General features: G+C 69.3%; 45 protein-coding genes and 1 pseudogene (2 of these 46 running past the window's edge). 14 read left to right on the plus strand and 32 right to left on the minus strand.

Annotated features, from left to right (window positions below; all coding sequences use genetic code 11):
* A protein-coding gene (locus WMF45_RS42530) for a hypothetical protein (RefSeq protein WP_437712145.1) crosses the window boundary here: on the plus strand, positions 1-347 show its end. Its footprint begins 715 nt before the window's first position; only the last 347 of its 1,062 coding nucleotides appear in the window; its start codon lies beyond the left edge, outside the window; it ends in the stop codon at positions 345-347.
* Here WMF45_RS42530 and WMF45_RS42535 read toward each other — a convergent pair.
* Positions 318-1,151 carry an AraC family transcriptional regulator gene (locus tag WMF45_RS42535; protein WP_437719634.1) on the minus strand — a complete coding sequence of 278 codons (834 nt, stop codon included), beginning with the start codon at positions 1,149-1,151 and terminating at the stop codon, positions 318-320. The genes WMF45_RS42530 and WMF45_RS42535 overlap by 30 nt on opposite strands.
* A gap of 338 nt (positions 1,152-1,489) precedes the next feature.
* On the opposite strand from WMF45_RS42535, the gene WMF45_RS42540 reads away from it, so the two are divergent.
* Complete coding sequence (locus WMF45_RS42540) at positions 1,490-2,653, plus strand: pyridoxamine 5'-phosphate oxidase family protein (RefSeq protein ID WP_437712147.1); 1,164 nt, start codon at positions 1,490-1,492, stop codon at positions 2,651-2,653.
* Here WMF45_RS42540 and WMF45_RS42545 read toward each other — a convergent pair.
* On the minus strand, positions 2,550-3,815 hold the full coding sequence (locus WMF45_RS42545; RefSeq protein WP_437712149.1) for a hypothetical protein: 1,266 nt from the start codon (positions 3,813-3,815) through the stop codon (positions 2,550-2,552). The genes WMF45_RS42540 and WMF45_RS42545 overlap by 104 nt on opposite strands.
* Before the next feature lie 168 nt (positions 3,816-3,983).
* Here WMF45_RS42545 and WMF45_RS42550 point away from each other — a divergent pair, with 168 nt between their 5' ends.
* A complete protein-coding gene (locus tag WMF45_RS42550) occupies positions 3,984-4,895 on the plus strand; it encodes a hypothetical protein (protein WP_437712151.1) in 912 nt (303 codons plus the stop codon).
* A gap of 15 nt (positions 4,896-4,910) precedes the next feature.
* On the opposite strand, the gene WMF45_RS42555 is transcribed toward WMF45_RS42550, so the two are convergent.
* The 3 genes from WMF45_RS42555 to WMF45_RS42565 all read right to left on the minus strand — a co-directional run bounded on the left by WMF45_RS42555 (position 4,911) and on the right by WMF45_RS42565 (position 9,277).
* Complete coding sequence (locus WMF45_RS42555) at positions 4,911-5,567, minus strand: queuosine precursor transporter (protein WP_437712153.1); 657 nt, start codon at positions 5,565-5,567, stop codon at positions 4,911-4,913.
* A 295-nt stretch (positions 5,568-5,862) separates the two neighbouring features.
* Entirely contained in the window at positions 5,863-8,181 is a 2,319-nt protein-coding gene (locus WMF45_RS42560; RefSeq protein ID WP_437712155.1) for a helicase-related protein, read from the minus strand.
* 154 nt (positions 8,182-8,335) lie between these two features.
* On the minus strand, positions 8,336-9,277 hold the full coding sequence (locus WMF45_RS42565; protein WP_437712157.1) for a hypothetical protein: 942 nt from the start codon (positions 9,275-9,277) through the stop codon (positions 8,336-8,338).
* 721 nt (positions 9,278-9,998) lie between these two features.
* Here WMF45_RS42565 and WMF45_RS42570 point away from each other — a divergent pair.
* Positions 9,999-11,720, plus strand: coding sequence for a protein kinase domain-containing protein (locus WMF45_RS42570; RefSeq protein ID WP_437712159.1), 1,722 nt, complete (start codon positions 9,999-10,001; stop codon positions 11,718-11,720).
* Here the strand turns inward: WMF45_RS42570 and WMF45_RS42575 are convergent.
* On the minus strand, positions 11,717-12,412 hold the full coding sequence (locus WMF45_RS42575) for a nitroreductase family protein (RefSeq protein ID WP_437712161.1): 696 nt from the start codon (positions 12,410-12,412) through the stop codon (positions 11,717-11,719). The genes WMF45_RS42570 and WMF45_RS42575 overlap by 4 nt on opposite strands.
* Positions 12,413-12,835: 423 nt before the next feature.
* On the opposite strand from WMF45_RS42575, the gene WMF45_RS42580 reads away from it, so the two are divergent.
* Together WMF45_RS42580 and WMF45_RS42585 are read left to right on the plus strand one after the other, a co-directional pair.
* Positions 12,836-13,366, plus strand: a complete 531-nt coding sequence (locus tag WMF45_RS42580; RefSeq protein WP_437712163.1) for a hypothetical protein — start codon at positions 12,836-12,838, stop codon at positions 13,364-13,366.
* 217 nt (positions 13,367-13,583) lie between these two features.
* Positions 13,584-13,916 carry a hypothetical protein gene (locus tag WMF45_RS42585; RefSeq protein WP_437712165.1) on the plus strand — a complete coding sequence of 111 codons (333 nt, stop codon included), beginning with the start codon at positions 13,584-13,586 and terminating at the stop codon, positions 13,914-13,916.
* A gap of 126 nt (positions 13,917-14,042) precedes the next feature.
* Here WMF45_RS42585 and WMF45_RS42590 read toward each other — a convergent pair whose 3' ends face one another.
* The 5 genes and pseudogenes from WMF45_RS42590 to WMF45_RS42610 form a co-directional block, all read right to left on the minus strand.
* Entirely contained in the window at positions 14,043-15,143 is a 1,101-nt protein-coding gene (locus WMF45_RS42590; RefSeq protein ID WP_437712167.1) for an aldo/keto reductase, read from the minus strand.
* Positions 15,144-15,258: 115 nt separating this feature from the next.
* Positions 15,259-17,568, minus strand: a complete 2,310-nt coding sequence (locus tag WMF45_RS42595; protein WP_437712169.1) for a multiheme c-type cytochrome — start codon at positions 17,566-17,568, stop codon at positions 15,259-15,261.
* A gap of 80 nt (positions 17,569-17,648) precedes the next feature.
* A complete protein-coding gene (locus tag WMF45_RS42600) occupies positions 17,649-19,754 on the minus strand; it encodes an arylsulfatase (protein WP_437712171.1) in 2,106 nt (701 codons plus the stop codon).
* A gap of 473 nt (positions 19,755-20,227) precedes the next feature.
* Positions 20,228-20,404: pseudogene (locus WMF45_RS42605) on the minus strand (catalase); the annotation flags it as partial.
* A gap of 157 nt (positions 20,405-20,561) precedes the next feature.
* Positions 20,562-21,389 carry an alpha/beta fold hydrolase gene (locus WMF45_RS42610; RefSeq protein ID WP_437712173.1) on the minus strand — a complete coding sequence of 276 codons (828 nt, stop codon included), beginning with the start codon at positions 21,387-21,389 and terminating at the stop codon, positions 20,562-20,564.
* 28 nt (positions 21,390-21,417) lie between these two features.
* Between WMF45_RS42610 and WMF45_RS42615 the strand changes: the two genes are divergently transcribed.
* The 3 genes from WMF45_RS42615 to metH all read left to right on the plus strand — a co-directional run bounded on the left by WMF45_RS42615 (position 21,418) and on the right by metH (position 26,539).
* The gene (locus tag WMF45_RS42615) at positions 21,418-21,663 is read left to right on the plus strand and encodes a hypothetical protein (RefSeq protein WP_437712175.1); all 246 of its coding nucleotides are present in this window, start codon (positions 21,418-21,420) and stop codon (positions 21,661-21,663) included.
* Between the two features lie 80 nt (positions 21,664-21,743).
* Complete coding sequence (locus tag WMF45_RS42620) at positions 21,744-22,697, plus strand: ArsR/SmtB family transcription factor (RefSeq protein WP_437712177.1); 954 nt, start codon at positions 21,744-21,746, stop codon at positions 22,695-22,697.
* Positions 22,698-22,699: 2 nt separating this feature from the next.
* Positions 22,700-26,539: a methionine synthase gene (metH, locus tag WMF45_RS42625; protein ID WP_437712179.1), complete on the plus strand. Its 3,840-nt coding sequence runs from the start codon at positions 22,700-22,702 to the stop codon at positions 26,537-26,539.
* 256 nt (positions 26,540-26,795) lie between these two features.
* On the opposite strand, the gene WMF45_RS42630 is transcribed toward metH, so the two are convergent.
* From WMF45_RS42630 to WMF45_RS42660, 7 genes are all read right to left on the minus strand, one after another.
* A complete protein-coding gene (locus WMF45_RS42630; RefSeq protein ID WP_437712181.1) occupies positions 26,796-28,202 on the minus strand; it encodes a DUF1552 domain-containing protein in 1,407 nt (468 codons plus the stop codon).
* Positions 28,199-29,914, minus strand: coding sequence for a DUF1592 domain-containing protein (locus tag WMF45_RS42635; protein ID WP_437712183.1), 1,716 nt, complete (start codon positions 29,912-29,914; stop codon positions 28,199-28,201). The genes WMF45_RS42630 and WMF45_RS42635 overlap by 4 nt, the downstream gene beginning before the upstream one ends.
* A 321-nt stretch (positions 29,915-30,235) precedes the next feature.
* Positions 30,236-31,030, minus strand: coding sequence for a BPTI/Kunitz domain-containing protein (locus WMF45_RS42640; protein WP_437712185.1), 795 nt, complete (start codon positions 31,028-31,030; stop codon positions 30,236-30,238).
* Positions 31,031-31,214: 184 nt separating this feature from the next.
* Entirely contained in the window at positions 31,215-31,940 is a 726-nt protein-coding gene (locus WMF45_RS42645) for a hypothetical protein (protein WP_437712187.1), read from the minus strand.
* A gap of 61 nt (positions 31,941-32,001) precedes the next feature.
* Positions 32,002-32,850, minus strand: a complete 849-nt coding sequence (locus WMF45_RS42650; RefSeq protein WP_437712189.1) for a hypothetical protein — start codon at positions 32,848-32,850, stop codon at positions 32,002-32,004.
* Positions 32,847-33,434: an RNA polymerase sigma factor gene (locus WMF45_RS42655; protein ID WP_437712191.1), complete on the minus strand. Its 588-nt coding sequence runs from the start codon at positions 33,432-33,434 to the stop codon at positions 32,847-32,849. The genes WMF45_RS42650 and WMF45_RS42655 overlap by 4 nt, the downstream gene beginning before the upstream one ends.
* A gap of 32 nt (positions 33,435-33,466) precedes the next feature.
* Entirely contained in the window at positions 33,467-34,594 is a 1,128-nt protein-coding gene (locus tag WMF45_RS42660; protein ID WP_437712193.1) for a hypothetical protein, read from the minus strand.
* Between the two features lie 960 nt (positions 34,595-35,554).
* Between WMF45_RS42660 and WMF45_RS42665 the strand changes: the two genes are divergently transcribed.
* Positions 35,555-36,670, plus strand: a complete 1,116-nt coding sequence (locus tag WMF45_RS42665; RefSeq protein ID WP_437712194.1) for a DNA cytosine methyltransferase — start codon at positions 35,555-35,557, stop codon at positions 36,668-36,670.
* A gap of 82 nt (positions 36,671-36,752) precedes the next feature.
* On the opposite strand, the gene WMF45_RS42670 is transcribed toward WMF45_RS42665, so the two are convergent.
* The 8 genes from WMF45_RS42670 to WMF45_RS42705 form a co-directional block, all read right to left on the minus strand.
* Entirely contained in the window at positions 36,753-37,412 is a 660-nt protein-coding gene (locus WMF45_RS42670) for a very short patch repair endonuclease (protein ID WP_437712196.1), read from the minus strand.
* 164 nt (positions 37,413-37,576) lie between these two features.
* Positions 37,577-40,951 (minus strand): Z1 domain-containing protein, encoded by a 3,375-nt coding sequence (locus tag WMF45_RS42675; protein WP_437712198.1) that lies wholly within the window; start codon positions 40,949-40,951, stop codon positions 37,577-37,579.
* Entirely contained in the window at positions 40,948-41,271 is a 324-nt protein-coding gene (locus WMF45_RS42680) for a hypothetical protein (RefSeq protein ID WP_437712200.1), read from the minus strand. Before WMF45_RS42680 ends, WMF45_RS42675 begins: the two co-directional genes overlap by 4 nt.
* A gap of 287 nt (positions 41,272-41,558) precedes the next feature.
* Positions 41,559-41,930 carry a hypothetical protein gene (locus WMF45_RS42685; RefSeq protein WP_437712202.1) on the minus strand — a complete coding sequence of 124 codons (372 nt, stop codon included), beginning with the start codon at positions 41,928-41,930 and terminating at the stop codon, positions 41,559-41,561.
* A 27-nt stretch (positions 41,931-41,957) separates the two neighbouring features.
* A complete protein-coding gene (locus WMF45_RS42690; RefSeq protein ID WP_437712204.1) occupies positions 41,958-42,329 on the minus strand; it encodes a hypothetical protein in 372 nt (123 codons plus the stop codon).
* 689 nt (positions 42,330-43,018) lie between these two features.
* A complete protein-coding gene (locus WMF45_RS42695) occupies positions 43,019-44,701 on the minus strand; it encodes a metallophosphoesterase family protein (protein WP_437712205.1) in 1,683 nt (560 codons plus the stop codon).
* Between the two features lie 143 nt (positions 44,702-44,844).
* Positions 44,845-46,056 carry a c-type cytochrome gene (locus WMF45_RS42700; protein WP_437712207.1) on the minus strand — a complete coding sequence of 404 codons (1,212 nt, stop codon included), beginning with the start codon at positions 46,054-46,056 and terminating at the stop codon, positions 44,845-44,847.
* Complete coding sequence (locus WMF45_RS42705; protein ID WP_437712209.1) at positions 46,053-47,444, minus strand: DUF1501 domain-containing protein; 1,392 nt, start codon at positions 47,442-47,444, stop codon at positions 46,053-46,055. Before WMF45_RS42705 ends, WMF45_RS42700 begins: the two co-directional genes overlap by 4 nt.
* Positions 47,445-47,655: 211 nt before the next feature.
* Here WMF45_RS42705 and WMF45_RS42710 point away from each other — a divergent pair, with 211 nt between their 5' ends.
* Positions 47,656-49,356: an AAA family ATPase gene (locus tag WMF45_RS42710; RefSeq protein WP_437712211.1), complete on the plus strand. Its 1,701-nt coding sequence runs from the start codon at positions 47,656-47,658 to the stop codon at positions 49,354-49,356.
* Here the strand turns inward: WMF45_RS42710 and WMF45_RS42715 are convergent.
* The 4 genes from WMF45_RS42715 to WMF45_RS42730 form a co-directional block, all read right to left on the minus strand.
* Positions 49,346-49,741, minus strand: a complete 396-nt coding sequence (locus tag WMF45_RS42715) for a type II toxin-antitoxin system VapC family toxin (RefSeq protein WP_437712213.1) — start codon at positions 49,739-49,741, stop codon at positions 49,346-49,348. The genes WMF45_RS42710 and WMF45_RS42715 overlap by 11 nt on opposite strands.
* Entirely contained in the window at positions 49,738-50,010 is a 273-nt protein-coding gene (locus WMF45_RS42720) for a hypothetical protein (RefSeq protein WP_437712214.1), read from the minus strand. The genes WMF45_RS42715 and WMF45_RS42720 overlap by 4 nt, the downstream gene beginning before the upstream one ends.
* A 474-nt stretch (positions 50,011-50,484) precedes the next feature.
* The gene (locus WMF45_RS42725; protein ID WP_437712216.1) at positions 50,485-51,510 is read right to left on the minus strand and encodes a hypothetical protein; all 1,026 of its coding nucleotides are present in this window, start codon (positions 51,508-51,510) and stop codon (positions 50,485-50,487) included.
* A gap of 1,193 nt (positions 51,511-52,703) precedes the next feature.
* Positions 52,704-52,826, minus strand: a complete 123-nt coding sequence (locus WMF45_RS42730; RefSeq protein WP_437712218.1) for a hypothetical protein — start codon at positions 52,824-52,826, stop codon at positions 52,704-52,706.
* Positions 52,827-53,061: 235 nt separating this feature from the next.
* Between WMF45_RS42730 and WMF45_RS42735 the strand changes: the two genes are divergently transcribed.
* From WMF45_RS42735 to WMF45_RS42745, 3 genes are all read left to right on the plus strand, one after another.
* Entirely contained in the window at positions 53,062-54,078 is a 1,017-nt protein-coding gene (locus WMF45_RS42735; RefSeq protein ID WP_437712220.1) for a tetratricopeptide repeat protein, read from the plus strand.
* A gap of 67 nt (positions 54,079-54,145) precedes the next feature.
* On the plus strand, positions 54,146-55,036 hold the full coding sequence (locus WMF45_RS42740; protein ID WP_437712222.1) for a hypothetical protein: 891 nt from the start codon (positions 54,146-54,148) through the stop codon (positions 55,034-55,036).
* Positions 55,037-55,047: 11 nt separating this feature from the next.
* Entirely contained in the window at positions 55,048-55,533 is a 486-nt protein-coding gene (locus tag WMF45_RS42745) for a hypothetical protein (RefSeq protein WP_437712224.1), read from the plus strand.
* Positions 55,534-55,744: 211 nt separating this feature from the next.
* Here WMF45_RS42745 and WMF45_RS42750 read toward each other — a convergent pair whose 3' ends face one another.
* Both WMF45_RS42750 and WMF45_RS42755 read right to left on the minus strand, forming a co-directional pair.
* Positions 55,745-56,479: a hypothetical protein gene (locus WMF45_RS42750; protein WP_437712226.1), complete on the minus strand. Its 735-nt coding sequence runs from the start codon at positions 56,477-56,479 to the stop codon at positions 55,745-55,747.
* A protein-coding gene (locus tag WMF45_RS42755; protein ID WP_437712228.1) for a DUF1585 domain-containing protein crosses the window boundary here: on the minus strand, positions 56,479-57,671 show its 3' portion. 802 nt of this gene lie beyond the right edge of the window; 1,193 of the gene's 1,995 nt are visible here — the last part of the coding sequence; its start codon lies off the right edge, out of view; its stop codon occupies positions 56,479-56,481. Before WMF45_RS42755 ends, WMF45_RS42750 begins: the two co-directional genes overlap by 1 nt.

Genomic DNA, 57,671 nt, shown 5'->3' on the forward strand with positions numbered 1-57,671 from the left:
TCGAGACGGCTTCCATGAAGATCTTCGGCCAGGCGGTCCTGCTGCAAGACGTCGATCTGGTCGCCATCACGCGCCGGCTCCCGGAGATCAAGGGCCGAAAGACGTGCACCGGGTACAAGGACCGTGCGGGCGAGCCGCTCCCCGAGCTGACGATCCGGTTCAAGGAGACCGAGGCCACCGTGTTCGATAGGCGGACCGGGGTCGTCGTGCAGAAGAAGGTCTTTCCGCCGGATGAAGAGTGCCCGATGTTCAGGCTCTCGATCGGCGGCGATCGCGAGCGAGAGCAAGACAGCTACCCGCCGACGCGGGACATCGAGTCATGGCTGAGCTCTCTGGTGCAGCGTTGACGGACCGAGACGACGGGCCATGTACCGCGCCGGCGACGCGCCGAGGGCCTTGCGGAACATGGTGACGAAGCTGCTCGCGCTCTCGTAGCCGAGGTCGCTCGCGACGCTCTGCACGCTCGCTCCGCGCGAGAGCCGCTGGAGGGCCAGAACGATGTGGAGCTGCTGGCGCCAGCGACCGAAGCTGAGGCCGGTCTCCCGGACGAGCAGCCGGTTGAGGGTACGTTCGCCGACGCCGATCCGGCGGGCCCACGTGCCCATCGTCGCGCCGTCGGCGGGGTTCTCCGCCATCGCGTCGACCAGCTTTCGGAGGCGCTGATCGGCCGGCATCGGCAGGCGATGCTTCTCGATCGTCGCCGCCGCCAGCTCGTCGAACAGGACGGCCACGAGCCGCGCATCCGGCCCGTCGAGGTCGTACAGCGCGGGGCGCGCCGCGAGACGGACGAGCAGCTCGCGAAAGAGCGGCGTGACCGAGACGGCGCAGCACTCGGCCGGCAGATCGGGAGCCACGTCCGGCTCCATGAAGACGCCGTAGCCCTCGAGCGGCGCGCGCCCTCGTATCTTGTGGAGCACGCTGGCGGGGATCCACAGCGCCGAACGCGGCGGGACGATCCACAGCGCGTTCGACGCCTCGCACGTGACCTCGCCGCGCTCGAGGAAGAACAGCTGTGACTCGCGATGGCTGTGGAACTCGCTCTCCAGCCCGCCGGTGACCATGCTCAGGCCGACGGCGCAGGCGGGCCGGGCGAGCGTGCTTCGCCACTCGCCACGATCCTCGCGCGCGAAGCGATGCGAGAGCGACTCCATCGCCTCGGCCGCCGATGCGCGTGGCGCGTTCGCGATCCGGACGTCGCCATGAAAGGTCCACCCGGGGGAGCCGATCGACGGCGACGCGGGCGGGGCCGACGAGCCTTTCGTGGTGGAGCCGGCGGAGGGCGAGGCCGACGCCGGCGATGCCGTTGATGACACGGGCGACGCGGGACGCTGCTTTCGCTTCGAACCCATGGCCGGATTGCGAAACAAAATGTCCTCATCTCGGAATGCGGTCAAGGTCGCCGGCTGCGATGGTTCCTCTGCGCGCTCCGGCGGCCGTGCCGGAGCCCGGGATACCGCTCTTCGGCGGGCAGGAAAGCGGAGGCTCTTCGATGCGGAAGGTGATGACCGCGCAGCAGATCGAGGCGATCGTCGGCGCCCCGATCCCGGCCGTGCGCATGAAGCAGATCGGCGCCCTGGACGATGGATGTCGGCGCGTCCTCGCCAGTGCTCCGGTCGCCGGCTTCGGTTTTCGTGACGAACAGGGAGGCTGGCGCAGCACCTTCGTCGGAGGCGCCCGGGGCTTCGCGCACGTGGAATCGCCGAAGCGCGTCCGGTTCGAGCTACCGGCGCGACACCCGACGCCGAAGTCCGGCAGCGGCGCCTCGTTCGTCTTCCTCGTGCCGGGGATCGGCGAGGCCCTTCGGCTCAATGGCTCCGTGGCCGAGCGACGCGGCGGCCGGATCGTCGTCACCGTCGAAGAGGCCTTCGTGCACTGCGCGAGGAGCATCCTCCGATCCCGCCTCTGGGAGGGGCCGCGCGCTCGCGCCGCCGCCGCCGCCGAGCCGCCATCGCCGCGTGATGGCGCGCGCCACGAAAGCGAAGGCGGACCCCTCGGCGATCCGAGCGTCGCTCGATTCCTCGCATCGAGCCCCTTTGCCGTCCTCTCGTCGTGGGACGCCGCGGGCTCGGGCGATACGAGCCCGCGAGGAGATTTCCCGGGCTTCTTGCGGATCCTCGACCACGAGACGCTCGTCATCCCCGATCGCCGGGGAAACCGGCGGACCGATACGTTCCACAACGTGGTGACGTGCGACAAGGTCTCCCTCGCTGCCGTGGTTCCTGGGTGCGACGACGTTCTCCACGTGAGCGGCACGGCGTACGTCACCGACGATCCGGCGCTCCTGTCGACCATGGCGCTCGCCGGAAAACCGCCGCAGGCCGCGCTCGTCATCCGCGTAGCGCGCGCGGAGCTCCTGGCGAACGAGGCCCTTCAGCGGTCGAAGATCTGGCAACGCTCCGCCGACGTCGACGTCGACGCGGGCGCCGTCCCCGATCTGATGGCGCTGGCGACCCAGCACCTTGCGCTCAACAAGGGCGGCGGCGCGAAGGCGGCGATGATTCGCCTCCTCGGCAGCGGCGCCGGCGCTTTCCCGAGGCTCCTGCGCTGGCTCATCGATCTCGGTTACCGCAAGGGGCTGACGGACGAGGGCTACGACCGCGGCGCGACGAGGGCGGACCACCCGGACAACCAGCGCGAAGATCGCCTGCGATGACGATCGGCTCGGACAGCGAAGCGATCCGGTTCAATCGACGCGAACCACGGCGACCTGCGCAATCTTGCCGGGCGAGCAGGCCCCAGCGGGGCGAGGCATGGAGCCGGCCCTCCACGCCGAAATGGCCCGGGACGCCGCTGCCGAGGCCGGGGAGCTTCGCGCCGCCGACATAGCCGTCGTGCCGGTGGTCGTAAACCACCTTGGCCTCGCCGCGCGGATACCCCGTGTGCCCGAGGTACGCGCCGAAGGCGAAGCGGGGAATCAAGAGCTCGTTCCCCTCGAGCGGGCGGCGGCCGTGGCGGTAGCCCTCGACCGCGATCCCCCAGCCCATCTCCGCGAATGAGCCCCGCAGCGTGCGCCCGAGGTGGGCGAAATCGAGCCGGCCCTCGAGGCTGACCTCGCCGGTGGTGATCGAGAAGTCGTCGGAGGTGTAGCGGTGATGGGTGAGCGCGCCCTCGATCTCGAGGAACGAGCCGTCCGCCGCGCGCGGGCCGTCCGGCGTGCGGGGGCCGATGAAGCGATGCGCGGCCTCGACGCGGAGGCGCGCATTGTCGTCGTTCAAGGCAAACCAGCCGGAGCCCGAGAGGCGGAGGGAGCTCAGTCGCAGATCCATGCCCGGCACGAGGAACGTGCGGTACGCGAACGTGGGGTCATAAACGTAGGCGAATCCGAGCTGCGTCTCGACCCAGGGCAGCGACGAAGGAGGGCTGCCGGTGCCGCCCTCCGGGGCGAGCACGCCATAGAGGTCCGCAAGAAGGGAGATCCCGAACAGGCCCACACCCGTCACGGTGGTGAGCACGATCGGCGCGATGACGCGCCGCGAGGCCCCTGAGGCGGCCGCGCCCGCGAGCCCGCCGGCGGCGAGGCCGGCCCCCGCGCCCTCGAGCGCCAGGAGGGTCCAGCCCGTGCCCGGCTCACCCAGGATGAGGTGCCCGGTGCCGTGGGCGATGACCCCGGGGAACGCCGCGCCGGCCGCGGCGACGGCGCGGCGCCCTGTGGAGACATCCTTGGTGGGTGGCGCCGCGGTCGCCGGCGCTCCGCCTGTCGCGGAGACGGCCGGTGGGATTGGCGCGCCATCCCCCGCCTCGACCTGGGCCGGCGCGACCACGAGGAGGAGCATCAGGGTGAGGACGTGGCCTGTTGTGCGCGGGGGCCTCAGCATCGAGCTCTGCGTCGCGGTCGCCTAACGTGGCACGGCCGTGCCGGCTTTGCACGCGTCGAGAGCATCCGACCCGCGCCGCCCTCGACCATCGGTCCTGAAGAGCGTGGGGCTGTAGCCGGCGCCGCAGGTCGGATAGTGTTGTCCGGCAACCAAGGAGAAGCCGCGAAGATGATCCGATCCTCACGCGCCGCGACGGCGGCCATGACAAGCCTGTTCCTGCTCCCGCTCGGAGCGTGCGTCACGGAGTCGGGGGCTCGGCCTCCCGCCGCGGCCATTGCCCCAGCACCCAGCCCGGAGCCCGCGGCCCCTGCGGCGAGCCCCGCCCCGACCCCGACCGCGCCGGCGACATCGGCCGCGCCGACGACAGCCGCGCCCGGCCCGGCGGCCCCCGCGCTGGTGGATCTCGATGCGCTCTACAGCGAGGCGATCTTCAAGTCCGCCGTCGTCACGCCCTCTGCCGCGCGCAAGCTCGTGCCGCTCAAGCCCGACGCGAACGGCACCTACACCGTGACCACCTGGGCCGGCTGCCGGGGCGACGGCGGACCGAACAAGTGCGGCGCCTACGTGGCGCAGCAGCCCGTGAACGTGAAGTGGGACGTGTGGGTCACGAGCAACGGCGAGCTCCAGAACAAGTGCAAGACGTGGACAGGCGATGTGGTGCTCCAGATCCACCAGGTCCTCGGCATGTCAGCCCCGCAGCCGCCGCTCCCCGCGGACACGATGGAGCGGCAGTTCGTCACGTTCTCGGGGGTGCCGGCCGCGAGCATCTTCCGCCCGTGCACGGACGCCCGCGTCGACACCGACTCCTGCAACGGGACGACGCTGCCTGAAAAGCAGCCCAAGCTGGCGCCGGCCGACTACTACAGGTGGTTCACGAACCATGCGATGTCGTCGTGGCAAGTGCCGGAGAAGGGTCAGACGCCCACGGGCTTCCCCTGGACCAGGCTGGGCTACTCGTACAACTGGGCGCCGGGCGCGGACATCTACGGGGCGTCCGAGTACGTCATCTCCGGCAGCGCGAAGGCGGTGAAGGTCACCGTCGCCGCCGTCCAGACGGCCAAAGATTACTGCAAGCCCTGAGCAGCGGCCTACCTCTTAAGCCTGGGGGGCGTCCTCGCTCTTCTTGTCGGGGACGAGATAGATGCCCGGCAGGCTTATCAGGGTCATGGCGAACTTGGTCGCGAGGTTGATGGCGAAGATCTGCCGGATCACCTCGAACGGCAGCACGAAGGCAAAGGCGCCGAAGCAAAACAGCAGGTTGTCGACCGGGACGCTGACCGCGTTGCTCGCGAGGACCGCGAGCCACTGGCGCCTGGGGCCCGCTTTTCTCAAATAGGCCTCGCGGACCCGATGGAAAATTTCGGTGTCCAGCAGCTCGCTCACGACCTCCGCGACGATGCTCGCGAACACGATTCGCCACACCGGGCTCAGGATCGCCGAGAACTGCTCGCCGAGCCCCCAGGACGGGTCGGACGGCACCTGTGCGGCCCAGAGGAGATAGAGGGCCATCAGGAGATTGACCCCGCCGGCGCAAAGGATCAGCGTCTGGGCGCCGCGCTTGCCGATGGTCTTGTGGACCATGTCCCGCAAGGTGAAGGTAAGGGGATAGATGAAGGTCCCCATATCCACGGCCAGCGAGAAGACGACGCCGATCTTGAGGCTTGCTATCTGGCTGATGAGCTGCGCCGCGATATAGAGCGAGATGACGACGATGGCCGCCGGTCTGACGGCGTTCGTCAGCTCCTGGCTCACGCTCTTGGACGACAATTCGGACATGAGAATCGCCTCGTTTTTTAAGGAGGGCGCGGGGACCGCCACAGTTGTGGGCCGGGTGCCCAGGGCAGCGAAACATCCTGGTCAACCAACAAGACGAATGGGTGCGGGGATTCGCCGACCCTGCCGGAAGGATAGAACCGCCAAGCCGCCACAAGACGCCAGGATTTTCGTGCTTTTCTTGGCGTCCTCGGGGCGCTGGGCGGCACCTCGCCGGGAATCCGCTGCGCTCTGCGCTTGACCTCGACGTCGGGTGAGCGCCGGCCCCTTCTCCCTACCCCAGCAGCGACGCCGCGACGCGCGGCGCCTCCCGCGCGGAGCACCCCATCCAGCCCGAGAGCCGCTCCGCCGGCTCGCCGCTCGCGAGCGCCCGGAGCACCCGCTCCGCCACGTCCGCGCGGAGCGCCCGCGTCCCGAACACCGGGTAGCCGATCGCCGCGTAGGCCTTCGGATCCACGCCACGCGCGACCGCCATCGACACCGCGCCGGGCGCCGGGCACGCGGGCACCCGGCCGCGGTCGAACCAGGCGGCGCACAGCGCGAGGCGGCGCTCGAGCGCGCCGCGCCGGAGCAGCGGCTGCACGTAGAGCACGCGCTCGCCCACCTCGATGCCGCGCGCCGCGAGCAGCGCCCGGCCCTCCGGCGCGAGCTCGGCGACCTGCTCCTCCGCGTCGCGCGCCGCCGCCGTCCCGAGCCCCTGCTCCAGCTGGTAGACGATCCCCCGCGCCGCGGCCGGGAGCGCGCGCACCTCGGGCGAGCGCAGCGGCGCGAGCAGCGCCTCGACGAGATCGCGCGCGAACGCCACGAGCCGCCGGAGCACGCGCGACCGCGCCCCCGCGCCGAGGTCCTCGAGCGCGGCGAGCCGCACGTCGGGCAGGAGCAGCGTCGGGCCGCGCGCGAGCTGCCCGAGCAGCCGCTCGCCGTCGAAGATCCGCCCGCCCACGTCGACCGAGAACCGCTCGTGCGGCGCCCCGACGAGCTCCTCGACCCAGCGCGCCCGGTCGTCCTCGGGCGCGGGCGCCGCGGGCCCCGGCGCGAGCCGGGCCCGGAGCGCCGCGATCGGCGCGAACGGGTGCCCCTCCGGCACCGCCGGCGGCTCGGCCTCCGCGCGCCGCTGCGTCGAGGGCGCGCCCGGCGACGACCGCGCGCCCGACGCCGCCCGCGAGCGGCGCGCCGCCCCGCCGCCCCGCTCGACGAAGCGCTGCACGAGCCGCTCGTGGAGCGCGTCGCTCAGGCGATCCTCGATCGCCCGCGTGCGCTCCTGCCACGCCGCCGCGTCGCGGACCCAGCGCGCGTGGTTCGAGATGTACGTCCACGTCCTGATCGACGCGATCCGCGTGATCAGCGTGTCGATGTCGCCGCCCACCTCGTCGATCTCGGCCACCCGGGCGGCCATCCAGCCGGCGTCGAGCGCCGCGCTCGGGCCCGAGAGCTGCCCGTAGATCTCGGCGAGGAGCGCGACGTGCGACTCGAACAGGAGCTTGCGGAAGTCGGGGATGCGGCAGACCTCCCAGAGGAGCCTCACCGCCTCTTCACCCCGCGCGCGCGCTCGCACCTCCGGGTCCTCGGCGAGCCTCGCCAGCGCGGCCGTGTCCTCCGCGTCGTCGACGAGCCTCAGCGAGCGGGCGCGCGGGCGCGCACGGAGCGACGCGAGGAGCGCGTCGATCGAGCTCATGTCGAGCTCGCTGCTCCGCCAGAGCAGCCGCCGCACCGGCGGGAACCGGTGCGCCTCGATCGCGGCGGCCACGCCGTCGGGGAGCGAGAGCGGCGCGACGGTGCCGAAGGTCCCGTCCGCGAGGTGCCTGCCCGCGCGGCCGGCGATCTGCGCGAGCTCGGCGGGGTCGAGGTCGCGCACGTCGCGTCCGTCGAACTTGCGGAGCGCCGCGAACGCGACGTGGCGCACGTCGAGGTTGAGCCCCATGCCGATCGCGTCGGTGGCGACGAGGTAGTCGACCTCACCCGACTGGAAGAGGGCGACCTGCGCGTTGCGGGTGCGCGGCGAGAGCGCGCCGAGCACCACGGCCGCGCCGCCCCGCTGCGCGCGCAGCCGCTCGGCGATCTCGTAGACCTGCGGGGTCGAGAACGCGACGACGGCGCTGCGCGGCGGCAGGCGCGAGAGCTTGCCGGCCCCGGCGCTCGCGAGCCGCGAGAGGCGCGGGTGCTGGACGATGCTTGCGGTCGGCACGAGCTCGGCCACGAGCGGCCGCATCGTGTCGGCGCCGAGGAACCAGGTCTCGCGCCGGCCGCGCGAGAGGAGCAGGCGCTCGGTGAACACGTGGCCGCGCTGGTCGTGCGCGGCGAGCTGGATCTCGTCGATGGCCAGGAAGTCGACCTCCAGATCGACCGGCATCGCCTCGACGGTGCACACCCAGTAGTCCGGCCGCCTGGGGACGCGCTTCTCCTCGCCGGTCACGAGCGCGACGCGGGCCTCGCCGACCCGGGTGCTCACCCGGTCGTAGACCTCGCGCGCGAGCAGGCGCAGCGGCAGGCCGATCATGCCCGAGTCGTGCGAGAGCATGCGCTCGATGGCGCGGTGGGTCTTGCCGGTGTTGGTCGGGCCCAGGACGGCGGTGATGGGGGAAGCGTCGACCATGGCGCACGCAGCTTAGTACCGGACGCCGCAGTTACGCCCCCGCGCGACGCGCCGAGGGCGTGCGCCCGGTGCGTTCCCTCACGGGTGACCCGCGCTGCGAACCTGCGCACCCGCGACGGAAGCGCAGGCACCCTCGGCGAACGACGGATCTGTCCTAGCGCGCCGTCGGGTCCGCGAGCCAGGCAGCGAGCGCCTCGGGCGGGAGCGCCAGCCTGGCATCGTCGAGGCGATCGGCGCCGAGACGCTCGAACCGTTCAGCCAACACGGAGTGCTCCATCTCGGTCAGCGGTCGGCCCAGCTTCTTCTCGAACTGGCTCGCCAGCACCCGGAGCTGCCCCTCCTTGCGGCCCTCCTGGAGGCCCTCCTTGCGCGCCTCGTCGCGTAGCGACTGCTTGAGCTGCTCGAACCATTGCTGAACTTCCGTCACGATCTCCTCCTCTTCCGCGTCTTCTGCGGTGCGCGCCGAGGGCTCTGCCGGGGTCTCGACGCACAATCGTGCCAGCCAGGGCAGGGCAACGCTCCGCTCCCAGGCCTCGTCGGGCAGGGCGACGAGCTCGCGGATGGCATCCCGGAGCACGGTGCGCGCGCCGAGCAGGCGCAGCAGCAGGGTGTCCCGGGTGCGCGGCAGCTCGGCGATGACAACGAGGTCGATCCGCCATCCCGGCGCGGCCCGGTACAGGCCGGGGCGCCCGGGCACCGGGTCGAAGCCGAACGCATCGAGCACGGTGGCGGGCCGGCCGCTGCTGAGGACGCACAGCCGCGGGAAGGGCACGGCGCCGCCGGCGCGGCGCTCGAGCTCGTGATGCCAGTGGAGCTGCTTGCGGACGCAGCCGCGCAGCTCGGCCAAACCGGGGGTGTCGTGGAAGGGCTCGAACTGGCAGGGCTCTGCCGCGAGTTCGCCGAGCAGGCCGAGCTCTGCGCGCAACGCGGCGCGGGCGGGATCGGGCACGTACCGGATGTCCATGGTCTGGGAAGTTGCGATGACCTTGACCTGAGTGTCGGCGCCGCCGACGAGACCGAGGGTCTCGCGCAGGACGCTTTTGGCGAAGGCATCGAATCTGCTGCGCATCGATGCGGCGACGAGAATGGGATTCATCGGACGCGCCAGCAAGCCATTCTTTGTGTGAGTCGTGCTGTTTTTGCGAAATGAGGGAGGGCGGCGTCGCGTATGGGAGAGGAGAAGAATTGGGGCTATTACATGCGCCGCATCGATGTCATTTAGAAATCGTATCTTCAGCGCTTCACCGCCACGGCGTTGGGGGCGCGAATCGATGAACAGGAGAGTGGCAGTTCATCGCGCGGAGGTTCGGGGTGTGCGTGCGCGTACAGCGGGAGAGCGCGAAGGACGCGGCGGTCGAAGACGTGGGCCTTGACGCGGGGGATCGAGCTCCCGCGCACGCAGCGCGCTGGCCCGTGTCACGGACGAGTACGGCAGCTCGCTCCTATCTCTGGGCTGCATCGACGTCGGCGATCCGCGGGCCCCGAACGCCTGAATAGCCGGAAAATTTCACCAACATTGCATGCACGGGAGCAGCGCCCTGGGCCACCTGGGCGGGAACAGCTTCTCCCTCTTCAGCGACGTCGCCCCTGGCCTCGATGCCGCGGAGCGCCCGGAGGGCCTGGGAGCAGCCTGCCGATGGGGGGAAGGAGAAGATGCGACAGAAGCCCGCTCGCGCTCGGCCTTCGTCGCATCGCCGCGCCCATGGCATGATGGGGCGAGATGCCGGCCGCTGTAAGAAGCACGACATGGGGCCCGCCCTCTGCTAGACCGCGGAGGCCCGAACGGAACGACGCTGGGACGCGGAAGGCTCGATCGCATGCTGTCGCTTGAAGCGGGGAGCGTCGTCGGTGGGAAGTATCGCCTGGAGCGGCCGCTGGCGGGCGGCGCCATGGGCTTCCTCTGGGTGGCCCGGCACCTCCAGCTGGACGTCGAGGTCGCGCTCAAGTTCATGATGCCGCAGCACGCCGACTCCCCCGTCGCGCGCGCGCGGTTCGAGCGGGAGGCGAAGGCCTCGGCCCAGCTCCGGACCCCCAACGTGGTCCACGTCTACGACTACGGCCTCGAGGGCGACACGCCCTACCTCGCGATGGAGCTGCTCGAGGGAGAGGACCTCGCGGCGTACCTCGCGCGCCACGGGCGCCTCGAGCCGGAGGAGCTGGTCGGCATCGTGAGCCAGGTGTCCAAGGCGCTCCGCCGCGCGCACGAGGTGGGGCTCATCCACCGCGACCTCAAGCCGGCGAACATCTTCCTCGCGCGGCAGGGCGAGGAGGTCGTCAAGATCCTCGACTTCGGGGTCGCCAAGGCGATCGGCACCGGGCTGGCCGCCGACGCGACGAAGACCGGCACGCTCATCGGCTCGCCGCACTACATGAGCCCCGAGCAGGTGCGCCGGAGCAAGACGATCGACTTCCGCAGCGATCTCTGGTCGCTCGGCGTGATCATCTTCCAGTGCCTCACGGGCCAGCTGCCCTTCCCCGGCGAAGAGCTCGGCGACGTGCTCGTGGAGATCTGCACGGGCGACATCCCGGTCGCCTCGCAGCTCGCGCCGAACCTCTGGCCCGAGCTGGATCGTTTCCTGGAGCGCGCGCTCAAGCGCGAGCCCGCGGAGCGCTTCCAGAGCGCGAGCGAGCTCGCCCGCGCGTTCGCCGCGGCGGTGCAACGCACGGCGGTGCCGGACTCGCGCGACTCGCTGGACTCGACCGAGGCGCAGGCTCTCGGCGTCGCGCCGGCTCATGGCGTCGCGCAGGCTCTCGGCAGCGCGCCGGCGCATGGCGTCGCTCAGGCTCTCGGCAGCGCGCCGGCGCATGACGTCGCGCAGGCTCTCGGCAGCGCGCCGGCTCACGGCGTCGCGCCGGCTCACGGCATCGCGCAGGCTCTCGGCATCCCGCCGGCTCACGGCGTCGCGCACGTTCACGGCGTCGCGCCGGCCGGGGGTGGCACCGTGGCCCTGGACGACGCGGTGACCGCCGGCGGCACGCTGGCGGCGGGCGGGACGGTCGTCGAGGACCGCACGCGGGTCCCGGGTGGCGTGGTGAGCGCGGGCGACACGCTGGCCGCGGGCGGCACGCTGACCGCCAGCGGCACGCTGGAGGCCGTGGGAGGCGCGCTGTCCCCGCCCGTGGATCGTCGCGCCCCGTCGCGGGCGGTGCTCGCCGTGGCTGCCAGCGTGCTCGTGGTCGGCCTGGGGATCGCCGCCGTCGTCCTGCTTCGCTCGCCTGCTCCCGACGTCACCGCTTCCCCTGCGGCGACGTCTCCGCCGGACGCTCCGGCATCCGCTGCACCGCCGACACAGGTGGAGGAAGTGCCTGCCCCGCCTCACCCGGACACGAGCGCCGTCCCCGCCACGCCGGCTTCGTCGGCCCCGACCAGCGCGGCCTCCGCCTCGGCGGCCCCTCCATCTGCGGTCCCCCCACCTGGCGCCGCGAAGGCCACGCCGAGGCCTGCGCGCCCGCAGGCGCCTCCCCCGGCCAGGCGGCCCTCCCAGGGGGCGCCCTCCGGCAAGGGCGCTTCCGAGAAGGATCCGACCTTCGGCTTCTAGTATCCCGTCTCTGAAGAGCGCGAACTGAACCCGTCGATGAACTTGACCGTCTCGTCGAGCGGCGCCCGGCCCGTACGGGTGTAACCGACCGTGGGGTCCTCGTAGCCGATCGACATGCCGCAGAAGAGGATGAGCCCGTCCGGGGGTGACAGGACCTGCGCGACGGTCTTGCGAACCTGCGACCACGCCATCTGCGGGCAACTGTGCAGCGCTTCGGCGCGCAGCAGCAGCATGACGGTCTGCAGATACATCCCGGTGTCGGCCCACTGGGCCGGGCCCAGGTCACGGTCGATGTAGCAGAACAGGGCGGCGGGCGCGCCGAAACAGTCCCAGTTGGCGATCGCGGCCCTCTGCCGCGCCTCCCAGTCCTCGCGAGCAATGCCGAGCGAGGCGTAGCGCTCCCTGCCGAAGGCGGATCGGCGCTCTCTGTACGGGGGCTTCATTCCCGGCGGGTACATTTCGTACTCCCGCTCGTCCCACGGGTCGCCTGCAGCCACGCGCTCAACGGCGAGCTTCTTGAGCTCAGCCAGCGGCGCGCCGGTCACCACGTAGATGGTCCACGGCTGGAGGTTCGACCCGGATGGCGACCAAGCCGCTGCGGATAACACGCGCTCCAGCACCTCCCTCGAGACGGGCTGGTCGGTGAATCCGCGCACCGCCCGCCGGCTCCTGACTGCCTCATAGACGTCCATGACCGCCTGCCTCTCCAGATCTTCTCATTGAAATCACAATCCTATTCGACGACCTGGCCAGGGTCGAATCGCCGCGTGGCGGAGCGAGACCAACTCGGGCGGATAGTGCGAGCAAACGGGCTCCAGAAGTCAAGGGGCATCTTATCTCACATCGCAGTAGGCAGAACATGCCATCCACCATCCTGGTCATGCCGTCGAACAGGTTCGTGATTCATTGACATGGCGCACCGCTGGACATCGTGCACCACCAGCGGGTCCTCACGCTCGAATGGCACCAGGGTGAGCCGGAGCCAATGGCGCGCGGCCGGACCGCGGACGCGCCGTTTGGTCGCGGTCGAGCGCGAGCGCCACCGGAGTGCGCCGGGACCGTGGTACGCTCCCCGCATGCTCGTGAGGCTCATTCTAGAGAACGGTGGCCATGCCATGACGAAGCTCGTGGACGTGGTCTGGATGCCCGCTGTGGGTTCGGTCCTCGAAGCTGACCGCTCGCGGCATGTCTCCCACCTGGCGTTCAACGCCAGACTGGGCGTGACCGACGTCTATCTGCGGGAGGACGAACACGACCTCGTGTCCCTGGCGGCGCCCGAGAGGCACCTAGCGCGCCTCGAGTTCATGAGGGCGGCAGGATGGGAGGTCGAAGGAGAGGCCGAACTGCGCGAGCGTTTGCAATCTGTGACCCACCAACAGGGCAGCGCGGCACCGGGCGAGATCGATCTCTCGAAGACCATCGACGCCCTGTTGGATGCATTCCCTACGGATGCCATCCTCCGTGCCATCGCCGACAGGCTAGAGGGCCATGCGCGATGGGCAAAATCTGGGCCGAACGACGCGGCGAAGGTCAAGGCGCTTGAAAGAGATGCCGAGAGCATCCGGGTGACGGGAGCACAACTGTCCTCGTTCGGACGAAGCCGGATCCCGACGCGCGAACCTAGCAACAAGCGTAGGTCCTCATGAGCCGATGTGGTTCCAGGCACTTCCATGGCTGCGCGACGACAGGCACGGCTTCGGGGCCGGACCCAATGCCGCTATGGCCCGTTGCTCAAAATTGAGCACTAGCCCCAAGCGGGGGCCCATGCTCCACGTGCGTCGTGCGCAGGGCGGCCCAACCGCTCGGCATTTCGTCGGTCGCGAGCGCTGACGGGTGGCGCGGAGCCCGTGGTACCGTCCGCCCATGCGCGTGCGGCTGATCCTTGAAAACGGCGGGCACACCCTGTCGAAGGTCGTGGAGCTACCCGAAGCGCCAGCGACCGGCTCGACGGTCCAGGTTGACCGAGAGCGGCGCGTGGTGAGCGTGGAGCTCGACGCGGAGCGCGGGCAGGCGGACGTCTACCTGAGCGAGGACGCCAAGGACCTGATGTGGCAGATCGTCCCGACGTTCAAGTTGGCGTTCGTCGAGCGCATGAGGCTGGACGGGTGGGTGGCGGAGGACGAGGAGGCACTATGCGAGTGGCTCACGCTCCGCCTCAACCGGCAGGCCACGGAAGAGCCGGACGACCCGAGTTAATACACACGCTCGGGCACGTGCGACGGCTGGCGCGCGCGGGGCGCCGGCGGAGGAGCAGGGCGCCGGAGCGGCGAGACCCGTTGCGAGGCCTGCCCCCTTGCGTTGGGGCCCCCGCCGGGCTCCCGCTCAGAGGTTCGCGGTCGTCAGCCAGTGGGGGTTCTTCGTCGTGCCGTCGTAGCGCTCCGTGGTCTTGAACTGCTCGTGTTCTCCTCTGGCCCCGAGCTCGGCGGTCCGCGCGAGGATCGCCGAGACGCGCTCGCTGCCGAGCGGCTGGAACGTGTAAGCCGCCTTGAGCGCCTGCTTGAGGACACCCAGGCTGTCGCAGCCGGTGATGACCACCGACGTCGGCAAGCTCATGGGATAATGCAGGCAGGTTATCGGTGACACCACGCCCGTCTTCGCGATCTCCCCGCCGGCGAACGGCTTCATCCCCAGCACCCCGATGCCCTGCTGCGTCAGCACCGGGAGCACCGCCTTCTCGAAGCTCCGGTAATGGGGATCCAGGACGTTGAGAGGCATCTGCACGGTGTCGAGCGGGACGCCCTGCCGCTCGGCCATCTTCAGCATGGCGAGGTGGATGTCCGGGTCCTTGTGCCCCGTGAAGCCGATGAACCGGATCTTGCCCGCCTTCTTCGCGGCCACGAGCGCCTCCATCGCGCCGCCGGGCCCGTAGATCTGCTCGGGATCGCTCATCCGGATGATCTCGTGCATCTGCACGAGATCGATGACGTCGGTGCGCAGCCGCCGGAGCGACTGCTCGAGCTGCGCCTCGGCGGTCGCCCGGGTGCGGCCGTCGAGCTTGGTCATCAGGAAGACCTTGCTGCGGTATCCGTCCTGGAGCGCCTTGCCCATGCGCTCCTCGCTCTTGCCGTCGTGGTAGTCCCAGCAGTTGTCGAGGAAGGTGACCCCGTGATCGATCGCGAAGCGAACGAGCCGGATGCTCTCCTGCTCGTCCTTGGGGACCGCCATGTGGAAGCCGCCGAGGCCGAGGAGGCTGACCTTGACGCCGGTCCGCCCGAGAGCCCTCGTCGGCATCACGCCGCCCGCCGGTAGCGTGACGTCCTCTTCCTCTGGCGCCCCGAAGGAAGGCCCCTCGGGAGGCTCCGGAGCGCCCGCGCCCGGAGATGTAGCGTTTTGCCGCAGCTGCGCGCTCCCCGCACACGCGCCGAGCGCGAGGCTTGCGCCCGCGGCGTGGAGGAAGGTCCGCCGAGAAGGTCGCTTCGTCATGACAGGGCAACGCTCCTTTTCAGGGCGAAGCCAGATTGCAGGGGACATGCCATGCGAACACAGGCACGAGCCCACGTTCACGACCCAGGTGGTGACCGCTGGCGGATGGAGGAGCTCATGGCCGTCCGAGACGCGGCTGGGCGTGAGCAGCCTGGGGGGAGGACCGCATGGCGGTCAGCGCGGCCCGATAGACGGCCTGGAAGCGAGCCTGCTCTGGCGCGAGCGCGGCGGCGCGTTTCAGCGGCTCGATCGCTTGATCCTGGTGGCCTTGCCGGACCAGGGCGAGGCCCAGCGAGTGGAGCAGCTCGGCCTGCTCGGGAAGACGGGTGATTCCGCGCCGGAGCAGCGCGACGCCGTCCGCGTCGCGGCCGAGCTCGCGATAGAGGTCGGCGAGGTTCACGTAGGTGGGGACGTAGCCGGGCTCGATGCGAATCGCGGCGAGGTAGGCGTGCTCGGCATCGCGCGGCTTGCCCGTGCGGGTGAAGATCACGCCCAGGTTGTTCTGGGCCTCGGCGCGATCGGCATGGAGGGTTTGGGTGGCGATGTACTCGCTCAACGCCCCGTCCAGCGCCCGCGCGGCGCGCTCGGGCAAGGCGCCCAGGTCGACACCCGCGAGCACGCGCGCGGCTTCGACGCGCACGCCGCGCACGGGATCGGCGAGGAGCGGCGCGGCGACGGCCGCGGCGTGGCGAGGGTCGTAGCCCTCCAGCGCGCTGAGCGCAGCGCGCCGGAGCAACGGGTCGGGATCGGCGAGCGCCGCGCGGAGAACGGCGAGCGACGCGGCCGTCGGTGCGGCGCGCAGCGAGGCGACCGCGGTGGCGCGCGCGATGCCGGGGAGGGCGCGATCGGTCGCGATCCGCTGGAGCTCAGCGGCGACGGCCGGGTCGCCAGGCGCGGTGCTCGCGAGAGCGAAGGCCTCGGTATAGGTCTGGTAACCCTGCGCAGGGCGGCCGAGCCAGGCTCGCACGGCGTCAGAAGCCCAGCTCGCCGGCTTCTGAGCATGGCAGTCGGTGCATGGGTTCGGGATCCCGAGGCGGACCGAGAGATCCGGCCGAGGCACCCGGAAGCCGTGATCGTGACGGACGTCGACACCCATGTACGTGCGCGCCGGCATGTGGCAGTCGACGCAGCGCGGAGCGGCGGGCGCGCCGGGCGAGACGCCGGCGTTCGCGGCGGCGGCGTTCGCGGCGTGGTGGTGATGCGCGGGGACATCGAAGCGCGCTGGTTCATGGCAGGACGCGCACATGCCGTTGCCCTCGGCGCGCAGACGGCCGGAGTGCGGCTCGTGGCAGTCGCTGCACGTCACGCCGGCATTCGCCATCTTGCTTTGCTGGAACGAGCCGTAGGTGAAGACCTCGTCGCTCATCACGCCGTCGGGCGTGTAGAAGGGCGCGGTCAGCAGCTCGAGCGCGACGCTGTCGAGCAGCGGGGCGCCGTGCCGGAACGGCTGCGAGAGGGTCTCGCGGCGGCTGTGGCAGAACGCGCACGTGGCGCTCTCGGTGCCGCTCGAGGCGCTCTTTCCACGCTGCGCGGTGCCGCTGGGCAGCCGCGTCCACGTGGCGTCCTTGCGCTCGTCGAAGCGCAGGTCGAGGCCCTTCGAGGGGTCCGGCGTCCTCGCCTTGGTCCAGTCGAGGTGGCGCGCGCCGCCGCCGTGGCAGCCTTCGCAACCGACGCTGATCTCGGACCAGGTGGTGGTGAAGTGATCCGCGGCCGCGTCATACCCTTTCGTTACGTGCGTCGAGTGGCACTCGGCGCACATGTGATTCCAGTTCTGGCTGGCGGCGGTCCAGTGCAGCACGTCGCCGGCGCGCACGCTCTCGCGCTCGTGCAGGTGGTACCAGCGCTGCCCACCACGTGGTCGAGGGCGCGCGTCCCACGCAAACGGCAGCGCCTGCAAGCGCCCGCCCGGGCCGGCGACGAGGTACTGCTGGAGCGGCTCGACGCCGAAGGTGTACAGCACCTCGTAGCGGTGCAGCTGGCCATCGGGGCCGTCCGTCGTGACCCAGTATTTCCCGCCCTGGCGATCGAAGCGGTGGACCTGCCCGGCGTAACTCAGGCGCGCCCCGTCGAAGTTCCCGAGCACGGTGGCGGCGGTCGCGTGCTGCATGGCCCGCGCGTGCTGCGAGCCCTGCCACGCGGCGTGCTCCTCGGCGTGGCACGGCGCGCAGCGGTCGCTGCCCACGAAGCCGGCCGCCGCGCGCTCCGGCGAGCGCTCGGCCGGGCCGACCAGCTTCGTGGCAGCCGGCGAGGCCTCCGCGGCGCCGCCTCGCGCCGCCCCGGGTTTCGCCCCCGAAGCGCCCGCGGTGGAGGCGTCGGCCGGCGTGCGCGAGGACGCGCTCGTGGGCGCGCGCCAGACCACGAGCCCGATGAGCGCCAGGGTCAAAACAGCGATGGGCCACGAGCGAACGAGTCGGGAATCGGCCATGTGCGGAGCGGAGGCGAGCGCCGCCGCGAGACGCGGGTCGCGCGGAGACGCCCGGATCTCGCGTGCGGCAGGGTGCGCGTTTACTCGGTGAGGATGACGCCGCGGGCGGTGGCGTACTGCGCCCACGCGGCGGCGAGCTCGGCCGCCACGTCCGGATGAGCCGCGGAAACGTCGTTGATCTCGGCGCGGTCGGTGGCCAGATCAAACAGGCTCCAGGCGCGCGGCGTCGGGCCATAGGGCGCGCTGAGCCACAAGAGCTTCCAGTTGTCGCGGATCACGTAGCGGTGGTTGCCGTGCTCCCAGATCAACGTCTCCCCGGGCGCGCGCAGGCCGGTCGCCCGATCTTCGAGCACCGGCAGGATCGAATGCCCGCTGATCGGCTCGACTTCCCTGCCCTTGTAGGTGCTCCCCGGGTTGGGCACACCGGCCAGCTCGAGCACGGTCGGCAGAAAATCGATCACGTGTGTGGTTCCGTCGAACTGCGGCCTGCTCTGGTGCTGTCCCGGCAGCCGTGCGATGGCCGGAACGGAGATGCCGCCTTCGGTCGTGTAGCTCTTCCACAGCCGGAACGGCGTGGCGCTCACCTCGGCCCAGCGGGGTCCGACGCCGATGTACGAACCCGGTCGACCCAGGTTCTCGAGCGAGTTCTCCACCGCCCCGGAGCGGCTCGGGTCGGTGGCGGCGAAGCCCTCCCGATTGCCACCTTCCGCGCCGTTGTCGGACTGGAAGAAGATGAAGGTGTTCTCGTACTCGCCGACCCGCTTGAGGTACTGGATCAACCTGCCGATGTTGGCGTCGAGGTTCTCGACCATGGCGGCGTAGATCTCCATGCGCCGCGCCTCGTAGATCCGCTCCTCCGGGGTCAGCTCTTCCCAGGTCTTCGGGTTGCTGCCGCCGCTCGGCAAGCGGGGATTCGGCGTGAACGACTGGGGGACGACGCCGCGGCTCTTGAGCCGCTCGAGGCGCCGCTCGCGGATGGCGTCGTAGCCCGCGTCGTAGCGGCCGCGGTACCTGTCGATGTACTCCGGCGGCGCCTGGAGCGGCCAGTGCGGCGTTGTGTACGTCGCGAACGCGAAGAACGGCTTGCCGTCGGCGCGGTTGCTCTCGATGTACTGGATGAGCTTGTCCGTGTAGAACTCGGTCGCGTAGAAGTCGCGCGGCGGCTGCGTGTACACGCCGTCCTCGCGATAGAGCCGCGCCTGCGCGGTCGTCGGCGGGTCGGCGAACTCGTTGAAGAACGCCGCGACGCCGGGGAGCAGGACGTACGATTTCTCGAAGCCGCGCGCCGGAGGGCTCTGGTCCTCCGTGTCGCCGAGGTGCCACTTGCCGGCGATGTACGTATGGTAGCCGGCGTCTCTCAGGATCTCGGCGACGGACAGCGCGTTGTCGGTCAGGTGGCCCTCGTAGCCGGGCTGCCCTGCTTGCGGTCCAGTACCACCGCCCATCCGGCCCAGCCCGACGGCGTGGCTGTCGGTGCCAGAGACCAGCATCGCGCGGGTCGGCGCGCACAGCGATCCGGAGCGGTGCCCGGTGAGGATGCGGCCTTCTGCGGCGAGCGTATCGAGGTTCGGTGTGGTGATCTCGCCGCCGAACGCGCCGAGGTCGGAGAAGCCGAGATCGTCGGCCACGATCGTGACGATGTTGGGCAACTCGACGATCGTGCCGCCGCCGCCCGTGCCGCCGGCACCGCCATCTCCGCCGCCGCCCGTACCGCCGCCCGTACCGCCGCCCGTACCGCCACCGGCACCGCCGCCGCCCGTACCGCCACCGGCACCGCCGCCGCCCGTACCGCCGGTACCTCCGCTGCCGCCGGCACCGCCGCCGCCCGTATCGCCGGCACCGCCGCTGCCGCCGGCACCGCCGCCGCCCGTACCGCCGCTGCCGCCGCTGCCGCCGGCTCCGCCGCCGCCCGTACCGCCGCTGCCGCCGGCTCCGCCGCCGCCTTCGCCGGTCGCGCCAGCTTCACCCGAGTTGCCACCGCCGCCGACACCGCTCGTGCCGTTGCCGGTGCCGCTCGTGGAACCGCCCGATCCGCCGCTCGCGCTGCCCGTCTGAGCCGCGCCGCCACCGCTGCCCGCGTCGTCGTCGCTCCCGCAGCCGATCGGGCCGAGCAGCGTCGCCAACAACCAGGGTCCGCTCGCGAGCGCCGGACCAATCCATCGATGACGTTCGAAGAACCGCTTCATACATGTCTCCTTGGGAGTGCTGGAAGCGCCGCATGCCGGAGTCGAACGTCGTCGCAAGCGAGGCTCCGCCGTCCTCCCGAAGGGACGCCTCGGCTCGCGCCCCGGCCAAAGGTCAGCCGGGCGCGCCACGAGAAGGGCGGACGCTGACGGTGATGAGCCGCGTGGCTCGGCCGTCACGACGAACGACGGCGCCGCACGTCGCCGGGGACGCGGGGGCGCTGCTTCGCTGTTCTCCTCGCCGCGGCATGCGCCGCGGCGCATGCGGCTAACTACAGCAAGAACGACAACCGCTTGTTCGACAGCACGCCTCCGAGCGAGCACCGAACGTCCGCATGGCCACGAGGCAAGGAAACATTCGTCCGTTATAACGGACATCGCGACGCTATACAAGACAATTCTCTCGTCGCGGAGCGGTGGTCCGAGGTCCTGCCAGAAAAGCCGGTCGATATCGTCGACGACGACGCGTCCGGGCAGCGGCGGCTCACCGGAATCCCGCGGTCGCTCATCACGCTCGTCACCTGGTGGAGCGCCTCGGGCAGCGACGTCCAGAAGTCCCAGTTGTTGTCCGCGCTGCGCATCCCGGTCCGGGGGTCGCGCTTGACGGCGTGGTTGAGGTCGGGGAAGCGCAGCGGGTCGCGGAAGAAGATCAGCCGCTCGATCCTCGAGCGCCACGGCGGCCGCCTCTGGGCCGAGCCCAACCCTGTACTCGGCGCGACGTTTCGCTTCGAGCTGCCGGCTGTCGAAGGAGCCTGAGCGACGCGGACGGCGATGAGAGGCCGCGGACCCTCGTGTCCGCGGCCCTCGCGCTCACGACTGGATGAACTCCAGCAGATCCGGATTGACGACGTCCGGGTTGATGGTGCACAGGCCATGCCCCAGGCCCTTGTAGACCTTGAGCGTGCCCTTCTTGAGCAGCTTGATCGACAGCAGCGCGGAATCCGCGATCGGCACGATCTGGTCGTCGTCGCCGTGCATCACGAGCGTGGGCACATCGATCTTCGCGAGGTCGTCGGTGAAATCGGTCTCCGAGAACGCCTTGATGCAGTCGTAGTGCGGCTTGATGCCGCCCATCATGCCCTGCCGCCACCAGTTGTCGACGACCCCCGGCAGCGTCTTGGCCCCTGGACGATTGAATCCATAGAACGGCCCTTCGGGCACGGCGCGGTAGAACTCCGCGCGGTTCGCGACGAGCGCGGCGCGGAACCCATCGAACACCTCGAGGGGAAGGCCACCGGGATTCTTGTCGCTCTTGACCATGATCGGCGGCACGGCGCCGATGAGCACGGCCTTGGCCACGCGGCCGTCCTGCCCGTGCTTCGCGACATAACGCGCCACCTCACCGCCGCCCGTGGAGTGGCCGATGTGCACCGCGCCCTTGAGACCGAGGTGAGCGGTGAGCTGCGACACGTCGCTGGCGTACGTGTCCATCTCGTTGCCATCGAAGGTCTGCGACGAGCGCCCGTGACCGCGACGATCGTGCGCGATGACGCGGAAGCCCTTCGCAAGGAAGAACATGAGCTGCGCATCCCAGTCGTCTGCCGACAGCGGCCAGCCGTGATGGAACACCAGAGGCCGGCCGCTGCCCCAGTCCTTGTAGAAAAGCTCGACGCCTTCTTTGGTCTTGAAAATCGGCATGTGGCGCTCCTTCTATCTATCGAATGGCGTGACGCAGAAACGAGGCCACCTGTTCGGCGGCGAGCTGCGGGTACTGATGCTGCGGGGCGTGCTCCGACTCAGGATACACGGCCAGATTCAGCACGCCGACAACCTCGACCCGGCCGGGCGTGCGCTCGTCGCCGACGAGGCGCGCGTCGGCCGGGTGGTGACGACGGCGCCGAGCGCGCGGCGACTCGCTCGCCCCGCCTCGACGACGCGCTTCCTCGAGCTCGGCGGCACGCTCGAGCTCTGACCCACCTTTCGCTCTCGAGGGGTGCTTGACTCCGGCAGCCGGCGCCTCTATGACATTCGCGCATCTAGATACATGAATACATGAGTCTTTCCGAATACATCGAGACGCTGAGCCTCCTCGGGGACGAGAGCCGGATACGGCTCTGCGTGCTCCTGCGCGAGCGCGAGCTGCGGGTGACGGATCTGGTTCGCGTGACGGGCATCGCGCAGTCGCGCGTCTCGACGCACCTCGGGCGGCTCCGCGAGGCGGGGTTCGTGCGGGATCGGCGCCAGGGGCCGCAGTCGTTCTATGCGCTCGCGGTCGACACCCTGCCCGGGACCGCGAAGGCCCTCCTCGATGAGGCCACGAAATCGCCCGACCCGACCCTGGAGGGCGACCAGCGGCGCCTCCTGGAGCTCGACGCCGAGCGGCGCGGCGGCCTCCCCGAGTCCTTCGCCGGCGAGATGGAGAGGCACTACTCCCCGGGCCGCACGTGGCAATCGCTCGCGGTCGGCATCGCCGCGTTGCTCCGCCTCGGCGACGTCCTCGACGTCGGATCGGGCGACGGCGCGGCGGCCAGCGCGCTCGCGCCTTACTGCCGCTCGCTCACCTGCGTCGACTCGAGCAGCCGGATGATCGAGGCCGCGAGAGAGCGGTTCTCGACCCAGCCCCACGTCCGCGTCCAGGTCGCCGATGTCCACGCGCTGCCGTTCGGAGACGCCTCCTTCGACTCCATCCTCGTGTTTCACACGCTGACCTACGCCGAGGACCCGCCGCGGGCGCTGGAAGAGTGCGCCCGCGTGCTCCGCCCGGGCGGTCGGGTGGTCATCCTGTCGCTCGACGCGCACCAGCAGCGGGAGATCACCGTGCCCTACGGCGAGCGCCACCCCGGCTTCTCGCCCTCCGACATCCGGGCCATGCTCACCCGCGTGAAGCTCGATGTCGCCGCGTCCGAAGTCGCCTGCCGCGAGACAAAGAAACCCCATTTCCAGGTCGTGCTCGCCATCGCCGACAAGCCGACCCCCGGTCCCTCCAAGAGCGCCAAGCGAGGCTGATCATGCCGTCCAACAACACAACGCCTCCCCTTCATCCACTCCAGAAGCTCCTCCAGAGCCGCATCGTCATCATCGACGGGGCGATGGGGACGACCATCCGCACCTACGGGATGAAGGAAGCGGACATCCGGGGCAAGCGATTCGCGGATTCGAAGAAAGACCTGCTGAACAACGGCGATCTGTTCTCGCTCACGCAGCCGGAGATGATCTGCGACATCCACCGGCGGTTCCTCGAGGCCGGCGCGGACATCATCGAGACGAACACCTTCGGCGCGACAAGCATCACCCAGAGCGAGTTCTTCGTGGACGACCCGCGCGAGCACGGCGGGCGGAAGGACCCGGCCTTCTATCAAGGGATCATCGACGACCCGTTCCTCAACGACCTCGCCTGGGAGATCAACGAGCAGTCCGCGCGGCAGTGCCGCGAGTGGGCCGATCGCGTGGCGAACGCCGACGGGCGGCAGCGGTTCGTCGCGGGCGCCATCGGCCCGCTCACCGTCTCCCTGTCCAACTCCCCGGACGCCGACGACCCCGGCTTCCGCGTCGTGACGTTCGATCAGGTGAAGCAAGCGTACGTCCACCAGATCCGCGCCTTGATCGCCGGCGGCTCCGACGTGCTGCTTGTCGAGACCATCTTCGACTCGCTCAACGCGAAGGCCGCGCTCGTCGCCATTCGAGAGGTGTTCGACAAGGATGGCAAGACCCTGCCGGTGATGATCTCGGCGGCGGTCGGGCGCGGCGGAGAGACGATGATCTCCGCGCAGACGGTCGAGGCGTTCTGGAACGCGGTGAAGCACGTCAACCCGCTCGCCATCGGGCTGAACTGCTCGCTCGGCCCGGACCTGATGTATCCGTTCCTGTCCGACCTCTCGGAGAAGTCCAGCGCCGCGATCTCCTGCTACCCGAACGCCGGCCTGCCCAACCCGCTCTCCCCCACGGGCTTCGATCTGGAGCCGCCGGACATGGCGCGCCACATCGGCGGCTTCGCGGACGCGGGCCTCCTCAACATCGCCGGCGGCTGCTGCGGCAACACGCCCGAGCACATCGCGGCCATCGCCAAGGCGCTCGCGGGCAAGCCCCCGCGCGCCCTCGACCCCAGGACCCCCGCCGAGGCCCCGCCCGGCGGCGCGGCCTCTTCCAGCGCGCCGATCCCCCTGCGCCTGTCCGGCTCGCAGCCGTTCACGCAGCAGCCCGGCGTCTACATGATCCTGGGCGAGCGCACCAACGTCGCCGGGTCGCCGAAGTTCGCGAAGCTCATCAAGGAAGGGAAGTTCGAGGAAGCGGTGAGCGTCGCGCGCCAGCAGGTCGAGAACGGCGCCAACGTCATCGATATCTGCATGGACGAGGGCATGATCGACGGCGTCGCCGCGATGACGCGCTTCCTGCTGCTCCTGGCCAGCGAGCCCGAGGTGGCGAAGGTCCCGTTCATGGTGGACTCGTCGAAATGGGAGGTCATCGAGGCGGGCCTCAGGTGCATGCAGGGCAAGGGCATCGTGAACTCCATCTCGCTCAAGGAGGGTGAGGCGAAGTTCCGCGAGAGCGCGAGGACCGTCCTCAAGTACGGCGCCGCCGTCGTGGTCATGGCCTTCGACGAGCAAGGGCAGGCCGCCACCTACGAGGACAAGATCCGGATCTGCAAGCGCGCATACGGCATCCTCGTCGACGAGGTGGGGTTTCCTCCCGAGGACATCATCTTCGATCCGAACATCCTCACGGTCGCCACCGGCATGGAGGAGCACAACAATTACGCCGTCGACTTCATCGAGGCCACCCGCTGGATCAAGGCAAACCTGCCGCACGCCAAGGTCAGCGGCGGCGTGTCGAACATCTCGTTCAGCTTTCGCGGCAACAACCGGGTGCGCGAGGCCATGCACTCGGCGTTCCTCTACCATGCCATTCGCGCCGGCATGGACATGGGCATCGTCAACGCGGGCATGCTCGAGGTGTACGAGGAGATCGAGCCGGAGCTCCGCGAGCTCGTCGAGGACGTCCTGCTCAACCGGCGTCCGGACGCCACGGAGCGGCTCGTCGACTTCGGCGAGGCGCTGAAGGCCAGGAGCGCCGGCGCCGCCGCGACCGAGAAGAAAGAAGAGGAGTGGCGCAAAGGCACCGTCGAGGAGCGGCTGTCGCACGCGCTGGTCAAGGGCATCGACACATACATCGATATCGACACCGAGGACGCGCGCGCCAAGCTCGGCCGCCCGCTCTCCGTGATCGAGGGCCCGCTGATGGATGGAATGAGCGTCGTCGGAGATCTCTTCGGCGCCGGCAAGATGTTCCTGCCGCAGGTGGTGAAATCGGCGCGCGTGATGAAGAAGGCCGTCGCGTACCTCACGCCGTTCATGGAGGAGGAGAAGGCGGCGATGGCCGCCGCCGGGCAGGAGGTGAAGACGCAGGGGAAGATCGTCCTCGCCACGGTGAAGGGCGATGTCCACGACATCGGCAAGAACATCGTGGGCGTCGTGCTCGCCTGCAACAATTACGAGGTGATCGACATGGGCGTCATGGTCCCGTGCGAGAAGATCCTCGAGCGCGCCAGGCAGGAGAAGGCGGATCTGATCGGCCTGAGCGGGCTGATCACGCCGTCGCTCGACGAGATGATCCACGTCGCCCGCGAGATGGAGCGGCAGAACTTCAAGCTGCCGCTCCTGATCGGCGGGGCGACGACCAGCAAGGCGCACACCGCCGTCAAGGTGGCCCCGCATTACAGCGAGCCGGTCGTGCATGTGGTCGACGCGAGCCGCGCCGTGCCCGTCACGACGAGCCTCCTGAGCGAGGAGGGCAAGGCGGCGTTCGTCGCCCAGCACCGCGCCGAGTACGAGAAGCTCCGGCGGCTCCACGCGGCGCCGAAGCACAAGCTCGTCTCCCTCGAGGCCGCGCGCGCGAACCGGACGCGGATCGAGTGGCGCGCCGAGGACGTGCCGGTGCCCGAGTTCACCGGCGCGCGCGTGCTCGAGGACTTCCCGCTCGCCACCTTGCGCGAGTACATCGACTGGACGCCGTTCTTCCACACGTGGGAGCTGAAGGGCGTCTATCCGCGGATCCTGGAGCACGAGAAGTACGGCGAGCAAGCGCGCCAGCTCTTCTCCGAGGCGAACGCGCTGCTCGACACGATCATCGAGAAGAAGCTGCTCACGGCGCGCGGCGTGTATGGCTTCTTCCCCGCGAGCGCGGTGGGCGACGACGTGGAGGTGTACACGGACGGGACGCGCGCGAAGGTGCTCGAGCGGTTTCACTTCCTGCGCCAGCAGACGGCGAAGGAGGGCGGCGAGCCGAACCGGTCGCTCGCGGATTTCATCGCGCCCAGGGAGACCGGCCTCCGGGACCACATCGCCGGCTTCGCGGTCACCTCCGGGATCGGCCTGAAGGAGCTGTGCGAGCGGTTCAGGGCGGTGCACGACGACTACAACGCCATCATGGCCGAGGCGATCGCCGATCGCCTGGCCGAGGCGTTCGCCGAGTGCCTGCACAAGCGGGTGCGCGACGAGTGGGGTTATGGCCGGCAGGAGGACCTGACCAAGGCCGAGCTCATCGAGGAGAAGTACCGCGGCATCCGGCCCGCGGCGGGGTACCCCGCGTGCCCGGATCACACCGAGAAAGGCACGCTCTGGCGGCTGCTCGACGTCGAGAAGAGCACCGGCATCCAGATCACCGAGTCGTTCGCGATGTGGCCCGGATCGAGCGTGAGCGGCCTGTATTTCGCGCACCCGGAGGCCCGGTACTTCAGCCTGGGAAAGATCGATCGCGACCAGGTGGCCGACTACCACGCGCGCAAGGGCATGACCGTCGCGGAGGTCGAGCGCTGGCTCGGCCCGAACCTCAACTACGACGCTTCAAACTAGCGGAAATCCGGCCGGGGATCGGCCTCGCGAAGGAAGAGAGATTTTAACGCAAAGGCGCAAAGACGCGAAGACGCAAACCTGAAAAAAGATCTGTTTTTTGCGACTTTGAGGCTTTGCGACTCTGCGTTGGAATCTCTATCTGTTCTTTTTTGCGTCTTTGCGTCTTTGCGCCTTTGCGTTGAAATCTCTATCTGTTCTTTTTTGCGTCTTTGCGTCTTTGCGTCTTTGCGTCTTTGCGTTGAAATCTCTCGCCGGATCAGGCCTTGAGCTCGTCGAGCTCGCCGGCCTGGCCGAAGGAGCCGAAGTTCGCGATCGGCCCCCCGCCCTCCTCGGTGCAGCCGACCGCGTTCGCGAGCGTCGTGAGCAGCTTGTTGTGGGGCGCGTCCTTGTCCTGCACCGTGCTCGACTGCCGCGTCACCTTGATGTACTGCCCCGTCTTGAAGTAGCCGCCGCAGCTCCCCGCGATGATGTACGGCAGGTCGCGGAAATCGTGGCGCAGGCCGTCGGAGAGCTCGTTCATGAACACGACGGCGCTGTTGTCGAGCACCGTCGCCCCGCCCTCCTCGTAGGCCGCGAGCCGGTCGAGCAGATAGGCATACTCGCCCGTGAACCAGCGATCGATGTCGAAGAGCATCTCCTCGTAGCCGTCGACGGCGCTCCCGGTGTCATCGTCCCTCGTGTTCCCGTGCGAGAGCTTGTGGTGGTTGTACTCGTGGGCCATCCCATCCCACTTGAAGATGGGCCCCGCGGCGCCCGAGCCCCATTGCAGCGTCGCCGACCGCGTCGCGCCGGTCGCGATCGCCAGCGCGAGGATGTCCATCTGCATCCGCCCGACCTTCTTGAACTCGGCGTCGAACGCCACCGTGTCCGGGTCGATCCCCTCGATCTCCGCCGCTCGCTCCGGCGAGAGCTCGCGCGGGATGATCCCGGAGCCGCCCATGCCCACCTCGAGGTCGCGCACCGTCTGGAAGTGCATGTCGAGCTTGTCGCGATCGGCCTTGCTGAGCTTCTTCTTGAGCAGGGCCTCGTACTCGACCGAGACCAGGTCGAGCACGCTCTCGCGGCGCTTCGTGAGCCGCACGATCGCCTCCTCTTCGAGGTCCGTCCCGCCGACCAGGTCCCGGTACGCGAGCCACGGGTTGTTCTCGCCGCTGACGGGCTGCTCGCTTCCGGTGTACGAGATGTGCCCGCGCACGTTCGGCGTCTTCGCCCCGACCATCAGCGTCAGCGCGGGCGTGCCCGGCGGGTTGATCTTGTTCGCGATGAACTGGTCGAGCGAGATCCCCGCCGCGTACTGGGTGCCCTGGACGAGCGGCTGCGCCGTGAGCTTGCAGCCCATCCCCTTCGCGTGATCGTCGCCCGCGCTCGGGTCGAACCCGTAGCCGCGCGGCACCATGTGGATGCCCCGCGGGATCAAGAGCTTGTCCCGGTACGCGGCGAGGGGCGCTATCGCGCGCGTCGCCCCGAACGACGCGGCCGTCAGCGCGCCGTACTGCGTGCTCGGGAAGAACTTGGCCATGTTCACGCCGTTGCACATGAAGAAGGCGATGAACCGGCGCGGCGCGCTCGCGTCGGCCTTGGCGTCGCGCGGGCGCAGCGACTCGAGGAGCGGGAGGCCGAGCATCACCCCGCACGCGCCCCGCAAGAACGTTCTGCGATTCATTGGTCCACCTCTTCCACGGCCCGGTACCTGAACGTCTTCGTCTGCGTGAGGGCGACGAGCAGCTCCTTGATGTTGTACCCGGACGCGCCGAGCTTCTCGTCGATCTCGGCGATCGTGCACGCGTCCTCGCGCGAGAGCTGGCGCGCATTGCCGTAGCGGTACCAGTTCGTCAGATAACACCGCTGCGCCACGGGGCTCTCCGCGAGCTGCGTCGCGAGGTCCACGGCGCCGTCGAAGCTGATCTCACCGTCCCCGACGGCGATCGTGCCTGTCGCGTCGATCGTCTCGCCGTCCTCGTCGGCGCGGTAGCGCCCGACCGCGTCGAAGTGCTCCAGCGCGAAGCCCGGCGGGTTGATCACGGCATGGCAGTCGTTGCACGCCTTCGGCGACGTGTGCACCTCCACCTGGTCGCGCGTCGTCCTGATCTCGCCCTGGATGGGCGGCAGCGTCGTGTTGATGTCCGCCGGCGGGTCCGGGAGGTCGGTGCACAGGATCTGGCGCTGGATGAACACGCCGCGGTGGATCGGCGAGCTCTTGTTGAAGAACGCGTGCGAGCTCAGGAAGCCGGCCTGCGTGAGGAGCCCCGCCCGCTCCGCCGGGTCGAGCGGCGTCTCCACGAGCTCGCTCGTGAACGACCCTTCCACGCCGTAGATCGGGGCGAGCCTGTCGTTCACGAAGCCGACGGGCGCCGTCATCAGCGTCCTGAAGTCGCCCTCCATCTCGAGGACGACGTGCCGGATGAACTGCCTCGTCTCGGCCGCCATGGCCGAGGACACGCTGGCGTCGAAGTCCTCGTAGAGCGCCGGATCCTTCGAGAGATCCGCGTAACGGCTCATGTGGAGCCACTGGGCGTGGAAGTCGTCCAGGGCGCTCGTGGCCCTGGGGTCGGCGAGCATGCGCCGCGCCTCGGCCTCGATGCCGTCGGGCGTGCCCAGCGCGCCGCCCTCCGCCGCTTCGAGGAGCGCGTCGTCGGGCAGGCTGTTCCAGAGCAGGTACGAGAGCCGCGTCGCGACCTCGTAGGCGTCGAGCGGGATGACCCCCCCGCCGTCGAGCTCCTCGCTGAGCTCGATGCGGTAGAGGAAGTGCGGCGACTGGAGCATCGCCTCGATGACGTGGCGCACGCCCTGCTCGAACGGCGTGCCCGCGTCGAAGAGGCCGTTGCCACGGGCGTAGGCGGCGGCGTACGCCTCCTCCTGCTCCGCCGAGAGCGGCCTCCTGTAGACGCGCTTGCCGAGCTCGCGGATGAGCTGCCGGGCGCAGGCCGCGCCGTCGCCCTCCGGCGCGCACGGCACGATCTTGCCGAGCACGGCCTGGTCGACGACGACGTCGGCCGCGATGGTCTCCGCCGCGCGGCGGTAATCGCGGGCGAGGCGGTCGGAGACGAGGAGCCCCTTGGCGTTGTTGTTGAACCCCTCGAACGCCGGGTCCGCGAGGAACGCCGCCGAGGCCTTCATGTCCTTGCCGAAGAGGTCCCGGACGGTGTTGTCGTACTGCGCGTGCGTCAGCCGCGTCAGGCGCGGGGTCGGGCCTGGCGCGGTGACGCCGGGCTCGCACTGGGCGCCGGGGTCGGGACCTGGGCCGGTGCCGGTGCCGGTGCTGGTGCCGGGACCGTCGCCCGGATTCGATCCGCCGTCTCCAGACGATCCCGAGCACGCGGCCGCGCTGGAGAGCGCGATGGCCGCGAGCAGCATCCTCGGGGTGCTTCGATTCACGGGCAGCTCCTTCGTGAATGAGCTCGAAGAAAGAAGAATCTACGAGCGCTCCATGGAACAGGCTATCGGGGCCAGGAGCTCAGCGTCAATGCGAGGCGACGGTGGAGCGGTCGGTTCTTTCGGTCCCGTCGGTCTCTTCGGCCCCGACAGTTCCACCCGTTCCGCCGAATGCGCCGGAGCTGTTCACTGGAATCGGCGCAGCGCGGCGATGACGCGCCGAGACTGGAAGGCGCCCAGGTGGGCGCAGGAAAGTGCCTTATCCACGATTCAGGAGACAGCGCCTGATCACGCACGCCAGGAGCGCTGGTCGTTCCTGGTCGTTCAAGGTGTCGGGGGCATCTGCGGCTGACACCTGCCCGACGAGCAGACCGCCGTCATCCCGTCCGGGAACACGGGCGCGCACGGAGGGCACGCGCCCATGCCGGCGGGACAGACCAGGGCATCGAGCTCCGCGCTCTGGTTGAGGGCGACGATGCCTGTCCCGTCGCACCCCTCGCAGCAGCCGAGGCCGTCGCGCAGGGCGCAGTCCGAGTCGACCGTGCACTCCGTCAGCGGCGACTCGCGCACGTCGAGGACGACGCAGCGCCCCGCCTCGCACGTGGCGGTGAAGTACTGGGTCGTGCGCTCCGCCTCGGTGACCTCCGGGCACGCGCCGCACGCGACGCCCCCGCACCCCTGGATGATCTCGTTGAGCTTCGTCCCGGCGCGGTTGATGGCCCTGAAGCTCTCGGCACTGGCCGTGTCACAGGCGCCGCAGCAGCCCCGCGACACGAGGATGCAATCGCTCGGCGCGTTGCAGACGCCTATGTCGGGCAGCTCGCCCCGACAGGCCTCCTCGCACGCGGCAAGGGAATCGAAGCGGTTCTCATTGCCCTCGCAGCCGCCGTAGGTGAACTCCCTGCACGCGCCGGCGGCCGGGTCGTACCAGTATTTCGGGAACGCCGCGTCACACCGACCAGGATCCGCCGGCAGCAGGCACCGGACGGGCAATTCCCCGCCGCCACCACCGCCGCCGGTCTCCGCAGACGAACCGCCTCCGCCCGGGTCCCCGCCGCCCGAACCTGCGGGGTCCACCTTTCCGGAGCAGCCTGCGGCGAGCAGAAGGGAGCTAAGCAAGCCAAGACCCAGGGATAAGCGCCGAGGCATGCCAGGCGAGTTGCAACGCGCATGCCCTGGGCGTCCGGTCGATGCGCCCGCCGATCTCGGCCCGGATCGCGCGGGCGCGGGGCCTCGGTGTGCCAGACGGCGCGGCACACCATGACAGTGTCGTCGAGGCGACCGGTCCCTGAGCTGCTCGCCGTCAGGGGTTGCGCGTCAGCCGGACGTTGTACGTAGCGCTCTTGAGCGCCATGCTGCCGTCTGCCCTCTGCTGGTCGACGAGAAAATCGAAGGCGACCGCGACGCCGTCCTCGATGGCGCACCAGGACTCCTGACAACGGCAAACGCCGCTTTCACACAGCGTGAGGTATCCGCAGTCGACGGGCTGCCCGTTCGCGAAGCAGCCCTCGGACCCTTCTTCCCACGCCCCCCCGGTCACGCAATTGTAGGATCCTGGGCCCGGGGACGACGCCTGAAGCTCGCACCAGCCCTTCCAGAGCTCCCGGGGGTCGATGGCGAAACGCAGCCGGCGGTCGGTGAGCTGCGCATTGAGCATGGTGAAATCGAACCCTTCGTAGGGCAGGCCGGTATTGTAGCCGACCTCCGGCCCGACGGTTTCGGGATAGCCCACATCCGGATCTACGGCCGGGGGTAGAGAGGCTCCCGTGCCGAAGCGCACCTTCCCCTGGATCGATGTGCCCTCCACGGTGTCGATGTCGATCTGGATCACGTCCGATCCCGAGCGGAACTTGAAGTTCTCGATGTATCCCTCCCAGTGCGCGACGAGCAGGGAGGCCGCGTCGGATCCCTCGCCGCCGGAGCTGGCCTCATCGCCGCCGATGGGCAGATCCTGCGGCTGACAGCCGGTGTTCCCGAGCGAGGCAGCAGCGAAGAGCAACGCGAGCACGACGCGAGTCGAACGATTCATGGTTCCTCCTGTCTCTTGCGGTCCATCGGTACATGGCCGGCGCGAGGAACATCCGTCTCTGTCAGTCGATATTTTCTCGGAACGCGCACGAAGCGCGGACGCGGCCCGCGTGCACCGAGCCCGGCGCTTCGCCGAGGAGCCGCTCGGCCTCGGCGCGCGCCTCCGGCGCCCGCCCTGCGGCGCAGAGGGCGAGCACGCGCGCGGCCATGCGCTCCTCGCGGAGCTGGCCCTCTGGAAACCGGGCGCCGAGGTCGTCGAGGCGATCGAGCGCGGCCGACGGATCGCCGTCCCGCACGGCGTCCTGCGCCTCGCGCAGCAGGGCCATCTCCGCGGCGAGCGAGCTCGGCCTCGCCGGCTGTCCGCCGCGCGGGCGCGCCGGCTCGCGTTCGCCACCGCCTATCGAGGGCGCGCGCGCGGCGTCCTCCGCGCCGGGGTCCAGCGGCCGCGGCGGCGCCGGCGCGACCGCGCGGGCGGCGCGGGAGGCCGGGGGCGCCGCCGTCGGCGCCGGCGCGGCGACCGGAGCCACCGCGGGCGGCGTCACCGCGGGCGGAGGCGCCGCGGGCGCGCTCGCCGGCGGCGCTGCGCTGGCCGGCGGAGGCGCGTCGATGGTCGCCCTGCCGGTGAAGAACCCGCCGGCGAAGGCGACGGCGCCGATCAGCGCGCCCGCTGCGATCACCTTGCCCGAGAGCACGCCGCCGGCCGCCTTGCCCGCGAGGACGCCGCCGCCTGCCCCGCTGCCCGCGAGCGGCGACGGGGGCGAGGTGGGCGCCTCCCCGGACGGCTCCTGCGGCGCGCCGACCGCCAGCTTGCCCGCGAGCGCCGCGCGGAGCCGCGCCTTGTCGGACGGCGCGAGCCCGTCCGCTCGGGCCGCCCTCAGGAGCGCGCGCGCCTTGTCGCCCGGATCGCTCATGGCCATCCGCCCCCGCGCCTCGCCAGCGCCAGCTCGAACTCGCGGCGCGCGGCGCGCAGCCGCGAGTAGACGGTGTTCAGCTTCAGGTCGAGCGCCGCGGCGATCTCCGGCGCGCTCAGCTCCTCGATCTCCGCCATCACGAGCACCGCGCGCTTGTCGTCGTCGAGCTCCGCGAGGAGCGCGTCGACCAGCTTCAGCGCCTCGACCTGCTCGAGCCGCTCCGCCGGCCCCGGCCCGCGGTCCGCCACGCCGCCCGGCAGCTCCTCGAGCCCGCCCTTGCGCCGGACGAGGCGCCGGTGATCGCGCGCCACCCGGCAGAGGATCGCGAACAGCCACGCCTTCACGCTCGACCGCGGCTCGAGCTCGCCGAGCCGCCGGTGGACCACGACGAAGACGTCCTGGAAGGCGTCGTCCAGGCTCGCCTCGCTGACGCCGAGCCGGCGCAGGTTTCGCCAGACGAAGTCGGCGTGCTCGTCGTAGACCGCGTCGAAGTCGAGGACGACGGGCGCGTCGTGGGCGCCGAAGTGCGGATCGAACACGGACCCCGCGAAGGGAAGCGCCGACGCGGGGGACGTCCTCGTCACGCGAAGTACATGGCCGGCGCCCTCTGGATCCGTCACGGAAATCGCACCTCGACCCCCAGCGAGGCGCGGAGCGTGGCGGCGGCGCTCCGGTGGACCGCGCCGATGCCGACGAGCACGAACCGATCGCGCGTCACAGGGAACGGAACGTCGATCGTGAGCGGGACGCGGAGCCGATCCGTAAGAGTGAAGGTCGCGAGCGCTCCGGGATGCGGCGCGACCCAGAGCGCCCGGTTCGAGCCGGGCGACGCCGCGCCGAAGCTGTCCGCGCTCATGACGCCGACCTCGACGCCGGCGCAGGGTCCGAGCTCGATCGAGCGATAACGCACTGCGTAACACACGCGCACTCCGCCGGTGGTCAGCTGGACGTCGCCGCCCATCGTCGTCCGCTCGACGAACGCTTGCTGCGCGCCGAAGTAGGTGCCGGACAGCTCGACGCGCACGGCTCCGATCAGCAGGCCCGCGGCGATGCCGGCGCCCGGGGCGACCGCCGGGAGCGACGCGGTGTCGAGGACGCCGGAGGCCCTGAGCGTGCCGCGCAGCTCGAGGGGGCGCGACGGGCCCTGCGCCGGGGCCGCGCTGGCCCCTGGCGGGGGCGAGGCCGCGGGCGGCGCCTCGGCGGCGGTGGGCGCGTCCGGAGATGCGTCCAGCGCCGCCGAGGCCCCGGCGCCCGGATCCCCGCCGGCGCCCGGATCCCCGCCGGCGCCTGGATCCTCGCCGGAGATGTCGCCTGGCGCCGCGCCGGTGGCCGGCTCCGCCGTCGGGGTGCCGCGGCTCGCTGCGTCCGGATCGATGGCGAGCGCGATGATCAGCGCCGCCGCGTCCGCGAGCTCCGCGCAGGTCTCGCCGTGGAGCTCGCGCGACCGTGTCGTCTCGCCGAGCGTCGTCGTGAGGCGGAGGTCCCACGACCCGCGCTCGTTCCGGGACACCACCGCGCGCGCCTTCAGCGGCGGCTCGCCGTTCGCCTCGGACGACCGCCCGAGGCGCTGCTCGATCTCGGCCAGCACGCGCCCTCGATCCGCGCATTCCCCGGGCGCGATCCAGTCGAGCTCGACGCCGCCCGCGCTCGCCGCGCCCTCCGCGGCGCTGGCGCGCGCCTCGGCCGCCGTCGCGGCGAGCGCGAGCGCGGCGAGCGCGGTGAAACAAAGAGACGAAGAGGACATCGACTGCAGCGATGAAGTCCGACCCGCGGCGGTCGCGCGGGCGGATCACGTCCCGCGGATCGCGAACGACGATGGCGCCGGGCTCCTTCGCGATTCGCAGGAGGCCCTGCGCTCCGCACGGGAGGTCCGCGCGGCTCGACGGCCAGCGAGCCTACCAGAGATCGAGGGGACGCGTCCGCCAGCGCAGCCGCAGGCGGCACGCGCGCGTGCCTCGCGGCGCCCTTCTGACGCCACGCCCGCCCCCGTCGAGCGCCCGGCGCCGTGCTCCGGCGGGCGCGCGGCGGCGCTCGCGGGTGGGAGCCGCGCGCCGCCATGGCGCCGTCATGCTCTCGGCCCGAGGTTCCATGCGAATCCCATCGAATCGCGTCGGCACGCCGCCTGCGAAGGCGCGCGTGCTCCGCATCGCCGCCGCGTACACTCCGCGCCGCCCCCACGACACCGTCCTCCATCGGCTCGTCCGCGAGCATTACGCGACCTTCGTCGCCCACACGGAAGCCACCTACGCCGCGCCGCTGCCGCACCCGCGGTCGACGCCCTCGAGCGCTACCTCGCCTGCGGCGGCTTCTCCCGAGGCTTCGTGCGCTGCCACTGCGATCCCTGTCGCCACGATGTCGTCGGCACTGCCAGGGTTAGCCAGCGCCGAGCACGCTCGTCGACGCCGTCGTCGCCCCTGACGACGAGCGTCGCGCGCGACCTGGCCGGCCGGATCGCCCTCCCGTTTCCTGCGCGCCGAGGAGCGCATCGACAGCACGCATAGGCGACGCTCCCTGGCCGTTCTGCCGAGACGCCCGGGAAGACGGTGCCCGGCGCTTCTGCCGGGGCACATCTCCCGCCGCCCCCGCCCGTCGGTTGCTCGCCGAGCATGCAGGCCGGCCCCTCAGGGCGTTCCTCTCGGTATCGAGTAACGAAAATCTGGGTCTTTTACGCCGAGCCGGAACGTGGCACCCTTGACCCACCGGCATGGATGGCGTCCTGATCACACCCCCGACGGCAGCATCTCCCGCAAAAGCGGACCTTTCCGCCTCGCCGTTCAGCTGCACAACTGTGGATCTCTTTTGTGGTGCCGGCGGTCTCTCATACGCGTTTCATAACGCCGGATTCAGAATTCTCGCGGCTGTCGAGAAGGACTGCCACGCTGCGGCAACCTACGAGAAGTCATTCGTCCGCCCGTACTCTCCGAATACACACCTGCTCGCGAGTGACATCCGCGAGCAACGGATTATCACCACCCTGAAGGCGCTCCGGACCGGCGGCGGAAGGATTGACATCATCATCGGTGGACCACCTTGTCAGGACTTCTCGCCAGCGCGACTGAAGAGGCGGCGACGAGGACATCGCACCGGCCTCGTGCAACAATATTTTGAGATTCTTCAGGCTTTGAAGCCACGAGCGTTCTTGTTCGAGAACGTACCAGGATTGCGAACTGCGGTTAATGGTAAGTACTGGCAGACGGTTGTCAGCACCGCGGACGATCTCGGATATGTGCTGAACGCCGACGTCTTGCACGCAGAGGACTTCGGTGTACCGCAGCGTCGACACAGGCTCTTCGTGGTCGGGCTAAGAAAATCGATGGGTAAGTTCGTCTTTCCACGAGGCGCAGAAAAGCCGCCAACGGTGGCACAGATAATCGGACAACTGCCGCGTATCCGCGCAGGCGAGGCAAGCGACGATCCTATGCATCGCGCGCGACGGCATAGGCCCGAGACAGTGGAATACCTCGCGCATATTCCTCAGGGAGGCGCCTGGCGACAAGCAAAAGAACGTCGAGTGCTTGATTGCCACAAGAAGCACAACGGACACTACGACGTGTATGGAAGGATGCGCGCAGATGACATTTCGCCGACCATCACCGGCGGATGCACCAACCCGTCCAAAGGTCGGTTCATACATCCCGAACAGCACCGAGGCTTGACAGTTCGCGAGGCGGCCCTGCTTCAGACGTTTCCTTCAGACTGGTACTTCTGCGGGGGAATCGAGTCTCAATCGTTGCAGGTGGGAAATGCTGTTCCCATTAAGCTCGGAGAGTCGTTGGCCCGTGCCCTGAAGGCTGTCCTCGTATCAACGACGCGCAGGTGACGTCAGTAGGCCCACCACGACTTGAGTTTCTCCAAGTTGACGAAGTCGACACCGATTCGGGAACATGATACCGGAGTGCCGGTCAAGAGCCAGGTGATCCGGCATACCATATCGTTCCGCATGCACGGCAGCGAAGCGTGACCCCTGTGACGCGGTGCCGAGCATCAGGTCGGATCGACCCGTGTCCGGTGACTTCGAGCACCTGCGCGTCATCGTTGCCGCAGGTACATCGGTGCCAGGGTTGGGCGCCGCCCGTCAAGAGAGAAGTTGCCGAGTTGAGGTCCGGCCTAGATGATGTGCGACATGGGGACGGGAGCCCCAGTGTGTGACGGATCCGCTCCACGACCTGGTCGGTATCGCGGAGTTCATGCTGCCATACGTGCAGCGGATGCCATCCGGCAGTGCGCAGCGCGGTGTCGACCTCTGCGTCGCGCAGTACGTTGGTGCGGAGCTTTGCGGCCCAGAATGCCGCCCGGGTTGCGGGAGCGGAGTAGTGAAGGGGGCAACCGTGCCAGAAGCAGCCGTCGACGAAGACCGCGACTTGTTGCCGAGAGAATGTAATGTCCGGATGACCGGGCAATGCTACATGGAGGCGATACCCACGCAGCCCGGCAGCCCAGAGCGCCCGACGTAATACAACTTCGGGGCCGGTGTTGCGGGTGCGGACGGCGGCCATGTTTTCCGATCGTGTCAGCGCGCGTGAGCCGCCGCGTCGTTTCGGTCGTAGCTTTCCCGTCGCCATGCGCCTACCCGCAGATCACGCCGCGGCACCTCGCCAGCCGCCCATGCGTGAAGTCCACATCGCTGCAGCGCAACGCGCAGATCTCGCCGCCGGCCATCCGAGCGAGCGCCCTGAGCAGGGTTTGACAGGTGCGGCTGTATTGTTGTCGACTATGGAGATATCGATTATTCCTTCGACTGGTCGACCACGACGTCGTCAGGCTTCGCCGAGTTGATGACGGTCCACTGGATTAGGTTGCTGCGCGGCGCCGCCTTGACGGGGACAGCGATCGAGATCAAGCCCACAAGTTCCTCTCGTTTGATCGGTGTCGTGACCTCGTCGGGCTCTCGGTCAGGAACGATCGACACGAGAACGACCCCGCGGGTCGGCGACTCGCCGAGCGGAGCGACAGTCTTGCCAAGTGTGATCGGCATCGCTGCCGCGCGGTGCTTGCGATCCGAACCGATGAAGTCGATACGACCCACACGCCGCTTGCGCCGCACGACCGAGACGGCGCCGCCAAGCTCCGGGATGTCAACCAAGCGTCCCTCAGTGTTCGGCCATGTCCAGACAACGGCCCAGTCGATGATCTTTTTGTCGTCGGTGGCCTTCTGGATGAAGCCACGGAGTGGCTTGATGTTCGCCTCGTACTCGGGATGCCAGTACAGCTTCTCGAAGAGCTTCAGAAACTGCTCGGCCCCAAAGAGGCCAACGCGGGCGCGCTGCTGAAGAGCCGACTTCCCGTCGAGTTCGTACGGGAGCATGACCTCGCTCGTCGCATGGCCCAGCAGAGGGATCACAACGTTTTCGAAGTTCTTCCGGTTCTCATCGCTGCCGCGAACCGGAAGCCCATACAGGTCCTGAATGCCGGTCGGAGCTTTGTTCGCGATGACGGCGTTCCACATTTTGTTGCGTGCCGTCGGCTTGAGCCATGGAAGGTGCTGGCTGACCAGCGGCGGGATCTGCCGCGGCTCCAGCATTGGCATGCCGTTCTCATCGAAACCCGCGTACTTGCTGAGTTCGTCCCGGAAAGCCTCCTCGTCCATGAGCAGCGCTTCGAACGCTGCATAGAGATCGACCTTAAAGTCCCGACGGATGTAGAGCCGGACCAGGTCCTGGTATCCCGGCCGGAACCCGAACCAGCGACCGGCCTGCATCAACGTGTCGGCCTGGCCGGCCTTGCGGCGGAAGTACGAGATCGTCAGGCCTTCAACGGTGAAGCCTCGGCTGAGCTGGGTTCCTCCGACGAGAATGCGCCAGACCTTGGCCGCCTCGAAGTCGAGCTTCTTCTGCTGTGTTTGGATCTCCTTGTCGGAGTTCACGATCAGGACCGGATCCGCGTCGATTCCTATCTCGGCAAGTGCCGTCCCGATGAACGGTTTGAGCTCGTCGAACGAGCTCGGGATGGGCGCACCGTTCGCCCGCGCCTTCATGACGGGAAGAAAGTCCTCGCTATACAGCTTCTGCAGGCGAGCAAATCCCTCGGAGGAATTGAACTTCGCTTCGCGCCAGAGCGCGCGGACGTCGTCGGCGGCTTCGGAGTGGTCGTCCTTCTTAACCGACTCGTGCACCAGCATCGTATGGTGCCGGTACCGGTAGGTGAGGCTATCCTTCACTTCGCGGAACTTCTTAATCGCACCGGACAGCACCCAGGCGTCGAGAGCCTCCTGGAGCTCTTCGGTCCGGCTGTCAGGATTGGTGTCCGCATCGCCGACGAGCGGGCGCACATGCGCCTTCTCGTTGGAGTTGGCGACCGATTGCTCCTCGTCATCCCATCGTTTCCCGACGTCATGGAACTCCTGAACCCCCATATAGCCAGGCGGTCGATGCAGCGAGAGAACGAAGTCGGCCGGGAAGAGATCCCGTTCGTCGTCCGGGTCGACGAAGACGTTGGCAAAAGGCGTCGCGGTGTAGCCAACGTACTGTGCTCGAGGGCAGATCTTGAGGATCTCCGTGATCAGCTGATTGATTGTGGTCCGCTTGCGATTCTCCGCCGAACTCTTCTTCCACTTCGCCGGATTGGTCGTGTCGACCGACGCCTGGTCGGACTCGTCGTCGATGATCAGAACTGGCAGTTCAGCAAGGTCGTTCTTCAGCGGCTTCAAATCTTGAATGAGCTTCTTGAGCGGCGCGCTGTTCTTCTTGATCACCGCGACGTAGGCACCGGAGTGGAAGAGGTTGTCCTCATCGTTGAGCGGCTTCTGCTTGTTCTTCCTCGCGAACTTCAATTTCGTCATCGCCTGCGGCAAGCGCTTGTAGTCGCTGTGATGACTCGTCACGCGTGCGATCTCGACGACGCCAGGCTGTTCCAGTGCAGCGCCGTGCCGAACGAAACGCCCAACCTTCCAGTCGTCGTCCTGTTGGTAGTCCAGCTCCTTGGCGACCACCGGATCCGTCTGATCCTGGCCGGCGAGAATGTTCTCGACGCCCATGAGCTCCATGTCCATGCGTCGCTGCGTCTGAGAGCGCAGGATTTCGATGGTTCCCGTGAGAACGATGATCAACCGGTAGCCAGCGTCGATCGCCTTGGCGACCACCCCCGTGAAGTTGGCGGTCTTCCCGCTCTGCACATACCCGACGACAAGGCCCTTCGTCTGCTTCGCCTCGGGACGGGTCGGGCGGCTCAGGCGCTCGATGACCTCGGTCGTGGTCTCGTCGAGGGAAGAGATCGACGACGCCGGCCACTTCTTCACGTCGCGGAGGTACTTCTCGTAGTCATCCCAGTACACACTGGTCCGGCGCTTCCGCTCCTCGGCATACCAGGGCTCGAAGGTCTTGGAGATGACGATGGCAGGGACCTCAGGCACGTCGACACGCTCGGTGAAGGCAGCCTCCACCTCCTCCGACAAGGCCAGGTTCGCATAGATCGCGGCGCGTCGCTCTTTGGTGCGTGCAATCGTGGGGTTTCCGGACGCATCGACGTACACGTCCTGGTTGTCCCACTTTGCCAGTGCCATCCGGCCCTGCGTGAGTGCCGATTCATTTTCGTCGGCCCCACGTACGAACGCTGCCAACTCCGCCTCGGTGACCGCGGTGCCTGACATGGCGATCAGCAGAGGCAGCAGCGGCTTCGGCTCCTGTTTCCTCAGCGCGATGAAAACATTCGTCAGTGCATCGGCCCATGTGGGGCGCTGTTGCTCATTCGCAAGGCGACGCTGTTCGGAGAGGAGCTGCTCACGGGCGGCTGGGGTCAGCTCTGGCAACGTCGCATCGGCGTCCGGGAGGTACTCGTCCGCGAGCGATGCGCCGTCGAGCTCCCAGAGGGTGGGGTCCTTGGGCCCCAGATCGAAGATGCGAACGGTTCCTTTGGTGAAGAGCTCACGCAACCCCGTGCCCCCCTCGAGCAGCGCGACGACGTCTGCGGGCGCCGCCGGAGCGAACACCCAACGCGTGACGCCTTCCTCGAAGCTCTCGTCAACGACCACGCCGATCACTTGACGCTCGTGTTCGTCGACGGCGAGCACGAGCTTCGGCCCGTCGTACTCGTAGAGGACGTGCCGGATACAAGGAGACGGTCTGTTGAGCTCCGGACGAACGGAGAGGAATCTGGAGAAGCTCATGCCGCCACCACCGAAAATTCCTGGTGAATCGTCGCGCCGTGGGTGGCCCTGACCCACAGGCTATAGTGCCAGGCGTTGTTCCCCGACTGGCAGCTCTTGCCGTGCTCGGGCCTCAGCGTCGCCTTGGCAACCTGCAGCTTGCGGAAGAACGGGATGGCTTTCCTCGCGGTCGGAATGTCCTCCGCCCTCGTCAGAACGCTGAGGGCGCAGCGGCCGCATGGGTCTCCGTGGCCTGGGTTGCGCCCTTCGTCTTCCCAGGAGCGCATGTCCGCATACGCTGGCGGATTGTGCCGCACGAAACGGTAGATGTCGCCGTTCACGTCAGGGACCTCAGGCGAAGGACATGTCTCGGGGCAGTTGGCGGCGAACTCACTCATGCGGAGCCCAAGCTAACATCCGGCCCTGCCGGCGTCGATGGCCTAGAACGGCAAACATGTTGAAAATCGCCTAATTCCAATAGGTTACGCTGGCTCCTGGAGCAGCCGCTGGGCCGCCTCGAGATTCTGGATCGCTGCTGCGCGCCGAAGGTCGAACAGATTTCTCCTTGCGCTAGATCAAATGGAGGGGCTCGACTACGCCGATGGACGCCGAGTTCGATGAGCCGTCGTCACGGAGGAGGGAGCATCTGGACGCCAGCGCCGGGGTCTGCGAGGACACCCCACAGCTGCCGTGCGAGCTCCTCAACTTCCGGCGACAGTTCGCCGCCCGCGAGCCATTGTTGCACGAGCGACGAGAGCCGCTCAAGGCGCTGGAGGTCGTCTTCTGTGACCCTCTCCGGCCCCCCCTGGGTTAGCCCCTGATCGCGCAGCGCCATGAACCGACGAAGTCCGTCTTTCAGCTCTTCCAGGCCCTCGATCAGATGCTCCTCGCATTTGGCGAACACGCAACGCCACACGAGCATTTGAAGCAGCGCTTCCCCATTGAAAATGGCCACAGCCGTGTCAGCGCTAGCCGCAAGCCTCGCATCCTCGCTAGTCAACGACACCTCCTGTGGCGACTATTGCCATCATATGCACAGTGATGCAGGACCTCTACCGAATGGAAAGTGACAATTGTCGCCGTTTGGGTAGGTGTACGAACACATCCATCCAACCGGCACGAATCGGTTGCATGCATACAACTTGCCATTGCCGACGCTTGGTTTGTAGGGATGGGCGGCATAGGCGGCATGGCAATAGATTTTTTGTGCCACGCACTTGTCGGAGCATGGGGCTCCCTGCTCTCCCTCCTTGCAGAAGACTCGATTGGTCAAAACCGCTTCGGAGGTCTCCTCCGTGTGCGGCTCGGCGCCTTCGTCCGTGGTTGCACCCTTGTCGCCTTGCTCGGCAATACATCCCATCGCAAAACTGGCACCGATCAGAAATGCCGACCACATCATAGATCATCGTCCCCCTCTCGGGAAGGCTCAAACAGCTAGAACCGTGCCTTCCCGAACGTGAGAGCGGGCGAGCCAGGGCAGGGGTGCGCGCCGTGCCCGCTCGTCTCGCGAGCCTCAGCGAAGCGAGCCTGGGATAGACACGCGAGCGAACTTATCCTTATGATGTGCTTTGAAGCGAACAGAGGCAAAGCGGCAGAATTGGTCAAGTCGGTCGAGATGGCACTATCGCGACAGAACGAAGAGGTGCCGAACTAGGAGGAACGCCCGGGGGAGCTCAGGCGGCTCGCACCTCGGCAGGGATCATCTCCTCCGGGTCGAAGCGCCGCACGAGCTCGGGACGCTCGCGGGCGCCGTGGCACATGATCTCAACGGACTCTCGATGGCCCAGATCGCCGAAGACGCGAGGCTACCTCTCTCTGTGGTTTACAAGCGATGCACCAAGGCCATCGGCGCGCTGCGCGGCGTCATCAGGCACCAAGAAACCATGGAGGGCTTCGCCTGGAGAGTGGGGCCGCAATGAGCTTCAAAGGCATGGTTGTTCACTTCCGGCGCGACTTGGACGACCAGGAGGCCGAGCGAACAATCGACGCTCTCATGACGATCAAAGGGGTTAGCATCGGGCCGCCCGCGCGAAGCCGCCGCGATGCGGCGCAGAAGTCCGACCATCCGTGGCCGGACTTCGGGCGCTCTCAGAGCGGCGGCAGCTGCTCCCGGAAAAACGCGTTGTATTTGGGATCGTTGTAGCGCTCGTACTCGATCGCGAACGGGGTCAGCTGGCTGACGCCGCCCTTGTACCGGATGGTGAGGGCCATCGGCGTGACCTCGCGGTAGTTGCTGGCCTCCGGCAGGTCGTCGTTGGTCTTCCCGCCTGCGGAGAACAGCGTCAGCAGCACCCCGTCGGGGTCGTCGTGCACGACGCGGAAGCCCTCCGGGACGCGCTCGTGGCCGCGGATCAGCGTGGTACAGCCGAGCTTCTGCATGAAGCTCTTGAACTGCCGCTTGCCGAAGGGGAAGCGCGCCGTGGACTTCTGGAGCTCCGCGGGGATCGCGTCGACCTCGCTGGGGTCGCTCCAGAGCATCTGGAACCGGATCTCCGGGTCGTTGAGCGAGGACACCGACGTCCACCGGGCGGCGATGGTCTCGTCGCGCGGGATCCCCGCGTGGACGAAGAGGATCCTGTCGAAGACCAGCATGTTGGGGAGCGCCTCGAAGAGGCGCATGTAGGCCGCGAACACCTCGTTCGGCGCGATGGCCGCGAGCGAGCTCATCGCCTCGGAGGGCCGTACGGGCGCGAGGACGCGGCCGTTCAGCTCGACGTAGTACTCGTGGTTGCCGCGCAGCACGAAGACGTTGTCGGGCGCGGCGAGGAAGAGCTGCATCACCGTGCGCAGGATGCCGTTGTAGCTGAACCTGCCGCGATCGATGTAGTCGCCTAGGAACACCAGCATCATCCGCGGGTTGTTCGCGGGGTCGTCGCGGTGGGCCTGCACCTTGGCGAAGAAATCGGCCTGCATCAGCGCCCCCTTGAGGCACGAGTAGCAGCCGTGCAGATCGCCGATGACCAGGAGCTCGACGTCCTCGGCGGGGTCGGGCGAGGCGACGTAGACGTGGCCGTCGAGGAAGGGCGCCTGCCCGGCGAAGCCCGCGAAATCCGCCGCGCCGTCGAGCCGGCCCGCGCCGCGCGCGCGCTGCTCCTCGAGCTTCGCCTCGAACCTGCGCATCAGGTCCATGTCGACCTTGGCCTGCTCCGCGAACGTGGCCGGATCGCTCGCGTAGTCCCACTCGAACGCCTTGAAGAACGGGTGATCGACCTCGCGCGCCTGCTTGCGCGTGGCCGGATCGATCACCACCGCGCCCTGCTCGATCGTCTCGATGTCGACGTCGTCGATCTCGATCGGGGACGCCGACAGGAGCGACGAGAGCTCGTCGCGGAACCGCTGCTCGTTCGGGTGGACGACGCCGTCGGCGAGCATGAGCTCGTCGACGGTCGCGAGCAGCGCCTTGCGGTTGTCGTCGTCGAAGCCGTCGAGGAGCTCGAAGCAGCGGAGCTTGATCTTGGAGAGGACGAAGTCCTTCGGGTCCTCTCCCTCGGCGACGCTCTCCGTGAAATGGCTCTGGATCTGGTGGTCGATCTCGGAGAAGACCTCGTGGAAGTGGCTGGTCCACCGGCCGACGACGTCCTGGTTCTCCTGGGTTTCGCCGCCGAGGGCGTCGCGCGCGCGCTGCCGGACGAGGTCGTGGATGTAGCCGCGGATGAAGGACTTCTCGGTCGGATCGAGCTCGCCGTCGATGTACCCGAACCCCGTGAGGTAGTAGATGATGGCGTGCATCTGCTGCTCTGCGACGCGCGGATCCGGGCTGAACGACATCATCAGGCAGCTCTCCTCTTCGCGATGGTGCCCCAGGGTAGCGCAAGACGGGCGCGCGGCGGCGGCGAGCGCGCCTCACGGCCGCGCGGGCGAGCGCGCATCGGGGCCACGGCGGCGCGCATCACGGCCACGGCGGCGAGCCCGCATCACGGCCGCGCGGGCGGCCCTGCGCGCCCGACGAAGGCGCGGATCCGCGCGCGGTCGGCCTCGGACAGCGCGTATCCCGGGGGCGGCATATTCCGCTCGTCCACGACCCGGCGCGCGATGGCCTCGCGGAGCGAAGCCCACGCCGCGGGCGTGGAGAGGTCGACGCCGCCCTCGCCGCGCGGGCGGTGGCAGCGCGCGCACGCGCGGGCGAACACGGGCGCGATCTCGCCCCAGGCGGTCCCGGCGCCGTCCTCTGCGGCGAAGCGCCGGAGGGCGCCCGACGCGAGCAGCCACACGTCGCCGCTCGGCGAGCCGACGAGCCTGCCGCCCTGCGGGAGACGCGCGCCGCGGGTCTCGCGCGCGCCGGTCTGCTCGAGCACGCCGAGCTCGTCGCCGTCGGCGAACCACGCGCGGTCGCCGGAGACGGCGAGCCCGTGGAGCGCGGCGCGCGCCCGGAACCGGAGGCGCAGGACACCGGCGCCGTCCTCCGCGTAGAGCGCATCGGGCGTCGCCGCGAGCAGCGCGCCCGCGCCCGTCAGGGCGAGCAGCGGCGCGGCGCCCTCCGCCGGGAGCGGGTACGATCGCAGCGCCCTCGTGGCGACGTCGAGGGCGCCGAGCCCATCGCCCCCGGCCGCGAAGGCCACGCGCCCGGCCCCCGCCGCGAGCGTCGCGAGCGGGCCGGTCGCGTAGCGCGTGACGGTCTCGCCGTCCGCCACCGCGATCTCGCGGTCCAGCGCGAAGGTGGCGCCGCCCTCGCCGAGGCCGATCGCGGACCGCACCGCGGCGCGCTCGAGGCCGTAGCGGTCGGAGACGACCTCGAAGGCCCCCTGGCCCGGGAGCCGCAGCAGCCGGCCCTCGGCGTCGACGCCGACGATCCACGTGCCGTAGCCGTCGGGCGCGGGCAGGGCCGCGGCGCTCACCCAGCGGTGGGGCGCGCGCTCCACCCTGGCGAGGGCGCCGTTCACGAAGACGGCCGCGGCGCCGTCGTGAAACACCGCGACGCGGCGCCCGTCGTCGGCGACCGCGCGCACCGGGCCGAGCTCCCCCGGGGACGGCCATGCGACCTCGCGCACGACGAGCGGCGGGAGGGGCGCCGCGGCCTGCGACGCGCATCCGGCGAGCGAGAGCGCCAGCGCGGAGGACGGGAGCGACAGCGCAGAGGACGAGAGCGACAGCGCGGCGGCGGACGCCGCTCGGCGGAGGAGCGTCACGGCGACCGGAGCAACTCCGGCACCACCTCGCCGTCGCGCAGGTGCTCGCGCGGGGAGATGCCGAAGGCGAACAGGAAGGTGGCGAGCAGGTCGGGCGGGGCGATCGGCCGCGGCCCGCCCTGGAACGTCTTCGCCGGGGCCGGCAGGAGCTGCTCCGGGTCGGTCTTGCCGAACGCGAAGCTGCCGCGGAAGCGCGGGGAGATCACCATGGCGGAGTTGTTGGGGTAGTGGTCGCGGCCCATCGCCGTGTTGAGCTGTGGCGTGCGGCAGAAGTCGCTCGTCACGAGGATGTGGGTGTGATCCGAGAGCTTCTTGCCGGCCCGGGTCGGGTGCGGGGTCTTGTCGAGCGAGCCGAGGAGGGCGGCGATCAGATCGAAGAGCTCCTGCTGGGTGGCCGCGTGCTGGCGGTAGGTGCTCGTGTGCGTGTCGAACCCGCTGCTCGAGAAGCTCACGCAGCGCACCACGTTCCGCCGCATGGCCTCGATCGCGAACGCGGCGTTGACGGCCGCTTGCCTGGCGTAGCGGGCCGCGTGGTTGAACTCCGGGTGCGCCTGGATGAGCTTGCCCCTGGAGAACACCTCCTGGAGGCCTGAGCTCAGCATCTGGCCCAGCCCTTCCGCCTGGATGGCGAAGCCGTGCAGGGCGTCTGTGTGGCTGGATCGCTCGGCGAGGGACCTGGCCTCCTCGGAGAGGAGCGCGGTGACCGCGGCGCGATCCTCGTCGGTGTCGTAGTGCCGCGCGCGGGATAACGAGCGGCTGAGGGTGCCGATCTCCCCGACCATGAGCGGGACGGCGCGCCGATCGAGGCGGTCGCCGACGAACGCCGAGGGGAACTGCACCGAGACGACGGGGAAGGTCTGGCCCGCGCCGAGCTCGCTGCCGCAGATCGCGTCGACGCTGGAGGCCACGGTGCGGCCGCCGCTGAGGTGCCGTCCCGTGGTCGAGAACGCCGTGCCGTCGGGGTGGCTCACGGTGTTCATCGCCAGGCCGTTGAGGATGCACAGCCGATCATGCATGTCCGCGAGGGCGCCGATGCCCGGGCCGAACACGAGGCTCGAGCCCTTCGGCGTCACCGGCGCGAAGCTCTTCGCGCCACCGGCCGCGGGCGCGTCGACCCAGAGGCGGAGCCCCGCGATGTCCGTGTTGTCGGTCGTCGCGGGGCTCACGAGGCCCCTGGCCTCGTTCCGAGGATCGGCCCAGAGCGTCACGTCCCAGCCGCCCGACGCGTGGATGAAGAGGAAGAACTCGTCCTCCGCGGCCTTGCCCTGCGCGGCGAGCACGCGCGCCGGCAGGCCGAGGACGCCGGCGAGCGCCGCGCCCGCGGCGGCCTCGAGCAGCGCGCGGCGCGGGACGGCGAGGCGGCGGGGGCGTGGGGCGTGGCGAGGCATCGGGCGCGCGGCTCAGGATACCCTCCGCGGCCGCGCGCGCCCGCACGACATTGCCGTCCAACGAGCTCGTGCGTGCCACCTTCGTGACGGCCTCTGGGTTGGCGGCGCGCGCTGGCGGCCGGAGCGGCGAACGCTGACGGCCGGAGCTGCCCGCTTGCTGCCGAGCTCGCACTTCTCCATGCTCCTGGTGCCCTGCCCGTCGAGCGCCCCCATGATTCAGCACGTCCCTCTCGGCGTCTCCGACTTCCGCGATCTCCGCGAGCGCGGGCTCGTCTACGTCGATAAATCGCACCTCATCCAGGAGCTCCTCGACCGCCCAGGGCTCGTGGGGCTCCTGCTCCCGCGGCCGCGGCGCTTCGGCAAGACGCTGAACCTGTCGATGCTCCGGTGCTTCTTCGAGAGGCGCGACGAGGACCTCTCGCACCTGTTCGAGGATCTCTCCATCTGGCGCGCGGGCGAAGCGTACCGGGCGCACTTCCAGCGCTATCCGGTCGTGTTCATGACGTTCCGGGACGTCAAGGCGCCCGCCTTCGAGGCGTGCTGGAAGGCCATCCAGAAGAAGATCGAGGCGCTGTTCGACGAGCACCGGGCGCTCCTCGATGGGGGCGCCCTGAGCGAGCGCGAGGCGCGAGATTACCGCGCCATCCTCGACGGCACCGCGGACGAAGTGCTCTATCAGCGCGCGCTGTTCGATCTCTCCGCGTACCTGCACCGCGCCTCCGGCGAGAAGGTCGTCATCCTGATCGACGAGTGCGACGAGCCGATCCACGCCGGGTTCGTCGGGGGCTACGCCCGCGAGGTCCTCGACTTCTTCCGCGCCTTCCTGACGGGCGGGATCAAGGACAACCCTCACCTGTCCAGGGCCGTTCTCACGGGCGTCGTGCGGATCGCGAGGGAGAGCATCTTCTCTGGCCTCAACAACATCGGTGTCTATTCGCTCCTGCGCACCGAGTTCTCCACCTGCTTCGGCTTCACCGAGCCCGAGGTGATCGCGCTCCTCAGGGACGGGAGCGCGCTCGACAGGCTCGAGAGCGTCCGCAAGGCCTACAACGGCTACATCTTCGGCGAGACCGTTCTCTACAATCCCTGGTCCGTGCTGAGCTTCCTGGCCAGCGACGACCGGCGCACCCGCAGCTACTGGGTGTCGACAAGCTCGAACGAGCTCATCAGGGATTTGCTGGTGCACCACGCGCTCGACGTCGAGGACGACATCGCCATCTTGCTCGAGGGGGGCGCGATCGAGCAGCGGCTCGACGAGAACGTGGCCTTCGACCAGCTGCCGGGCAGCCCGCGGGCGCTCTTCGCCCTGCTCGTGTTCTCGGGGTACTTGCGCGCCGAGGCGGTCGAGGCGGGGACGACCCACGTACCGGCGTATCGATTGTCGATCCCGAACGACGAGGTGCGTGAGGTGTATATCAGCACCTTCCGCGACTGGATGGAGGGGCGGCTGTCCGGGCAGGGCGCGAGCTCGCGGCGGCTGGTGCGGGCGCTGCTGAGCGGCGATGTGACCACCTTCGAGGAGCAGCTCCGGGCGTTCGTGGTGAATGTCCTCTCGTACCATGAGGCGCGCCGCCTCGGCCCGGAGGAGGTCTATCACGGGTTCGTCGCGGGCCTGCTCGCCACGCTGGAGCCCGACTACGAGGTGCGGTCGAACCGCGAGTCCGGCGAAGGGAGGCCCGACGTGCTGGTGCGGCCCCGGCAGCCGGGCAACCCCGGCGTCGTGCTGGAGATGAAGGTGGCGCGGGGGGGCCAGACGCTGGAACAAGCGCTGGAAGAGGGGCTGTCGCAGATCGACCGCAGGGACTACACGGCCGAGCTCCGCGCCGCCGGCGCGTCTCCGGTGCACGCGCTCGCGGTGGCGTTCAGCGGCAAGCAGGTGGCGGTGCGCGCGGCGGCGGGGGTCAGCCGATGATCCTGACAGCGATCCTGCTGCTCAGCTGCCGAAAACGATCGTCGTTCGTCCAGATCTGATCGCAGCCGTGGTGGACGGCGCACGCTGCATGAAGAGCATCGGGGGTTTTCAGCCCGTGCAGCGCTCGAAGCGTGGTCGCGAGGTCGAAGACTTCCGGGGAGAGCGGCAAGAGTTCGAAGGCGGAGAGCATGCCCTCATACATCGCTCGCAAGCCGCTATCATTCAACCGAACGGGTTTCACGAGGCATTCCAGTCGAACAAGAGGCGATATGTACGCATCGCTCGATCCGAGCGAGAGCAGCGCGCGATCCGATGCACCCCTGTAGGGCTCCGCCCCCTCGACCCGATAGATGAGAACGCAAGAGTCCAGATAGATTCGACTCACGGTTCTCCCCAGCTGTCGCGCTCCGCGCTCAGCGCGGCATCGACCTGCTCCTTCGACAAGAGTCGCTCCGGGTTCTCTTCGCGCCACGCGTCGACGGCACGGCAAGCGGCCAAGAGCCGTTCATGGCGTCCACCCTCCATGGAGTGCGCGTCTCGCTTTTCGTGAATCAGCACGATGACCTCGGCTTCTCCCTCCGGCACATCCTCTGGAAGGTCGATCTCGACGTGCCGCGACTTGGGAACGCGGACAATGAGCTTGTGTGCGTGCATGGCCCTTCGTGGAGCATACGTCGACGCTCCATCCGGCGCCATCCTCGGCGTCAACCTCCAGCGGCGCCTCGAGCGCGCGGACAGGACAGCCTCCCGCGTGCCTGCTGAGGGTGCAAACGCAACGCGAGCCCGGGAGGGTGCGCTCCCCGGAGCTGCTGGCCGCGCTCCCCGCTGGGCACGCTCCCCGGAGTTGCTGGGCAACTTGCGCGCCGAGGCGGTCGAGGCGAGGACGACCCACGTGCCGGCGTATCGATTGTCGATCCCGAACGACGAGGTGCGCGAGGTCTATATCGGCACCTTCCGTGACTGGATGGAGGAGCGGCTGTCCGGGCAGGGCGCGAGCTCGCGGCGGCTGGCGCGGGCGCTGCTGAGCGGCGATGTGGCCACCTTCGAGGAGCAGCTCCGAGCGTTCGTCGTGAACGTCCTCTCGTACCTCTCCCCGACCACCGAGCGGAGCGTGGATCTGGCCAGGGCTCAAGCCCGGACCACCGTGACCTCTCGGCCGCCCGGCGTCCGCGCCGCCTCGGTCGCGGTGCGATCGCGCAGCCGCGGGATCCCCGGGCGCCGATCGAAGATGAGGAGCCAGCCGCGGTGGAGCCCCAGGCCTTCCAGGTATCCATCGAGCTGAGCGAGCCCTTCCCGCACCGGATCCGGCTCTCCGGGGCGCCACACCTTGAGCTCCATCGCCAGCCGGTCCTGTCCGTGCTCGACCAGCAGGTCCATCCGGCCGCTGCCGATCGCGACCTCTCGCTCCACGCGCCCGTGGCCGTTCACCACCCTGTGCAGGAAGGCCATGAGCACGAGGTGCGGCGCGATCTCCGCGTAAGGCGTGCTGGCGAGCAAGGCCTCCGCGTGCTGCCGCCAGAACGAGACGAACGCCTCGAGCGAGCGCTCCGGATCGAGGCGCCCGTCCTGCCGGAGCCAGGTAGGCGTGATCGACGGCATCGAGCGCCGCGCGGTCGCGGACAGCGCACGCGGGAGGATCTCCGCGTAGATCGGGTTGGCGATCTCCAGCGCGCCGTTCGCCGCCTGGCGGACGAGCCCGAGATCCATCGCGTAGCGCTGGTCGTCCTCGGGGACCGCGCCCAGCGCCGAACCGGCGAGGATGGGCTCGATCACGGCGCGTACCCGGTCCTCCTGCAGGCGCTCGGCGAGGCTGTCGAGGTGCGTGTCCTGCCGGACGACGATCGCGTCGCGCGCGGCGCGCACGTGCGCTGGGAGGAGCGTCACGCTGCGGTCGGGCACGAGCTCGTCCACCATCTGCCTGGCCAGCGCGTTGACCAGCCACGGCTGCCCGCAGGTGAGCTGGAACGCGAGGTCGACCGCCTCGGGCGCGAAGACCTGCCCCGTGTCGGCCGTGTGCTCGGCGTAGAGCCCCGCCACCTCCTCGCGCGTGAAATCGCGCAGGAGGACGGACTCCTCCTTCACGTTGAACGGCGAGGCGCCGCCGAGCTGGCCCTCGTCGCCCACCGTAACCCGGTAGTCCCGGACATCGCGCATCCCGATCAGGGCGATCGCCCAGGGAAAGCCCTGCGGCCTGCGGCGGTGCCCCCCCGCGCAGCTGGCTCAGCGCCGAGAGCAGCGTTGGGCCGGTGAGCGCGTCGATCTCGTCGAGAAAGAGCACGAGCGGGCGAGGGCAAGCCTGCGTCCACGCGGCCAGCGCGGCGGCCAGGCGGTGCCCCGGCGCCCCGTCAGGCCAGGGCGGCGGACGCAGATCGGGCGGGAGCTGGAAGGACGCATCCTCTCGAAATGCTTGAAGGATGGCGGCCTCCGCGGCGCCGACATCCTCTGGGAAGGCGCGGCCAACCTCGAGGGACAGGAGCGCCGCCGCGTAGCGCCCATCCTGCGTCAACGCGGTGGCCAAGGACAGGAGCGACGTGGTCTTGCCCGTCTGCCGCGGGCCGTGCACGACGAAGTAGCTCTGGCGGTCGATCAGCCGGCGCAGCCGCTCGATGCGGCGGAGGGGGTCGACCATGTAGTGCAGGTCGGGCCTGCACGGGCCGGCGGTGTTGAAGAAGCGCGCCATCGGGGCGCCATCCTGCCATGGGAGCGCCGGGAGTCACGCAAGACCGGGGTTCGGGAGGACTGACTCGATCTGTAGACGATGCGGTCCTCCGCAGCCGTGACAGCAGCGGAGGAAACGGGCCAACATATCCCGGAGCCCGACCAGCAGCTCGGGCACGGGTGCCGGCGATCGCCGGGCGCGCTCCGCGAAGCTGACGGACGGACTGGTACCGAACGGTGGCTGGCGAGCCCGGAGCTGCGCTGGCAGCTGCATGGACAGCGGTGCGCTTGACGGGCTTGCGCGGAACGAATCTCGTGCGGCCTATGCCGTCGATCCGCTGGCTTCACCTGACGGACCTGCACGTCGGGATGAGGGCATGGGCCCGCTCTGGCCGTCGATAGTCGATAGAGGACGAGTTCTGTCGTGACCTGGCCCTGCTCCACAGGCAGGCGGGGCCGTTCGATGTCGTGCTCTGCTCCGGCGACCTCGTGCAGAGCGGCACCCGCGCCCAGTTCGACAAGCTGACCGAGGCGCTCCAGCAGCTCTGGGCGCGCTTGGCGGACCTCGGTTCTCGTCGAGATCGCCAAGGGACGAGGGGAGCCACGTGAACCATGAAGCCAAGATCACCAGCAGCACAGCAGCACGGCTCGCCCAACGGCACTGGTCATGCCGACGAACGGGGCCATCATCACATCACCGGGAGATCCAGGCCGTGATCCGGGAGCCCGAGCGCCGCGAGGTAGTCGCCCCAGGTGTCGAACAGCGCCGCCTTGTCGTCCCCCCGCGCGCGGCGCTCGACCTCGGCGGGCACGAGGCCGCCGAAGAGCCGGAGATAGGTCCTCAGGTACGCCTCGGCCGGGCGATGCGGGTGGGATGAGAAATTTCGTCGCCGAGATACAATGCAACGCCAGATGCCTCTCGGCATCGCTCACGCGCCGGGACGCTGGCCAGGCACACACGGAGGATGATAGAGAGCTGTCGCGCGGTCACGTGCGTTGGCGCGCCCGAGGTGGAGCGTGCGAGGTCCTCGATCAGCATCCTGGCTTTTGTCGTGGGCAGTGTTGCTCCTCGGGCTGGTTGCGACTGCCCCCGCGCGCGCGGAGGCGCCTCCGAAGCGCTCGGAGGCCGTCAAGGAGCTCATTCGCGAGGCGAGGGCGGCGCTGGATCGGTCCGACCTAGCGCAGGCGCGGGAGCTGTGGGGCGTGGCGTACGATATCGAGCGGTCGAACGTCGCGATGTGCAACCTGGGGCAGCTCGACGTGCGGATGGGCCGCTGGGAGGAGGCCGTGGCGGAGCTCTCGCAGTGCGTCCAGCACATGCCGGCCCCGAGTACGGAGGAGGAGCGGCGCCTGGTCGAGTACCGGCACGTCGACCTCGCCCGGGCCCGGCGGCGCGTGGGTGAGGTGGTCCTCATGCCGCCGCCCGGCGTCGTGGGCATGTTCGTGAACGGCCGGGGGGTGAAGGACGGCAGCCGCGTCTACGTGAGGCCTGGCCAGCACGAGGTGATGGCCGTCGGGCAGGAGGGGCAGGTCGCGCGCGCGGGTGTGAGGGTGGAGGCGGGCGAGTCGAAGGAGGTGCCGCTCACGTTCGACAAGCCGGCGCAAGCGCCGGAGAACCACGCGCAGCCGCCGAAGGACCACGCTCAGCCGCCGAAAGGGGCTTCCGGGCCTCATGCGCCCGGGCCTGCGGCGACAAAAGGGCCGCCGCAGGGCGCAGGCCGGCCCGGGCCGGACCTCCGGATCGTTACGACGGGCGCGGTGGCATCGGTCGGGTTCTTGGTGGCGGGCACCGTGTCTCTGCAGAGCGCGCAGGGGTACGGGCAGGAGGCGACGGCGGCTCGACATCATGCCCGGGTGATGGGCGCGGTCGACCCCGCATTTCAACCCGACTACAACGAGATGATCGATGCTGCCGCAAACGAGAAGCTGATGCGTCTCCTGGGTACCAGCGCGTTGATCGCTGGGGCGGCAGCAGGCGCGGCCACCCTCGTGTACGTCTGGTTGCCGAACGACGCGCAGATTCGAGTGACGGCGCACGGCGCGGAGGTTCGCGTTCGATGGTGAGCGTCGGCGATGTCGCTTTGGACCGTCAGCGAGTGAGCATGCCGACGCTGGCACGGAGGCCTTTCTGATGCGGCGTCCGATGTTGCTGTTCGTCTCCGCGATAACGCTGCTCGCGTGCGAAGACGAGTGGTTTGTGCCGCTGCTGCCGCCGCCGGCCGATTCGGCTCCAGTGCTGTGGATGTGGGTAGGTGCGGAGGACGATGCGCCTCCCTGTATCGACGGCCAGCCGCCGAAGTGGGAAGGCTGGATGGTTGACGCGCCTGAAGGGCTGCCGGACACGTGCGATGCGTGCGAATGCGGTCCGGCGGCGTGCGAGCTGCCGTCCACGGTCATCGCGAACGCGATGACCTGCCCAGGCGGAAGCACCGCGATCGCGCTCGACGCCGGAGCGGGATGGGATGGGACGTGCGCTGCGCTCCCGTCGCCCGTCCAGCCGGACGATTTCGCGTCCGTCGTCTACGAGCCGCCGACACTCTCGCCGTGCACACCCTCGGCGACATTCGAGCCGCCGCCCGTTCCTGCAAGGTTCGTCCGGGTGTGCGCCGGCAACACAACGCAGGAACCGCCGGGGTTCATCCCCTGCATGCAAGCCAGCAGCGAGGGGACCTGCAGGCGTGGCCTGACACGACACGAATTCTTCGAACAGCTGATCGACAACCGCGCCTGCGCTCCGTGCGAGTGTGGTCCCCCAGCGGGGGGCAGGTGCGTCGCCGACGTCGGCTTGTATGGGGATAGCGCATGCAGCGACCGCATGGACGCGGGGCTCCCCGTCGGCCTCGGGGAGACGGCCTGCGCGGACGTCACCTCGCCCCTCCCGCTCAGCGCGATGCGCGCCACGCTCGTGGAGGAAGAGCCAGGCGCCTGCTCCCCCAGCGCCGCAGCCGTGCTTGGCACCCTGGAGCGACGCGAGCCGCACATCGTATGTTCCTATTCCGAGATCTGGTGGGACACCCCGTGAGGCGGATGACGATGTCCATGTCGAGCGCGCGGCTCACGCTCCTGGCCGTGCTGTCGCTGCCAGCGATGGCGTGCGCCAACCATCCGGACATCGCGGGGAAGGCGGTCGTCGCCCTCGACGGTGAAACGCTGAGCTACGATACCGGCGATGATGGACGGAGGTTCGTGAAAACAGGGGAGAGGTGGTCGACGGGGTGCTACCTGAAAGACTCCTTGCCGGAGATGTCCCTGGACCGCGCGCGCGACGACGACCCGCCGATCAGCTCAATCGTATTGCTCGTCAAGCGCGAGGATGACGGCGGCGAGCCTCTACCGAATGTCACGATGCACGCAGGAGAGGATTTCTACGATGGCTTTTGCCACGTCGTGGCGACGATCGGCAGCGACCCGCGCGAGGTGGAGTTCTCGACGGGCGATTGCGAGCTGCAGCGAGCCCTCGACGGCCATCCCGCGCTGCTCGTCTCCGCTCTGTTTCACGTCAAGGAGTGCGACGAGTAGGTCACGGCCGGCGCAGCCCGAGCCACGCGCGGCGCGGGCCGCGCCGTGGGCCCGCTGAGAGTACCCCTAGAGCGACAAACGGGTTGAAACTGCCTGAAACGCGCAGAATTTCGAACCGCCAAGTCGCCGAGGACGCCAAGAACGGAGAATTATCTTGGCGTCCTTGGTGTCTTGGCGGTTCATTTCTCGCTCGATCAACGTGATCGGTGTCCTAGTACAGGTGGAACTCCGGGTGCCGCACGAGCCCGTAACAGACGGCCGCCCACCCCGCCTCCTCCGGTGAGAAGCGCGACTTCGCCGCGCCCTTGGCGCGGTGCCGCGCGACCGTCCCCTCGTACAGCGCGAAGAACTTCCCCTGCCGGTCCGGCGGCCCGAGCCGCGCCGGGTAGCTCAGGAACGTCCGGTGCAGCACGTCGAAGCGCGGGGCGAACGCCGCCTCGTCCGGGTCCTGCGCGGGCAGATCGAACGCGAAGATCAGCCGCCGCTCGATCGGGACGCGCTCCTTCGCCTTGAGATCGTGCTCCAGGGCGCGGTCGCAGAGCGCGATCCCGAGCCGCTCGAACGCCGCCAGCATGAGCGCGTTGGTCTGCGTGGCGCGCGGGAGATCCAGGCCGTGATCCGGGAGCCCGAGCGCCGCGAGGTAGTCGCCCCAGGTGTCGAACAGCGCCGCCTTGTCGTCCCCCCGCGCGCGGCGCTCGACCTCGGCGGGCGCGAGGCCGCCGAAGAGCCGGAGATAGGTCCTCAGGTACGCCTCGGCAGGGATAAGCCGCAGATCCTCCCTCGGAGCCCGGCTCTGCGCGACGCGCCCCGTCTCCCGGAGCGGCGCGGCAGGCCGCGGCGCGATCGCCTCCGGCGGGCCGCACGCGCCGGCCAGCGCGGCCGCCGCGGCCACGCCAGCGAGGGTGAAGGCCCCCGTCCGCCCGGGCGCCCTCCCCCGGCCCTGCATCACCGCGTCCCCTCGCCGCGCGTCGCGCCGCCCCGCTCCCCTGCCCCGCCCCGCTCCGCCTCGCCCTTCGCCGCCCCGCCCCGCTCCAGCGCAGGCCGCACGTTGCTCGCGCGCGCATACGCCGGCGAGCGGACGATCGCCTCGACAAGCGGCCGCATCCGGTAGCCGCGCGACACGAACCGCTCGCGCAGCGCGCCGAGCAGCGCCTCGTCCTCCTCGCGCAGCGGCCGCCCCAGGAACGACTCGGTGACGCGCTCGACCGCGCACGACGCGAACTCCGGCAACCGCGTGAGATCGGCCGCGGCGCCGGCCGGGCCGCGCTCGGCGTGATCCGCCGAGGCATAGGCGCCCCGCAGCACGCCGCGCTCCCGGCTCGAGAACACAGGGTCGTAGAAGCGCTGGCACGATTGCCCCGTCTTCCCCTCCGCGTTCAGCTTGCACACAGGGTTCTCGATCGGGAACCGCTCGGCCGGCAGATAGGTCCACGTCGTCTCCTCGACCCGCGTGAAATACGCCGCGAGCGGCTCCAGCGTCGCATGACAGCTCGCGCAGCCGGGCCGGACCATGAGGTCGGGCTCCTCCGACGGCGGGAGCTCCGCGTGCTCGGCCGTGAAGCTCTTGCACAGGAACGCGCTGTAGAGCGCCGCCGCCCGCGCGCGGCGCGAGGAATACTTCGTGAGGAACACCGGCGTCGTGAGGATCCCCGCCGCGCGCGGCCCGCGATCGGGGATGAACGTCCAGGTCGAGACGTCGTGCGGCGCGACGACCGGCGGCACCGCGCCCGGCAAGAACAGGGGCGCCTCGTCCTCGCGCATCCCGTACGACGGGTGCAGCGAGCAGCACGCCGCAGGCGCGCTCGACCGGTAAAACTGCGCGAGCGGGCCATTGATGAACGTATAACGACCGGTGAGGATCTCCCGGAAATCGCGATCCGCCGCGAAGACGTGATTCATCGTATGAATCGCCTCCTGCGACCACCAGAACTTGTTCCAGCCGCTGATCGTGTGCGGCGCGGAGCCGATGGGGTCCTCGATGCCGAGCGGGGTATTCGCCGGCAGCACGAAGGCGCGCGGATCCCTGCCCGCGCTGTCGGCGGGCAAGCAATGCTCGAGGCCGATGCCGCAGCCGCAATCGACGCTCATCACGGGCGCGAGCGCGCTCCGGCACGAGATCGGCTGGCCCCGGTGCGCCT

Origin of the sequence: Sorangium sp. So ce448, assembly GCF_051520915.1 — a bacterium.
Classification (GTDB): Bacteria; Myxococcota_A; Polyangia; order Polyangiales; family Polyangiaceae; genus Sorangium; species Sorangium cellulosum_B.

Excerpts from the sequence above, each read along its gene's own strand:
- WMF45_RS42670 (WP_437712196.1), bottom strand. The coding sequence starts at position 37,412 with ATGGCGACGGGAAAGCTACGACCGAAACGACGCGGCGGCTCACGCGCG.
- WMF45_RS42545 (WP_437712149.1), bottom strand. The coding sequence starts at position 3,815 with ATGCTGAGGCCCCCGCGCACAACAGGCCACGTCCTCACCCTGATGCTC.
- metH (WP_437712179.1), top strand. The coding sequence starts at position 22,700 with ATGCCGTCCAACAACACAACGCCTCCCCTTCATCCACTCCAGAAGCTC.
- WMF45_RS42745 (WP_437712224.1), top strand. The coding sequence starts at position 55,048 with ATGTCCATGTCGAGCGCGCGGCTCACGCTCCTGGCCGTGCTGTCGCTG.
- WMF45_RS42620 (WP_437712177.1), top strand. The coding sequence starts at position 21,744 with ATGAGTCTTTCCGAATACATCGAGACGCTGAGCCTCCTCGGGGACGAG.
- WMF45_RS42665 (WP_437712194.1), top strand. The coding sequence starts at position 35,555 with ATGGATGGCGTCCTGATCACACCCCCGACGGCAGCATCTCCCGCAAAA.
- WMF45_RS42695 (WP_437712205.1), bottom strand. The coding sequence starts at position 44,701 with ATGATGTCGTTCAGCCCGGATCCGCGCGTCGCAGAGCAGCAGATGCAC.
- WMF45_RS42560 (WP_437712155.1), bottom strand. The coding sequence starts at position 8,181 with ATGGTCGACGCTTCCCCCATCACCGCCGTCCTGGGCCCGACCAACACC.
- WMF45_RS42720 (WP_437712214.1), bottom strand. The coding sequence starts at position 50,010 with ATGCACGCACACAAGCTCATTGTCCGCGTTCCCAAGTCGCGGCACGTC.
- WMF45_RS42540 (WP_437712147.1), top strand. The coding sequence starts at position 1,490 with ATGCGGAAGGTGATGACCGCGCAGCAGATCGAGGCGATCGTCGGCGCC.
- WMF45_RS42565 (WP_437712157.1), bottom strand. The coding sequence starts at position 9,277 with ATGAATCCCATTCTCGTCGCCGCATCGATGCGCAGCAGATTCGATGCC.
- WMF45_RS42660 (WP_437712193.1), bottom strand. The coding sequence starts at position 34,594 with ATGTCCTCTTCGTCTCTTTGTTTCACCGCGCTCGCCGCGCTCGCGCTC.
- WMF45_RS42705 (WP_437712209.1), bottom strand. The coding sequence starts at position 47,444 with ATGCCTCGCCACGCCCCACGCCCCCGCCGCCTCGCCGTCCCGCGCCGC.
- WMF45_RS42690 (WP_437712204.1), bottom strand. The coding sequence starts at position 42,329 with ATGATGTGGTCGGCATTTCTGATCGGTGCCAGTTTTGCGATGGGATGT.
- WMF45_RS42580 (WP_437712163.1), top strand. The coding sequence starts at position 12,836 with ATGACGAAGCTCGTGGACGTGGTCTGGATGCCCGCTGTGGGTTCGGTC.
- WMF45_RS42750 (WP_437712226.1), bottom strand. The coding sequence starts at position 56,479 with ATGCAGGGCCGGGGGAGGGCGCCCGGGCGGACGGGGGCCTTCACCCTC.
- WMF45_RS42550 (WP_437712151.1), top strand. The coding sequence starts at position 3,984 with ATGATCCGATCCTCACGCGCCGCGACGGCGGCCATGACAAGCCTGTTC.
- WMF45_RS42570 (WP_437712159.1), top strand. The coding sequence starts at position 9,999 with ATGCTGTCGCTTGAAGCGGGGAGCGTCGTCGGTGGGAAGTATCGCCTG.
- WMF45_RS42575 (WP_437712161.1), bottom strand. The coding sequence starts at position 12,412 with ATGGACGTCTATGAGGCAGTCAGGAGCCGGCGGGCGGTGCGCGGATTC.
- WMF45_RS42610 (WP_437712173.1), bottom strand. The coding sequence starts at position 21,389 with ATGCCGATTTTCAAGACCAAAGAAGGCGTCGAGCTTTTCTACAAGGAC.
- WMF45_RS42725 (WP_437712216.1), bottom strand. The coding sequence starts at position 51,510 with ATGCGCGATGTCCGGGACTACCGGGTTACGGTGGGCGACGAGGGCCAG.
- WMF45_RS42675 (WP_437712198.1), bottom strand. The coding sequence starts at position 40,951 with ATGAGCTTCTCCAGATTCCTCTCCGTTCGTCCGGAGCTCAACAGACCG.
- WMF45_RS42650 (WP_437712189.1), bottom strand. The coding sequence starts at position 32,850 with ATGAGCGATCCGGGCGACAAGGCGCGCGCGCTCCTGAGGGCGGCCCGA.
- WMF45_RS42590 (WP_437712167.1), bottom strand. The coding sequence starts at position 15,143 with ATGACGAAGCGACCTTCTCGGCGGACCTTCCTCCACGCCGCGGGCGCA.
- WMF45_RS42585 (WP_437712165.1), top strand. The coding sequence starts at position 13,584 with ATGCGCGTGCGGCTGATCCTTGAAAACGGCGGGCACACCCTGTCGAAG.
- WMF45_RS42630 (WP_437712181.1), bottom strand. The coding sequence starts at position 28,202 with ATGAATCGCAGAACGTTCTTGCGGGGCGCGTGCGGGGTGATGCTCGGC.
- WMF45_RS42710 (WP_437712211.1), top strand. The coding sequence starts at position 47,656 with ATGATTCAGCACGTCCCTCTCGGCGTCTCCGACTTCCGCGATCTCCGC.
- WMF45_RS42595 (WP_437712169.1), bottom strand. The coding sequence starts at position 17,568 with ATGGCCGATTCCCGACTCGTTCGCTCGTGGCCCATCGCTGTTTTGACC.
- WMF45_RS42600 (WP_437712171.1), bottom strand. The coding sequence starts at position 19,754 with ATGAAGCGGTTCTTCGAACGTCATCGATGGATTGGTCCGGCGCTCGCG.
- WMF45_RS42740 (WP_437712222.1), top strand. The coding sequence starts at position 54,146 with ATGCGGCGTCCGATGTTGCTGTTCGTCTCCGCGATAACGCTGCTCGCG.
- WMF45_RS42535 (WP_437719634.1), bottom strand. The coding sequence starts at position 1,151 with ATGGAGTCGCTCTCGCATCGCTTCGCGCGCGAGGATCGTGGCGAGTGG.
- WMF45_RS42645 (WP_437712187.1), bottom strand. The coding sequence starts at position 31,940 with ATGAATCGTTCGACTCGCGTCGTGCTCGCGTTGCTCTTCGCTGCTGCC.